Source organism: Verrucomicrobiia bacterium, from assembly GCA_019634635.1.
Taxonomy (GTDB): domain Bacteria; phylum Verrucomicrobiota; class Verrucomicrobiia; order Limisphaerales; family UBA9464; genus UBA9464.
The window spans coordinates 1-57,671 of sequence record JAHCBB010000006.1 but is presented as its reverse complement, the minus strand read 5'-3'; the positions used below and the strand labels follow the sequence as shown (position 1 = coordinate 57,671).

Sequence of the window (57,671 nt, the reverse complement as noted above, 5' to 3'; positions counted from 1 at the left end):
AAGGACCTGCCGGCGTTCGTCGTGCTGATGACCGGTGTCGGCCAGCCGCTCACCAACGCCGCCTGGGGCTCCGGGTTCCTGCCGACCGTCCACCAGGGAGTCCAGCTCCGTTCGCAGGGGGATCCGGTGCTGTTTGTGGGCAATCCGCCCGGAATGGGATCCGCGCGCCGTCGCCAGTCGCTCGACACCCTCAAGGAGCTCAACCAGATGCGGCACGACGTGCTGCAGGATCCGGAGATTTCCACCCGCATCGCGGCCTACGAGATGGCGTACCGCATGCAGACCAGCGTGCCCGAGGTGATGGACGTTTCGCGGGAACCCGCCGCCATCCACAAGGCGTATGGCACCACCCCCGGCCGCGCCTCCTTCGCGAACAACTGCCTGCTCGCGCGCCGGCTGGTCGAGCGCGGCGTCCGGTTCGTCCAGCTGTACCACCGCGGCTGGGATCATCATGGGGGGCCTGACGGCAACCTCGTGTTCGATCTTCGCAAGCGCTGTCTGGAGACGGACCAGCCCACGGTGGCCCTGATCCGGGACCTCAAGAACCGTGGGCTCCTCGACGAGACACTCGTGATCTGGGGGGGCGAATTCGGCCGCACACCGATGATGCAGGGCGCCCTGAAGCCCGATCAAATCGGCCGGGATCACCATCCGCACGGATATACGGTCTGGATGGCCGGAGGCGGGATCCGCCCCGGGATGATCCACGGCCGGACCGATGATTTTGGTTTCTTTGCCGTGGAGAACCGGGTGCATGTCCACGACCTGCATGCGACCATTCTGCACCAGTTCGGACTCGACCACACCCGCCTGACCTACCGGTTTCAGGGCCGGGATTTCCGCTTGACCGACGTACACGGCGAGGTGGTCCATGAGATCCTGGCCTGAGTCCGCACGCGGTGGCCACGCAGTCGCAATGCTAAGAATTCGAGATTGGCACCGGGAACGCTATGCTACCGGTGTGAATGCACATCGAAATCATCGCTGGCGGGCCACCCGCCGGAACTTCACCCAACTGGAGCGGCGCCGTCGGCGCGGCATGGAACTGCTCGCGAAGGGGTTGACCCAGGCGGAAGTCGCGCGGCGATGCGACGTGAGCGAGACCACGTCGTTCCGCTGGAAACAAGCCTGGCTGCGGAAGGGCCCAACGGCCTGGAAACGCGGACGGCTCGGAAGGCCACCAAAGTCCGGCGGGCACGCCTCGGATGCTGAGAGCCGCCGGGGTGTCGGACCGTCTCCCCGAAGGCGACTGATCGCCTGCCCGCCGCGATTCCCCCGACCCTGAGGTTGGACGCGCATCGCGCGCCGCGCCCGCGGACCTCAGACACACGAAGCGGTCGCCGGGGACCGCAGACGCTCGCGGAGCACCAAACCGTCCTTGGACTCAGGGTCGGGCTCAATCTTTTCCCACTGGCACGGCTGGAGCAACACGAACGCGTGCCGGACCCGGTTCGGCGCAACGAGGAATTCGGCGAGAATGGTGATCCGGACGGCACCGGTGGTCCGGAATGCATGGATCACGCCGGACCGGCCCTCGTCATCGAGAATGAAGCGAATCGGCCGATCGTTGAGAGACTCCGGGGAGAGCTGGTCTTTGGTCATGGCGTCGCTGGGCTGGCGAGTCTGAAAGAGAGATGCCCTGCATCCACCAGTCCCTTCCCGGAGCGACCCCGGCCCGATCCCTTGCGGCCCGTCTGGACACCGCAACGAAATCCGCCCGGAAAACGCCTCCATTCGTTCACCCGCTTGAGGACAGTAACTGCAGAAATACACGCCCCGTCAACCCCAAGTTCACAGGGGCCACCCGCGATGAAGCGCGTTCATCGGCACCGCGCTGGCACGATGGCCAGCGGCGAGCAGGGGCCCGGAAGCCTGGTCGCCGTCTTCGGAATTCCACCGGTGAGCCGGCTCGGGATCGGTGAGGCCGACAAGGGCCACGGCCAGCCAGGAACAAAAACCGACGACGCGGGTCCGGGCCCCCGGACGAAAGCGCCGGATCGCGTGGATCCGATGCAGCAACGGCTGGATGTCGGCCTCCTCATCGCCAAGCATCGGGGTGCTCATCTCCGGCGATACCGGATCCGCCGGCGCACCCACCCGGTCGAGGAGCTTCAAGATCACCTCTCCGTATCGCCGGCCGGAGCCGGGCTCCGACTCCAGGGCCCGCGCATCGCAATCCTCCTCCCGATCCGCACGAAGCTGCCGGGTGATGTGCCAGGCGATGGGATTGAACCAGTGGATCGTCTCAACCGCCGCCAGGAGCCAGTTCATTGCAAGGTCGCGACGGCTGAGGTGCGCAAGCTCGTGGAGAAACACCAGTCGAAGCTCCTCCCGGTCCAGCTCGCCGGCGAGGCCGCAGGGCAGAATCAGCCGGGGACGCACCAGGCCCAGCACGCAGGGCGCCTGAACCCTCCGGGACTCGAGCACCGAGACCGGTATCCGGCAGTCCGCCGCCGCCTTGCAATTCTGCAGCAGCCACCAGGTGTCCCATGAGTCGAGCGGACGCGCCGTGCGCTGCACCCACCAGGTCCACGCCGCCGCCCCGAGCATCCGAAGCCCCAGCACCCCGGCAACTGCCACCCACACCCATTGCACCGCCGGCATTTCCAGGAACCGGAGGAGCGGCAGCAGTCCCGGTTCGCCGGTCCCGGGATCCGGCTCCCCGCGGTCCATGATCCAGGGCACCTCAAAGAGGTTGAAGACGCTGACCGAGCTGGGGAGCGAGACCGGCCATGCCAGCCGGACGATCACCAGCATCCACAAACGGCACCGCCAACCGGCATCAAGCTGGTCCCCAAGCAGCCGGATCACCAGCCAGACCACCCCGGCAAGGATGGAAGCCTGCCACGAGGCCCGGACGAGATGGCCAAGAAACTCGGCGACGACGGGGGAATCCATGGCCTGAAGGAAAGCATCGCTCGGGCCAAGCCGAATCCGCAGGCTAACGTCCTTCGACCGCCTTTCGCAACTCCCTCACCTGCTTGGCGTTCAGCTTCCGGTTCTCCACAAAATGCGCCACCATCGTGCTCAGGGAGCCTCCGAAAACCCGGTCAAGGAAGGAGGAACTGACGGCGTTCACGCAGCTGCGCTCGTCCACGAGAGGCTTGTAGAGGTACGCGCGGCCCTGCTGCTCAAAGCCCAAGGCTCCCTTGCGGACCAACCGGTTCAGCAACGTCTTGGCCGTCACGGGGTGCCAGGTCGGATCCGACTTCACCAACTCGGCGATGATGTCGGCCGCCGTCACCGGCGCCTGCGCCCAGACGATGCGCATGATTTCCCATTCGGTTTCGGAGATGCGGGGGATGTTGGCCATTGCTGATTTTGGATGCAGAGGTTCGTGGTGGTGATCTGCACTGGGTTTATGGCCGTGAACACCTGAAGTCAAAGAAAAAGTTTCAGGGGGAACGTCGGGACGCGGACGGCCCGGTCTTCAAGCGGTCGCGAAAGTACTCGATCGTGCTGGTCAAGCCGTCCGGCAGGGTGACGACCGGCTCCCAGCCCAGCAGGCGCCGGGCGCGGGTGATATCCGGACGCCGCTGCTTCGGGTCATCCTGGGGCAACGGACGATGCACGATCCGCGACGGGGATCCCGTGGCCCGGAGGATCTCGCGCGCGAACTCCGCCATCGTCATCTCGACGGGATTGCCAATGTTGGTCGGCAGATGGGCATCCCTGGCCTTGCACATCATCAGCCGGTGGATGCCCTCGATCAGGTCCGAGACATAGCAGAAACTCCGGGTCTGGGTGCCGTCCCCGAAGAGGGTGATCGGGCGGTGCAGCAGGGCCTGGCTGATGAACGCGGGAACGACCCGCCCATCGTGCAACCGCATGCGGGGACCGTAGGTGTTGAAGATGCGCACAATCCGGGTGTCCACACCGTGCTCGCGGTGGTACGCCATCACCAGCGCCTCCGCAAACCGCTTGGACTCGTCGTAGCAGCCCCGGGGTCCGATGGTGTTGACGTTGCCCCAATAGGACTCCGCCTGGGGATGCACCAACGGATCCCCGTAAATCTCGGAGGTGGAGGTCAGCAAAAACCGGGCGCCCTTGGCCTTCGCAAGGCCGAGCGCCTTGTGAGTGCCCAGCGACCCCACCTTGAGCGTCTGGATCGGCAGCTCCAGGTAGTCCACCGGGCTCGCTGGCGAGGCAAAATGCCACACGTAGTCCACCGGGCCGTCGAGAAACAGGAACTCGGTGACATCCTGCTTGATGAAGCGCAAGTCCGCGTGGCCCGCAAGATGCGCGATGTTGTCCGTGCTGCCGGTGATCAGGTTGTCAATGAGGACCACACGGTGGCCCTCGGACAGCAGGAGATCCACAAGGTGCGACCCGAGGAACCCGGCGCCGCCGGTGACCACGGAGGTCGGTTTCCGGGCCGTGCCCCGGGATTTGTTGGAGGGGGATTTCATGGGAGAACGTCGGAGATCCCGCCGCCCGCAGTCGGGGCGTGAGGGCTGAACATCGGGGTTAGTGGGTCCGCGCTCATTTGGCCCCGGCGCCGGTGAAGACGGCGGGGACGGTGCGGAGGAGGATCTTCAGGTCCAGCCAGAGGGACCAGTTGTCAATGTATTCGAGATCCAGCCGCACCCATTCCTTGAAGTCGCGAACCTCGTTGCGCCCGCTCACCTGCCACAGACACGTCAGCCCCGGCTTGACGCTGAGGCGCCGCCGGTGTGCCGGGTCATCAAAGCGCCGGACCTCGTCCAGCGGCAGCGGACGCGGCCCGACCAGGCTCATGTCGCCGCGCAGCACGTTGATCAACTGGGGCAGCTCATCCACCGACCACCGGCGCAAAAACCGCCCCAGCGGCGTCACCCGGGGGTCGTTCGTGACCTTGAAGACCGGTCCGGACATCTCGTTGAGCTGTTCGATTTCCCGTTTGAGCTGCTCGGCATTGGTCACCATGGTCCGGAACTTGAGCATCGTGAACGGGCTGCCATTGAGCCCGGCACGCTGCTGGCGGAACAGCACGGGACCGGGCGAGGTCAGCCACACCAGCAGAGCCACCACCAGCAATGGAACCGCCAGCAGCACCAGCAGGAGCAACGCGCCGACAAAATCCATGCCCGATTTCACCAGCGCCTGCCAGGAGGCGTCCGGACCCGTCCGGAACACCAGCACCGGATGGCCGGCCAGTTCATCCACCGACGTTTGGGACAGCCGGGTCTGGAAGAAGTCGGCCAGCAGCCACACCTCGACCCCCTCCAACTCGCACGCCAGGATGGACTGTTCAATCTCGCTGAACATCACCTGCCGGGGGATGACCAGTACGGCGTTGGCGGAGGTCTCGTGCAGCATCTCGGCCAGGCGCGCCGGCGGCGTGTCCGCCAGGTTCACCCGGGCGATGATCTGAAACTGCCCGGCGGAAACCGAGGCCACCAGGCGCTCGACTCCAGACGTGTCCCCGGGCTGGCCGAGCACGATGACGCGCTTGCGGAGGGCGTTGCGGCCCAAACGCGAGATGGCCCACCAACGGACCAGTTCCTCCTTCAAGAACACCAGGCAGACCGACAGCGGAAGGAACAAAAGCAGGACCCCGCGGGCTCCCTCGGTCTTGCGGATGAACAGGGCGGTGATCAGTGCAACGGTGATCCAGGCCGCCCCCTTGAGGAGATGCCAGAAAGTCTGCCGCCGGGAATGCAGCAGGGGTCGCGAGTAAAACCCCTGAAGCTCGAGGGCCGGGGGGGTCAGGGGCACCACCACCGCCAGCAGCCACAGATAGGCGCTCAGGGGGTCAATCTTGTCACTCGGGTCCAGGGCCGGCAGCGACCGAATCCAGTGGGCCAGGATCAGCGCGCCCCCAAACAACACCGCATCCAGCAGCTTTTGGAGCTTTGCATAGAGTTGCCGCTGACCGCGGAGCATGACCCGCAAATCCTGCCGGTTCGGCCGGGAAATAGGTAGCCAGAAAGCTTTCGGTTTCCACCGCCCCGGCTGATCCGGATCCTTCACAACCTCCCGCCGCAAGCCGCAGCGACAGCCGCTTGCCAGGGCGGCGGGGGCAATTCCAAGCCGGGCCTGCCGGGTTCGCCTGCCTGTCGCAGGTCGCGGGGCCACGGCCGTCAGGCGGGCATTGCGGCCCGCCGCAGCAGCATGTGGGCGACGCTTCCGGGCTAGGGATTCGCCGCGACGTCGAACCTCTGGAACTGGGGCACGCTCGCCACGATCAGCGCCTTCAACCGGGCATAGGTGGCCTCCTCGTCCCCCGGCACACATTGGGCGAAGTACGAGGCGTACGACCAGCGTTGCAACACCCCCTCGGTGACCAGTTCGCGCATCAGGAGCAGCGTGCGCTCCGCCTGGCTGGCCGTGACCTCGCCGTCCGCCGCAAACCAGAACACATACACCCCCGCCGTCCGCCGCGGCAGGCCGTCGGGCCCCTTGTGGTCGAACACCGCATCAAATCGCCGCACGGGCAACTGCCGTCCGTCTGCCAGGGGAATGGTGTCGTACCGCTTGTTCTGGATCATCCAGCCCGCCCCCGTCAGACAAAAATCCGGTTGATGGATGCTCGTCCGGTCCCGGCCCATCAGCACGACCGAAACCTGCGCGGTGAAGTCATCGTCCTGTGACCGGTAGATCTGCCGCCCGAACGAGGTGTCCGGAGGCAGCCCCGCAAGCTCCTGGTCGGTGATCACCCCCGGCCGTGCTTCGAATCCGGGAATCAGGGTCGGCAGGAACACTGAATTGGTGCGGGTGATGCGGCCGTCGGCGGAGATCAATGGCATGGGAACCAGTCGCACGGCGGGCGCCCCCAGGGTTTGACGATCCCGCACGCGCACCAGCAGGGCGAAGGTGCCGCCCATCAGCGCCACGGCGATGGCGAGGAGGACCAGGGAACCGCGGTTCATGCTGGGGAACGGGATGCCGTTGGCGGGGTGTCCGGCGCCGACGCCTCCGGAGCGGCACTCGACGCGGGCGGGGGTCCTCCAGAATCCGCCCGTTCCCGAAGCATCCAGCCCAGGGTGAACAAACACCCGAGGGCGCCCAGGTAGGTGATGAAACCGAAATGGGTCTCGATCATCTTCCCCGCCGCCTCCCCAAAGGCCTCGCCCACCGTGAAGACCACCACGAGGCGGACCACATTGCCGGCAAGGGCGAACGGCACCGAGGAGGCAATCAGGAGCGCCCGGCGCCAGACCGAATGGAAATTCATGAAGGCGTACACCACCGACAGCAGCAACACCACACTGGCGCTGCGCATGCCGCTGCACGCGGCGGCCACATCGAACTGAAACCCGGCGGCGCCATTGCCGGGGTTGTGAAACACCGAAGTCCCCTTCCGCAGAAGATCCAGCCCCAGCACGGAATTGCAGAAATCCACCGACAGACGCGTGGACAGCAGCCTCAAATGAAACGTCGGGCCGTCGAGATACGTCGCAATCGGGATGGCGAAGATCAGGAGAAACCACGGAAACAGGGTCGCACGCAACCATGCCGGCCCCCAGAACACCCCCATCAGTCCCCAACTCCCGACGATGAACCCGACGACGGACAGGCGCACCTGCTGGCCGACATACCCGATGCAGTGCAGCAGCAGGCCGGACGCCACCAGCACCAGCGCCGGGCTCCAGGGACGCTTGGGCACTGCGGCCAACTCGGCCCGGCGCAGGTACATCAGGGCCAGCACCAGGAACGGCACGAACGGCGCCAGTTCGTCGCCCATCTCACCCACCGACTTCAGCTGGTACCAGCCCGTGAGCCACCCGAACATGGACGGATTGTTCACATAGCCGAAGGACGAGTTGCCCATCAGGTGAAACAGCACACACCACGACGCCAGCGCGACCCCGAGGGCCGCCCGGTCCGGCAGGGACTCCCAAAGCTGACGCAGTTCCTTCACACGTTGACGATCGGCGGCGGAAAGAAAGGCGGCGCGACGCCACGGTGCAAGCGCAATTGCCCGACGGCACGACACCAAGTCCATGAGGACTCCCCGGGGTCCGGCTCAGATCTGGAAGTCCACAGACACCCCCCGGTCCCGTTTGTTCATCACCCGCACCCGGACGTCCTCCATGAGGACCAGGCTCTGCGGTGGCACGCTTTCCATCAGGAACACATTCGCCCCGATGGTGCTGTCGTGTCCGATCACGGTGTCGCCGCCCACGATCGTCGCATTGGCGTAGATCGTCACATGGTCCTCCAGGGTGGGGTGCCGCTTGGTTCCCCGCAGCGCCTGCCCGGCGGCCAGGGACCGCGCCACCAGTCCCACCCCCTGGTAGAGCTTCACATGGTGTCCCAGCTCGGCCGACTCGCCGATCACCGTCCCCGTGCAGTGATCCACAAAGAAATGGGAGCCAATCCGGGCGCCAGGGTGGATGTCCATGCCGGTGCGGCTGTGGGCCCACTCGCTCATGATCCGCGGCAGCAGCGGCACGCCCTGCCCATGCAGCACATGGGCCATCCGATGAACCGCAATGGCCTCGATGAACGGGTACGCCACGATGACTTCCTCGCGCGTCCGCGCCGCAGGATCCCCGGCAAAGGCCGCCTCCACGTCCGTCTGCAACAATTCCCGCACCGCGGGAAGCTGTAGCAAAAACCGGATCGCCGCCTCGTGCGCCGCCGGACGCGGGTCGCGGTCCGAACCCTCCGGACACCCAAAGCAGCCCAGGCACTTGTAGATCTCGTCTTCCAGCCGTCCCGCCACGGAATCCAGCCGCAACGCCGTCTCGGCCTGCAGCTCCGAGGAATGCGCCACCTGCTCGTCGAAGAAACCGGGAAACAACAGCCGCAACAGGTCCAGGGTCACGGCGACCACACCGGCCCGCGACGGGAGGTTGGCCCCATCGAGGTGATTGATGCCGCCATGCCGCCGGTAGCTCGCCAGCAGCGCCTGCGTCAGGTCCTTGATCGGATAATGCACCGCAGGACCACTCTCCACGGAACATCCCGGCCATTCAACCGCCCCGTCACCGCGCCTCCTGGCGCGTCCCCGACCCCGAGCTTGCACTCGCCGCCGCCGCCGGACCCGGCCCATCCTCCGCGCGATGATCCCGCTTCCCAACACGCGTCACTGTTTCGTCTGCGGCCTTGAAAATCAGGGAGGCTTCGCCCTCCAGGTCTTGCGCGAGCACCAGGCCGCCGTGTCCCGGTTCCGGTTCCGACCGGACTGGTGCGGCTTCCCGGGAACCGTTCACGGCGGCCTGGTGGCCACCGCACTCGACGAAATCATGGTCTGGGCGGTCGGTGTGGCCAGCGGCCGGATGACCTACTGCGCCGAACTCTCGGTCCGCTATCAGCGCCCCACCCGGCCGGACGTCGAAGTCACCGCCCGGGGCGAACTCACCGCAAACCGCCGGGACCGGCTGTTCCTCGCCAGCGCCACCCTCGTGGATCCCGAAGGCACACTGCTCGCCGAAGCCACCGGCAAATACCTGCCGGTCCCTGAGGAACTCCTGCCCGACATGCTGGCTGATTTTGTCGGGGACCCCGCGTCCGTATTTCGTGCCGCGTCCGGGATGCCGGACGCGTCGGGGCCGGCGAACTCCTCCTCCACCACCCCCCCGCCCCCTTGACGTCAGAACGTGCCGTCCGCGGTGAAATCAGGATTCCTCTTGCCAACCTCCAACTGTTTGCGTTGACTCCTACACGAACTCCCGTCGCTCCAGTCATGCACTCCCCTTCACCGTCGGATTCCAGGCTCCGGAGGTCTCGTCATTCCGGATTCACCCTCATCGAACTCCTCGTGGTGATCGCCATCATCGCGATCCTTGCGGGCATGCTCCTGCCTGCGCTCGGCAAGGCGAAAACCAAGGCGCAGGGCATCTCCTGCATGAACAACTCGCGCCAGCTCATGCTGGCTTGGAAGCTGTATTCCGGCGACAACGGCGACCGGTTGGTCGGTGCCGCCAACTGGAACCCGCCCGGGGGCGGCGTCGTGCCCAACTGGACGGGCGGCAGCTGGCTCGACAACACCCGCGCCCGCGAGAATGACCCCAACAACTGGGATCACGATGCCTACACGAGGAAGAGCGTCCTCTGGCCCTACTGCGGCGGGTCGCTCGGCATCTGGCATTGCCCGGCCGACTACACGATGGCGTTCAACACCCGGGAGCGGCGTCGGGTGCCGAGAATCCGCAGCATGTCCATGAACAACTGGGTCGGCGGGCCCCCGTGGAGCGCCTCCGGACCCCGCTGGAGGGTGTATCTGCGCGAATCCGACATCCAGGTTCCTGGACCCGCCCAGACCTTCGTCCTGCTCGACGAACGTGAGGACTCGATCAACGACGGATACTTCGTGGTGGATATGCAGGGGTTCGTGGAGGGCAATCCCGACAGCATGCGCCAACTCGTGGACTATCCCGCCGCCTACCACAACGGCGCCGCCGGGTTCGCCTTCGCCGACGGCCACTCGGAGATCAAGAAATGGCTCTCGGCGGAGTTCCGACGTCCGGTGCGCAGGGGGGTCCTGCTGGCACTCAACATCCCCATCGGGAACAAGCCGGACCTGAAACGCGACGTGTATTGGATGGCCGATCGCAGTACACGCCAGCCGTAGGTCACCGCACGCCATCCTCCCACTGGGCCTTCCAGGCCTTCGGAAACGGCAACTTCCAGAGGGATCCGAGCAGCACCGCACGGACCTCCGGGCGCGGCACCTTGATTCGCTGCTCCGGATCCAGAATGGGTCCGGCACGAAGTCGGCGCAGGGTGCGGATGCCCAACAGCACAGGCCACGCGCACGCCAGGCGCAGCCGGTACCGGGAGCGCGGCAGCGTGTTGGTGTAGCGCCAGCCGGCCTCCAGATGGCCAAGGGCCCGGACGCACCAGGCCTCATGGATTGGGCGCAACGCCGCCCCCGCCGCCGGATCGAGCAGATCCCCCGGGGTCAGGCCAGCCGCCTGCAGGTCGGAGGCCGGCAGATAGCAGCGGCCGTTCCGTAGGTCCCGGGGCAGATCCCGGAGGATGTTCACCAGTTGCAGTCCGCGGCCGAGGCGAATCCCATCCTCAAGGAACAGCCGGTCGTCCATCACTGCCGCCGGAAAACAGCGTCGCCGGGTCACCCGGGTCCAGAACTCGCCCACACAACCCGCCACCCGGTAGGTGTAGTCGTCCAGCTCCGCCTCGGAGTTCAGGCAGCCGATCTCCCCCGGGCGGTCCCCAAAGCGTTTCAGATCGAGCTCCTGACCCCCGGTGATGATGTCCAGTACCCGGCGGATCTCCTCGCGATCGTCGGGAGCCTGTCGCACCAGGCATCCGACGGCCTCTTCGATCTGCAACAGCAGCTGACGCTCCGCCGTCGGTGTTCCATCCGGGAGGGCGTCCGCAAGATCCGAGAAATCGCAGCGCTCCACCCGGCGACCCAGGATGCGTTCGCGCAGCCGGGACAGTGCTTCAAGCCGCTGCGGCATCGGGATCCGTCCGGAGTCGGCGAGGGTATCCGTCGTCCGCGCGAGCAGGTAGGCGAGTCCGATGATGGGACGGACCGATCGGGGCAGAACCCCGAGGGTCAGGTAAAAGGATCGCGAAGTCTGCTGCAGCAACCGCCGAAGTTCCCTCGGCAGCGGTGGGGGCGGCCCGGTCGGTTCAGAATGGCGGATCAATCGCACGTCGCGCGGCGACCCAATCAATCTGGCGCGGAATCGCAAGCGCAACCGGGTCCAAACCCGGAGGGACCCGAACCAACGGCCTCCGGATTCCCCGGGAATTCGCACTTGCAGCATGCCGTGAGTCCGCAACGATTTCCTCGCATCATGCACCTGCGTTCTCCCGCCACCTCGCGCTCCGTCATCACCGGCCTCCTCCTTGCCGCGCTGGCGCTGGCCATCACCCCCCTGCAGTCCACAGCCCAGCCCCAGCAGCAGCCGCCGCCCGGCTTCACCCCGTTGTTCAATGGCCGGGACCTGACGGGGTTTCGCGGTGGCGACACCTACGACCATCGCAAACTGCTGGCGCTGCCCCCCGCGGAACGCGAGGCCCTGATTGCGAAGTGGACCGCCTCCATGAACGAGATCAATCCGAAGACCGGCAAACCGCACTGGTACTTCGAAAATGGCGAACTGGTGAATGACGGCTTCGGGGCATATGCCACCACCGAGAAGGACTACGGGGATTTCGAGCTGCTGATTGACTACCGCACCGTGCCGCTGGCCGACTCCGGAATCTACCTCCGTGGCGTGCCGCAGGTGCAGATCTGGGATTCGACGGAAAAGGAGAAGTTCAACATCGGGGCGGACAAGGGTTCCGGCGGCCTCTGGAACAATTCCCCGGGCGCCCCGGGCAAGGACCCCCTCGTCAAGGCCGACAAACCCTTCGGCGAATGGAATTCGTTCCGCATTCGCATGGTGGGTTCGCGGGTGAGCGTGTGGCTCAACGGACAACCCGTGGTGGAGCACGCGGTCCTCGAAAATTACTACGACCGCTCGCAGCCGGTCCCGGTGACCGGGCCGATCCAGCTCCAAACCCACGGCGGCGAGATCCGCTGGCGCAACGCCTTCATCCGCGAAATCCCCCCGGATGAGGCCACGCGAATCCTCTCCGAACCGGGTGCGGCGCGTTTCGAGCCGGTCTTCAACGGACGCGACTTCACCGGCTGGGCCGGCCCCCTCGACAACTACGAAATCGTGGACGGCGCGATCCGGTGCAAGGAGCAGAAGGGCGGCACCATTTTCACCGCGAAGGACTACGGCGATTTCGTGGTCCGCCTCGAATTCAAGGTGCCTCCCGGCGGCAACAACGGGCTGGCCATCCGCTATCCGGGCCAGGGTGATACCGCCTATGCGGGGATGTGCGAGCTCCAGGTGCTTGACGACCACTATGAAGCCGTGACCGGTTCGAAGCTCGATCCGCGGCAAACCCATGGATCGGCCTACGGCATGGCCGCCGCCGCACGCGGGTTCCAGCGCCCCGCTGGCGAATGGAACTTCCAAGAGGTCACCGTGAAGGGCTCGAAGATCCGGGTGGAGTTGAACGGATTCGTCATCCTCGACACCGACCTGGCCGGCATTGCCGAGTTCATGGCCAACAGCCCGCACCCGGGCAAGGACCGGACCCGCGGGCATTTCGGGTTCGCCGGCCACAATGATCCCGTGATGTTCCGCAACGTCCGCATCCAGGAGCTCTGACTCCAGCCTTCCGAGGTCGTCGCCCCCTCATGGATGCCGCCACGTCCGCAGTCTGGATCACCGGCGCCGGCGGACTCATCGGGTCCCACCTCGCCCGGTTGGCGGCACGCGCCCTGCCCGGGCGCCGCATCCTTCCGCTCGCCCGTCCGGACCTCGACCTCACCGACACCGGGGCGGTGGCGCGTCGCTTCCAGCAGGACCAGCCGGGCATCGTCCTTCATTGCGCCGCCCTGAGCCGGTCGCCGGCGTGTCAGGCAGACCCCGCACGCGCCCGTGAACTGAACGTCGAAGTCCCACGGCGGCTCATCCGCCTGTCGGCGGAACTCCTGTTCGTCTTCTTCTCCACCGACCTCGTGTTTGACGGGACGACCGGAAACTACCGCGAAGAGGACACCCCCCGCCCGCTCCTGGTTTACGGCGAGACCAAGGCGGCCGCCGAGGCCATCGTCCAAACCCATCCCGCTCACCTGGTGATCCGCACCTCGGTCAACGCCGGCGATTCGCCGACCGGCGACCGGGGGTTCGATGAGGAACTCCGCAATGCCTGGAAATCGGGACGGGAGGTCCCACTGTTCGACGACGAATTCCGGGCACCCATCGCTGCACCGGAAACCGCCCGGGCAGTCCTCGACCTGGTCCGCGCCGGGGCGCGAGGGATCTACCATGTTGCGGGCAGCGAACGGATGTCGCGATGGGAGATGGGCGACCTGCTCGCCGCACGGCATCCGGACCTGCAACCCCGAATCCGTCGGACGTCCCTGAAGAACTTCCAGGGGTTTCCCCGCCCCGCAGACGTGACGCTCGATGTTTCCAAGGTCGCCGCCGCCGTTGGCCGGCCGATGCCCCGGTTCCGGGACTGGCTGGCCGCGCAACCCCGGCCCGGGTCCGGCGCCGGTTGATCCGCCCATGCCCGGCCCTCCGGACACGCACCGTCCCTACCGGGGACGCCTGGCACCATCGCCCACCGGGCGGCTCCATCTGGGACACGCCCGCACTTTCTGGACGGCTCACTGCCGGGCGCGCGCGTCCGGCGGAACCTTGGTCTTGCGCAATGAGGATCTCGATCGCGACCGGGTGCGTGCCGCGTTTGTGGACACCATGTTGCAGGACCTGCGCTGGCTGGGCATCGAGTGGCAGGAAGGTCCCGACCTCGGCGGCCCCTTCGGGCCATACAACCAGAGCGACCGGCTGCCGGGGTACCGCGAGGCGTTCCAGCAACTGCGCAATTCCGGACACCTCTTTCCATGCACCTGTTCCCGGCGCGACATCCAGGCGGCGCTCCAGGCGCCGCACGCCACGGACGAAGAACCGATTTACCCAGGCACCTGCCGCACCCGGTCCGCGGCTCCAGACGCTGTCCGGACCTCCTGGCGGTTCCGGGTGCCTGCCGGGCGTACCGTGTCCTTCGTGGACGCCCGGGCAGGAGTCCAGGCATTCGTCGCCGGACGGGACTTCGGGGACTTTGTCGTGTGGCGCCACGATGACCTGCCGGCCTATCAGCTTGCCTGCGTAGTGGACGATGCCGCGATGGGCATCACCGAGGTCGTGCGCGGTGCCGACCTGCTGATCTCAACCGCCCGCCAGTTGCTGATCTATGAGGCGCTGAACCTCGCACCCCCGCAGTTCTTCCACTGCCCGCTGCTGACGGACGATCGAGGCGTCCGCCTCGCGAAGCGCCATGCGGCGCTGAGTCTGGAGTCGCTCCGCGAAGCGGGCCACGACCCTGGAGAACTCCGTGCCACCTGGGAAACGCCGTGCGATTCGGGCGAGGGTGACGGCACCTCTGCAGGCCGATGAATCCGCTCCCGACCCGCGGCGTGCACTTCACGGAATCGCATGTCACTCAAGGCGTGCCGGCGCTTGGGGATTTGTTGAGCGGCACTTTCGAGCTCCCGTACCGGTGCGCATCGGTCACCAGCCCGGCACCATCGCGTGCCCCACACTGATTCGGGTCACGCACGACCTGGCACCAGCCGGGTCGGCACATACTGGCTCAAGGGCGGTTGGAGTGGCTGGCCGAACGGACGGAGCGTGGGAATCCACATCCCGGAATTTCCAGTGCCCTTCGGGCCTCGACACCGGTATGAACCCGACTATGGATTCTTCCCAGGTGCCCGGCGACGGCGGGGTGACCCTCGTGTACCGCCGGCAGGATTTCGACGATGGCATTCCTCACGACTTCCCCGACGACCTGCGCGCCTGGCAACCCGCCGTCCGGCTGCTGCGTCAGGTGTCGGAGGCTGCCGACGCCTTGCCCGGAGACGCCGCCCCGAATCCCGAGGCCCGGATCGTGGCCCGGATCGTCCTGTGGTGTCTGCTGACAGGCCGCTACGCTTCCTGGGACATGGAGGCCCTTTGTGCCGAGGAACCACTCGCCCGGCACCTTGCCGCAGGGCTGACCCCCTCGCATGCGGACCTGCATCAGTATCGGAGGCGCCACGAAGCGGCTTTGACATCCGCCATGAGTCACGTCCTGCGGGAGGCGATTGCCAACCGCACCGGCGCCCACGTCGTCACCGACTGTGACGCCGAGGCGGCTCGCCGGTATGAGCGGGCCCGCAATGCCGACGCCATCGGCCCCAACTGAATCCCCTCGCCACCGCCGCGCTGCCTTCCACAGGTCACGGTCCGGTTGGTGTGCTGCCAGGGGACCAGTTGCGTGAACACCGCCTTCCAGAAAGACTCCGATTCACTGTGTGCGATGGCCACCTGCCGCCGGGCCCAGGCGTCGGCACGGCGGGCGCGGATGGTGAAGGCGATGCTGACGACGGTGACGGCCAGCGGCAGGACGGCGACGGCGCCAGCGGCACCCACCCGGGACGGGTGCCGCCGGTAAAACAGCTGGGGCTGGTAGCCCAGCGTGGGGGGTGCCGCGGTGACCGGCTCCCGGTTGAGGTGCCGCCGCAGGTCGGCTGCCAGGCCGTTGGCGGTGGCGGGGCGGCGATCGCGATCCCGTGCCAGCGCCTTCACCACGATCAGGTCCAGCTCGCGCGCGACGACACGGGCGGTGTCAAACATCGCTGCGGAACGCTTCCGCGTTGTCATCAGGCGGCACGTTTGGAACGTTCGGCGGGTGGCAATTGTGTTCTGGTTGTTCGGACGCTCTGGCGCCGGCAAGACAACCCTCGCCAACCTGTTGTGCCGGGAACTGCGCGCGGGGAACCGGCCGGTGGTGTTCATTGACGGCGATCTGGCGCGCTCCGGGCTGAGCTCCGACCTGGGCTTTACGCCCGGTTCGCGCACCGAGAATCACCGGCGCGTCGCCGAAATGGCCCGATTGGTCAGCGAACAGGGCATCACGGTGGTGGTGGCCACCATGGCCCCGGAATACGAACAACGGGACCGCGTCCGCCAGGTGCTGGGCGACCGGATGGTCTGGGTGCATGTGGAGGCCCCCCTGGAGGAGTGCTTGAAGCGCGATCCCAAGGGTCTGTATCGCAAGGCCCAGGCGGGCAAATTGGACCTCCTGCTCGACTATCCTTTCGATCCACCACGGGCCAACGAACGCGACTTCATCGTCAACACCGCCACCGCGCCCGTTGAAGCGTGTCACCGGCAGCTGCTTGCAGAGGTCCTTCGCCGGCTCGGCGCACTCGAGTCGCCCGCGCCGCCCCAACCCCCTTCCCCCTCCGGGCAATGAGCGGCGTTTCGCGTCGGAACCTTTTCCGCCTGTTCGCAAAACCGCTCGCCCCGCTGCACCCGAAACCGGCGCCCGAGACCCGTCCCGATCCCACCCGGGTGGCGGTCATCCAGGGGCGCCACTGCACCGCCATCTATGACGGCTGCCGCCGCTGCGTGGACCAGTGCCCGGTGCCTGGCGCCCTCGTCATGGACGCGGGACTTCCCATGGTGGACCCGGGGGCCTGCAACGGCTGCACCGTCTGCCAGCAGGTCTGCCCCGCACCCACCAATGCCGTGCGGATGCTTCCGCGTCCTTAGGGGTCCCCTTCCCCTCACCCGCCCGGCGGCTGAGCAGCTGGTCCTCCGGTTCGGGGGGCCCCGGGCCTGAAGGGGGGACGCCTGAAGGGGGGACGTTTCCCGGCGGCCCGCCGACACGCGGTGGTCAACCGCCGCCGCGAATGACGGAGAGGACGGCGGACTCGGGCTGCAGGTAACGCTCGGCCACGGCCCGCACTTCATCGAGATTCACCGCGGCAAATCGTTCGTCGTCGCGGTCCCCATGGTCGAATCCAAGGCCATGCAGCTCATCCAGGGCGGCGGCGAGGGCCGTTTGTCCGAGGTCCTGACGGGCAATCTTCCGGTGCCCGATGACCTTGGCCTGGGCCCGCGCAAGCTCCTCCGCGGTGAGTCCCTCCAGGCACAGCGAGGCCGCCTGGGCGCGCAGCTCCTGCTCGACGCGTTCGCAGTGCCCTGGGGAGGTGCCACAGTAGAAGGCGAAGTAGCCCGGAGTCCTTCCGACGAAATGGGACGCGCCCACGTAGTAGGCGAGACCGAGTTCATCCCGGATGCGCCGGAAGAGCCGGCTGCCGAGGTCGGAGCAGGCCTCCTGCAACAGCTCCAGCGGGTACCGGTCGGCCCCGTCGAACGTGGTGCCTTGAAACCCAAGCACGATCACCGCCTGTTCCTTGTCGCGGCAGACCTCGGACCGCGGGGCGCCCCGCTCTCCCCGGCCCACGGTCCACGTCGGTGCGCCGCCGGAGGAGGGCCAGTCCCCCAGAATGGCCTCCACAGCGCCGCGGACTGCATCGGCATGGATGTCGCCATAGACGGCGAAGACCGTGTTTTCCGGTGTGACCAGCCGGGCGTAATGACGCCGGAGATCCGCCACACCGAGACGCGAGACCGCGGGTTCGGTTCCGTGCACATCCAGCCCGTACCCGGCGTCCCCGAACAGGCTGCGGCGCATGGCCTGAAACGCGCTGGCAAGCAACTGGTCGCGCTGCCCGCGGATGGCGGCGAGCTGGGTCGCCCGTTCGCGATCCAGGGCCGGCTCGGGAAACGCCGGATGCCGCAGCACCTCGGCCACGAGCTGGAGGCCGGTCTCGAAGTCATCCCGTAACACCTCCGCCGAAATCCCAAAGCTGTTGTTTCCTGCGAAGGGATCCAGGCTGCCGCCGAGGCCTTCGATCTCATCGGCCAGTTGTTCCCCGGTGCGGCGCGTGGTGCCCTTGACCAGCAGGCGGGACAACAGGGCCGTGATGCCGTTGTCGGTCACTGATTCGGACAACACCCCGCCTCCGATCGCCGTGCGAAATTCAACGAACGGCAGCCGGTGGTCCTCTTTCACCAGCAGCCGGAGGCCGTTGGGCAGGGTGAACTTGCACACCGGGTGTTCGGCAAACGCCGTGGTCACCGATGCAGCGGGGGGCACGGCGCCACGAGGCAGCAGCGCCACGGCCGTCCGGTTGGTCTCCGTGAGGTACTCGCGGGCGACCCGCCGCAGGTCCTCGGGCACCAGCCGGACCACCGCCGCCAGGTAGCGCTCGCTGAAGCCCAGGTCATTGGCGAGGATCCAGTTGGCGCCCAGGTCCATCGCCTGGCCTTCCATGGTCTTGCGGGAGGAAAGCATGCCGGCCGTAAACTGCTTCACCGCCTTCGACAGCTCGGTGGACGAAACCAGCTCGATCTTCATCCGCTCCACTTCGGCCAGGATGCCGTCGCGCGCCGCGGCGGCCTTGTCGCCGTCGCAGACACTGCTGACCCCGAACAGGCCCTCCAGCCCGGGCGAATAGATCCACGCGTTCACCGAATGGGCAAGACCCGCCTCCTCATGGACCGCGCGGTACAGCCGGGAGCTGCGGCCGCTGCCCAGGAGGGTCGAGAGTACGTCCAGGGCCGCGATGTCCGGGTGGCGGGGTTCCGGTATGTGCCACGCAAGGTGCAGGTGGCCGAGTTCGATGGGAGCCTCCTCCATGACCTCGCGCGGGGCGGTCTGGACCGGCTCGATGGCCGGTGAGGCCACGGGCACCGGGCGCGCTCCGCAGCCCGCATACGCCGCGGTGATCCGGGCCAGGACCGCCTCGGTATCGAAGTCACCCACCAGGACGAAGAAGCAATTGTTGGGGGCGTATTTCTCGGTGTAGAAGGCGACGAGGTCTTCGCGGGTCACACGGTTGAAGATGTCGGGCACGCCAATGACCGGATACCGGTACGGGCTTCGCGTATAGGCCGTTTCGAAGAGCCGGCGTCCGGAGCGCCGTCCGGGATCATCCTGCCCCATGTCCATTTCCCGCCGGATGACGTCGAGTTCGCGGACCAGTTCGTCTGCAGGAAGCGTGGCGTGTTGAAGGATGTCGCAGAGGATGTCCACCGCCACGAGCACGCCGGTATTGGGGACATTGATATAGTACACCGTTCGGTCGAACGACGTGAAGGCATTGATGTAGCCGCCGGCGGACTGGACTTCCTGGTCAATACGACCCGCGGGACGGGTCGTGGTCCCCTTGAACAGCATGTGCTCCAGAACGTGCGACAGGCCCGCGCCCAGCCAGCGGCCCTCATCAATGCTGCCCGCACGGCACCAGGCCTGGGCGCTGACCACCGGGGCGCTGCGATCCTCGCGGAGGATCACCTCCAGACCATTGGGCAGGGTCACCAGACGGACCCCTGGGGGCATGGCGAGCACGCGGTCGGCAGGCGCGGACGGCGGCAACTTCAGATGCGCTTCGTTCAAGCCCGGGAGGGTACGCGAGGATGGTTCCCCTGTCACCGGGAGGTTCTCGCCGGTCACGACGGTGGAGGACACCTATTCGGGCGGCTGGCCGCGCAGCGTGACTGTGCAATGGACCCTGAACGCCGGAAACAGCGGCGTCATCCGCAGCGCGGCGGGGTTGGCTCTCGCGGAGACCGCCGGCAACTTCGTGACTCCGGCCTCGGGGCCAGGAATCAGTCCGGGTGGCATTGAGGTGGGGGAATATGCGCCGAACCGCCTCCCGGCGGCTCCCCGGTCGCCGGCGGCGCGGTCACTCTGACCAAGGAGTTGAACTTCCGGCAGACCGGTCCGGAAGGTCCGGTCTTTGATCCAATCGAGCAGGCCTCCGTCACGGCCGCCGTAATCGCCTCGCCCTCGAATTCCCCGCCCGTGCTGCCGACCGCCGCCTCGCTGAACCGTCCGGCGGGCGACGCGATGTCGCTGGTGAAGCTGTCGGTGAACGTCCCCGGGATGCCCGTGCAGATTCCCGACACCTTCTTCCTGTCCACCACACCGGCTCCCCAAATCTCATTCCCGACGTTCGACAGCCCCGGACGGCTCCAGCACCTTTCTTCCGAGGCACGACGAGTTCGTGATGATGGACGCGGATGGCTGCCCGGTGCTCGCTTGCGGCGACGCCAGCCTGGGCGAAGCGATCCGCGGGCGGCAGCCCCGCCCGGCCGGCGCTCACTCTGCGCTTACTCCCCGCCCGGCCTCTGGGCTAGGGTGTCCCCGCGTGGAGCCGGCATTTCTTTCATTTTTAAAGCGGTGGGTGGTCACCACCCTCGCGGTGCTGGTGGCCGCCCAGGTGGTGGGCGGCATCCGCTACGATTCCACCGCCACGGTCCTCGTCGCCTCGCTGCTGCTCGGATTTCTCAATGCATTTGTCCGCCCCCTGCTGCTGCTGCTTTCCCTCCCGCTGCTGGTGGTCTCTCTCGGGCTGTTTATCGTGGTGATCAATGCGCTGCTGCTGTTGCTGGTGGCCGAACTGGTGAAAGGATTTGTGGTGAACGGATTCTGGTCCGCGGTCTGGGGCAGCCTGGTCATCAGCGCGGTGTCCATGCTCACCAACGCCTTGATGGGTCAGGGACCCAGAATGGACGTCCGCCGGAGCCGGCACGGGTCCCACAAGGGCACGAGCAGGGACAACGACAGGAACGACCCGCCGGGCGGCGGACCCGTGATTGACGTCTGAGTCGGATGCTGCCCATGCCCCGTTCCCGAAAACCTGCGTCGAACCGCGGGCCGGCACGCCGCTCCCGGGGAGGCCGCGGCCTCCTGATCTCCCTCCTGCTGGGCGTCACCGCGGCCGGCATCTGGTGGTGGATCCGCAGCCGGGAGCCCGCACCGGTCCCCTCCGCATCGCCCACCGGGAACCCGGCCGTGGGTGCGCCTCCATCCGCCCGCCTTGCGCCTCAGATCGCCGCCCCGGAGCCCTCCGCAACCTTCGCGCCCGTGACGGCGCACCCCCTCCCTCCGTCGGTGCCAGTCCCCGCCCCGGACCTTCCCACCGCGCCGTTATCCCCGCCGATTCCCGAGCCGGCACGCCCCATGCCGTTCCTGCCGCGCATTGCGACCAACATGCTGGAAGTGCAGATCGTCCTCGCGAGGCACGGCATCGGCTCCGGCTCGATTGACGGTGTCGGCGGTGCCCAGACCGAGGCGGCGTTGCGCGCCTTCCAGTACCAGCAGGGCCTCGACGAGTCCGGCCGTCTCGATCGTGACACGGCGCGCGCGCTCCAGCTGGAAAGGCCGCCGCTGCAGCGGCATCAGGTGACGGCGGAGGATGCCGCGCCGGGAACACCCGTTCCCGACACCTGGCTGGCCAAGTCGCGCCTCAAAAGACTGGACTACGCCTCGCCCCTGGAGCGGCTCGCGGAGCGGACGCATGCGCATCCGAAGCTGCTGCGCCGGTTGAATCCCGGCGTGGACTGGGACTCCCTCGTGCCCGGAACCCGGATCGAGGTGCCCGACGCCGCCTACCCCCCGCCGCGCCGGGCCGCATTGATCCGGATCAGCCTTGCCGGCCGGTATCTCCGTGCCTACGACGACGAGGGGCATCTGCTCGTGCATTTTCCAGTCAGCATCGGTCGCCTGGCCTCCAAGCGGCCCGTCGGTTCCTTGAGCGTGGTGGTCGTGATCAAAGACCCCGATTACACCTTTAATCCTGAAGTGTTTCCCGAGTCCGAGGAGGGCCGGCGCCTCGGCCGTCGGCTGCTGCTGCCGCCGGGACCCAACAATCCGGTGGGAGTCGCCTGGATTGGACTCAGCCGCCCCGGCTACGGGATCCACGGCACGCCCAGTCCCGAGCAGGTGGGCCGCACCGAAAGCCACGGCTGTTTCCGCCTCGCCAACTGGGACGCCGATCATCTGCGTCGGATGGTCCTGGTGGGGACCCGGGTCAACGTGGAGCCGTAGGCCTGGAAACGCACGGGAACGACCCAAGCCCGGGGGAAAGGCGGGCCCTTGGGATGGCGGGCTCGACGCGCCGGCTCATCGGCGGACCACGGCACTTGCGCGCCCCGTTTCCGAGATCATCCGGACGAACGCCGAACGTCTTCAGGTCGCGCCCGCTTCCGGTCTGTCCGCGACCGCGGGTGCCGCAAGTTTCAGCGCGCGGGCACGGACGGTGATCGTTGCGGGCAGCCAGCCGACCAGGTCGCCATCCAGTTGCAACGGCACCGGCGCGGCGGATTCCAGGGTCAGCATGGGTCCCCGGAGCCGGACCACATCGCGAGAACCGGCAACACGGTCGCCGAGGAGATGGAGGAAGACGCGAAGAATGACCGGCCAGGTCACGCGGGGAACGAGCGTGAAGTCGAGGAGACCGTCGTCGAGGCACGCCCCGGGGAACAGCGGGAAGCATCCCCCATAGAAGCGTCCGTTGCCGATCGCCGCCATTTCGACGGTGTGGGCCCCGGCCACCAGTGGTCGGTGCGGAAGCCGCATGGCGCGAACGCCCGCCCAGACGTATGCCATGGGTCCCAACCGCTTCTTGAGTTGCCAGTTCACCAACCCGATCGCCTGGGAGTCCAGGCCGGCACCCGCCAGCAGGATGAAATGACGCCGCTCACGCGCTCCCTCCGCGGAGGAAAACTCAGCACAGGGCAGGTCCACCAACCGGTGGGCGCCGGACCGGATCCATGCCCACGCCCCACGGAAGCCGGCCGGCACGCCCAACTCCCTGGCCAGGACGTTGACTGTGCCCAGCGGGATCACTCCGAGGCGGGTCCGGGACAGCCCGTCCGGGTGATCACAAAGCCCGTTGAGCACCTCGTTGACCGTGCCATCCCCGCCGGCGGCAACGAGGCAATCATGGCCGTCGGCGACGAGCGTTTGCGCAAGCACCCGGGCATCACCGGCGTGCCGGGTCGGCACCACGCGAACATCCGGACCAAGGTCTGCGAGATGCTCCCGAAAACGGACGGCCTTCTCACCACGCGCCGCGGGGTTGAAGATGATGCCGATCACGCCGCACCAGCGTGTGTTCCCGGGGAAGTCCGGGACAGGCGAAAGTCCCGCCGTTGTCCGCGGGACCCGGCCGGCGATCCCCGACGGCGCGCGCTTGCCATCAGGTCCCGGCTCTGCCATCCATGCGCCCGCCATTTCGGGGATGCGGGGCCGTAGCTCAGTTGGTAGAGCGTCTCGTTCGCAATGAGAAGGTCAGGGGTTCGAATCCCCTCGGCTCCACCACCTCCGGCCGCATCCCCTTCCGACGCCAGGCACCCGCGCCGCTTCGCGTCACCGGTTCGTAACTTTTTCTTCGTCCGGGAGCCGCTTTCGATACCGTCGCCCGCGCCACACCGGTGAAGCGCGCCCTGTACAATCTCCTGCTGAACGCCGGTTTCGTCGTCACCGCCCCGTTCTACTTCCTCAAGATGTATCGGCGCGGCAACTGGGTCGCCGGCTTTGGACAGCGCTTTGGACAGTACGACGGCCGCCTCAAGCAGGCCCTGACCAACCGGCGCATTCTCTGGATCCATGCCGTCAGCGTCGGGGAGGTCGCGGTCTGTGCCCGCCTCGTGACGGCCCTCGAATCCCGCCTGCCCATCCACAAGTTCGTGGTGTCCACCACCACATCCACCGGCATGGGAGAACTCCAGCGGCGCCTGCCCGCCCATGTCTCAAGAATCTACTACCCGATTGACCGGAGGAAGCACGTCCAGCGCGCCCTGGGCGCCATACATCCCGAGGCCATGATTTTCGTGGAGGCGGAAATCTGGCCCAACATGATCTGGGGGCTTCAACGCCGGGGCCTGCCCTATTTCCTGGTCAACGCGCGGATCTCCAACCGCTCCTACCGGCGGTACCGCCTCGCCGGATTCCTGTTCCGCGAACTGTTCGCCGGGTTTGCCGGGGTGGGTGTGCAGAACGAGTTGGACGCCGAACGTCTGCGCCATCTGGGGGTCCGTCCCGATGCCCTGCATGTCGCGGGGAGCCTCAAATTCGCCGAGGCCCCCCCAACGGTTGGACCGAGGCTGGACGTTGCGGGTTTGCTGGCAATGGTTGGCGTGGACCCCGCCGCCCCGGTACTGGTCGGAGGCAGCACGCATCCTGGAGAGGAGGCGATTCTGGCAGGCATCACCCGGAGGCTCCGTGACCGGTTCCCAAACCTGTTCCTGATCCTGGTCCCGCGACATCACGAGCGCGGCGCCGAGGTGGGACGCGAACTGGAGTCCCTGGGCCTCCGGTTCGCCTACCGAAGCGAGCTGCGCCCCGGGATCCGAAAGGCCCCCGGCACGGTCGAATGCCTCCTCGTGAACACCACCGGCGAACTGCGCTTCTTCTACGAACGGGCGGATGTCGTTTTTGTCGGCAAGTCCCTGACCGTTGGAGGCGGCCAGAATCCTGTCGAGCCCGCCGCGCTGGGAAAGGCGGTCGTGTTCGGTCCGCACATGGGCAACTTCCCGCAGGTGGTTCCCCAGTTCCTTGCGCAGGACGGTGCGGTTTCCGTGGCGGACGCCGCAGCGCTGGAACAGGTCCTCGGGGAACTCCTCGCCGATCCGGACCGCCGGGCGACCCTTGGCGAAAATGCCCGGAAGGTGGTGCGCAACAACCTGGGCGCCCTCGAGAAGACCGTGGAGATGATTGTCCGGGGGCTGGACGAGGCATCCCGGCAACGCTGAAGCCCAACTCCACAGGGCCTGCTTTTGACGGCTTCGCCTGATTCGTCAGACTTCTTCCAATGCCTCTCCTCCCCGCCGGCCGGGCCTGCTGGCTCACTCCGGCCCGCCTCCTGACCCTCGCCGGAGGGCTGCTCCTGGCGGCCCTGACGGTCGCCGCCCGGCAATCCGACGGCGACGCCCCCCGGGTGGTCGCCGTCAGCCCGGCCCCGGGCATCGTGACCGGGCTGCGCCAGATCATGGTGATGTTTGACCGCCCTGTGACCGGTGTGGCGGCCGGCGACTTCCTGGTCAATGGCAGCCCGGCCACGCAAATGGCCGGCAGCGGGTCCCGCTATACATTCAGCTTCGCCCAACCGGCGTTCGGGACCGTCGGAATCTCCTGGGGGACGTTTCATCAAATCCGCGACTTCGGCACCCCTTCGCAGTTCTTCTCCATCACCGGGCCGGGGGCTTCGTGGAACTACGAGTTGATTGATGTGAACGGACCCGAGGTGTCCCGCCGCCAGCCGCCCGCGGACATCACCGTGCGCCACCTGCGCGAAGTGGAGGTCACCTTCAACCGGGCGGTGCGCGGTGTGACCGCCGACGACCTCCTGCTGAACGGGACATCGGCCGAAATGGTGGTCGGATTCGGCGCCGGACCCTACCGCTTCGTCTTCACCGAGGGCGCTCCTGCGGGCCCTGCAACCCTGTCCTGGCGTCCGGAGCATGAAATCGTCTCCGAGGAGCCCCTGCCCCAGCCCTTCCGGGGCCAGGGTCAGAGCTGGGCCTGTCGGGTGGATCCTGTGTCACCGCCTCCCCAGGTGGTCCTGAATGAATTCGTGGCCGAAAACCAGTCCGGACGCCGGGACGAGGACCAGGATCCGGAGGATTGGATCGAGCTGCACAACCAGGGTGACACCCCGGCAGCTCTGGCGGGCTGGGCGATCGGGACCCGCAGGGATCCGCAGCGGGCCTGGACCTTCCCGGCGGTAACCATTCCCGCCCGCGGCTTCCTCCGGCTCTGGGCCTCGGCCAAGGACCGCCCTGGGTCGGGGGCCGGCCGCGAGGCGCACACCCACTTCAAACTGAATCCCACCGGGGGAACGCTGCGCCTGTTCGGACCGGAACTGCCGCGGGAGATGGTGGACTCCGTGGACTACGGCCCGCAGGGGGCGGACTACGCCTACGGACGCCAGGGCGACGGCAGCGGTCTCGGAAGCGAGTGGCGTTACTTCGCGATGCCCACCCCGGGTGCGTCCAACGGGATCAGCACCTTGACGGGCATCACCGCCCCGGTGCATTTCAGCGCCGGACGGGGCTTTTACGACACGCCGTTCCAGCTTTCTCTCGCCTGTGCCACCCCGGGTGTGGTGATCCGGTACACGACAAACGGGAGCGCTCCCACGGCCTCCGAGGGGCAGGTGTATCACGGCCCCATCCTCATCAACGCCAACCGCGTGGTCCGGGCCATCGCGACCCGGGAGGACCGGCTTCCGTCCGGGGTGGAAACCCACACCTATCTGTATGGGCTGATGCCGCGGCATCGGGCGCTGCCCGCGCTGTCGCTCGTCACGGCCACCAACCACCTCTACGGGCGCACCGGCATCATGGAGTACAACCCGCGGAACACCGACAAGCACGGCCCCGCGTGGGAACGCCCGGTTTCCGTGGAATACATCCGTCCCGAGGACAACTCGGGGTTTCACGTCAACGCGGGCCTCCGCATTCAGGGGGGCGGCTACATCCGCAGCCGCTACAACTACCGCAGCGGCAGCCTGCCGGAGAGCAAGTATTCCTTCCGCCTCTACTTCCGGGGGGAATACGGGGCCGGGCGCCTGCGCTACCCGCTGTTTCCGGGCACCACGGTGGATGCTTTCGACACCATCGTCCTGCGCGCCGGCATGAACGACCCCAGCAATCCGTTCATCAAGGATGAGCTGTGCCGCCAGTTGTCCTCGGATCTCGGCATGGCGGCCAGCCATGGCACCTTCGTGCACCTGTTCCTCAACGGCGTGTACCGCGGATACTACAACCCGGTGGAGCGGATTGATGACGACTTCCTCCGCGACTACCACGGAGGCGGCGAGGACTGGGACCTGATCGCCTCGATGAGCGAGCTGCGGGAGGGGGACAAGGTGTCGTGGAACCAGTTGCTGCAACTCGCCCAGACTGCGCCGGCGACCGACGAGGCCAGCTATCGCCGCTACCTGACCCGGCTCGATGTCACCAACTTCGTGGATTACCTGCTGATGCCCATCTACGCCGATGTGGACGACTGGCCGCACAACAACTGGCGGGCCGCACGGGAGCGGACGCCCTCCGGCCTGTGGCGGTTTTATGCCTGGGATGTGGAATGGAGCTTCGGCGATCCCAACGGTCACGGGGTGAGCTTCAACACCATCACCGGCCAACTGTCGTCGTTGAGTCCGCCCTGGGGGGGCACCGAGATCGCCCGCCTGTTCAACAGCCTGAAGAATCATCCGGAGTTTCGCCTGCTGTTCGCAGACCGGGTGCACCGGGCCTTCTACAACGGCGGCGCCCTCACCGACGACCAGGTCCGGGGACGCTACGAGGAAATCAAGGCCCGCATGCGGGTGGGCGAGACCATTCCGGGATTCCGCAACAACCTGATTTCCAACTGGATTGTCGGACGCCGCCGTCACGTGCTCGCGCACCTGGAGCGCGCCGGATTCCACCGCTCGACGAACGCCCCGGGATTCGCACCGTTCGGGGGCGTCGTCCCGGCAGGCCACCGGCTGACGCTGACCAATCTCGAGGGGGCCATCTACTACACCACCGACGGCTCCGATCCCCGCGTACCCTTCAGTGGCGCCGTGGCGCCAACCGCAGGGGTCTACACCGCGCCTGTTGTTCTGGATCGTGCCGTGCGGTTGCGTGCGCGTTCGCTGGCAGGGGACCAGTGGAGCGCACTCACCGAGGCCGGGTTTGGAATCGGAGGGGCCGGCGTCCCGGTTCGAATCACCGAGTTGAATTACAATCCGCCCGGTGGCGATGCCCATGAGTTTATCGAACTGACGCACACCGGAACCGCCCCTGTGGACTTGTCGGGCTTCCGCTTCGAAGGGGTTGACTATCGTTTCGCCACCCCGTTTCCACTCCTGCAGCCCGGGACGCGCCTGGTGCTTGCCAGCGCGACCCAGCCCGCCGCATTCGCCGCACACTATCCCGGAGTCGCCGTGGCCGGATATTTCGGTGGGGCGCTGTCCAACGGCGGCGAGCGCATCGCCCTGCTGGATCGTGAGGGCCGGGTGGTGGACTCCGTGACCTATGATGACGAGGGAGCGTGGGATCGCGCGGCAGACGGGGGCGGACCGTCCCTCGAACTGATCACCCTGACCGGGGATCCGGAAGCCCCGTCCTCATGGCAGTCCAGCCGCCAGCCCGGAGGCTCACCGGGTGCCCCGAACGCACCGCGAAGCCGTCCGTCCATCGAACTCAACGAGGTGGCCGCACTGGTCCAGGGCAACGACTGGATCGAGCTGTCCAATCGGGGGTCCGAGGCTGTTGCGCTCGGAGGATGGAGCCTCACGGATGCGCCGGCGAACCCGCGCAGATTTGTGTTTCCCTCCGGCATCACGCTCCCGCCCGGCGCCTTCTTGCAGATCACGGCCGGAACAACGCCCGTCGCGGGCGGCGGGCTGAACACCGGCTTTGCCCTGAATGCCGCCGGGGAGTCGCTGGCCCTGTTCGATGCGGCCACAAACGTGGTGGACTCGGTGGTCTTCGGCGCGCAGGCCCGCGGATTCACCCTCGGTCGGACGGGCCCCGATGGAGACTGGACGCTCTGCAACCCGACGCCCGGCGCCGCCAATGAGCCCGCCACCGCTGCGCCGGCGACCTCGCTGGTGCTCAATGAGTTGATGGCCAACGACGGCGACGCCGCCGGGTGGATCGAGCTCCACAATCGCGCCCACTTTCCCGCCGTGGTCACCGGTTCCTCCATCGCCGTCAGCGATGCCATGATCCACGTCCGATCGCCGGTCTTCATCGAGCCGGGCGGTTTCGTGGTGTTTCAGGCCCCGGGCGGCACCGGACCCGCCCGCCTCGGATTCCCGATCCCGGCATCCGGAGGGCTTGTCGCCCTGTCCGATCCCTCCGGCGTTGCGCACTCCGAGGTCACCTTCGGTCCGCAGGTTCCCGGCGTTTCAGTGGGGCGGCTGCCCGACGGCGACGGCGACTGGAATCCCCTGCCTTTCAGCGCCACCCCGGGAGCCTCCAATTTCCTGGCGGCTCCCGGCAGAACCCTCCGCTTCAGCGAGCTCATGGCGCACAGTGCCGGAGCAGTCACCACTCCGGGTGGCGCCACGGCCGACTGGGTGGAAATCGAGAATGCATCGGAGAGCCCTCTCGACCTCACCGGGCATCAGGTGCGCCTGCTGGGGCATCGTGCCTGGACGTTCCCACGCAATTCCGTGATGGCCTCCGGCGAACGCCGGGTGCTCTGGGCGACGGGGGATCGGCTCCCCGATGGTACGCCCAACCTGGGTTTTTCCCTTCCCGAACTCGGCGGCACCCTCGAACTCCTCGATCCCGTCGGCCGCCTTCTGGACCAGCGTGTCTTTGGATTCCAACTCCCCGACCAGTCCGTGGGACTCACGCCGGACGGCTGGCGCCTGATGGAGCGGCCGACACCCGGTGCCGATAACGCCGGCGCGGCTCCCTTGGGCGACGTCCAATCCGTGCGCATCAACGAGTGGCTGGCCGTCAGCACACCAGACCCGGAGTGGTTCGAGCTGATCAATCCGCAATCCCTGCCGGTGGACCTGGGGGGCTGCTATTTGACTGACGATCCCTCGCGCAGCGGCGCAACGCGCTTCGAGATCGTACCGCTCAGCCTGGTCCCGGCCGGCGGGTATGTGCAATTCTTCGCGGACAACCGTCCCGACCGTGGACCGGATCACGTCAATTTCCGGCTCAACCAGCTCGGGGAATCCCTCCGACTGTCTGCGCCGGACCGCACGCAGGTGGATGCCGTGCATTTCGGCGTGCAGGCGCTGAATCTTTCGGAAGGCCGGGTGCCGGACGGCACGCCCCGAATCCTCCGCCTTCCGGTCCTCACGCCCCTGGCGCCCAACGTCCCGCCGGACTTTGATTTCGACGGCGACGGGCTGCCCGATGCCTGGGAACTCACCTTTGGTTTTGATCCGGACAATTCCGCGGATGCCACTGAAGATGCCGATGGCGACGGTCAGACAAATCTCGCGGAGTTTGTTGCCGGCACCGATCCCCGCGATCCGGCGAGCGTCCTGGCCCTGCGGGTGGACCTCGGTCCCGGGGACGGGATCACCCTGAGATTCACGGCCGTGACTGGTCGAACGTATCGGCTCCTTCGGCGGGAGGCCCTCGACGAATCCCACGCATGGGACCTCGTGGATGAGGTGAGCGCCGGCGACGCCGATCGTGAGGTGGAAGTTTCGGATGCGCCGCCCCGTCCGGAAAGTACGGCGCAGCTGTACCGCCTTCAGGTCCGTTGAGCCCCAACTTAATTCGCTTGACCCGCCATGGCGCGAGATGGAGAAGGCTGGCCAGAGATTCACGATGGCACCGCCGCAAAATTCGGCCGGCACGGGAATCTCCACCTCCGGCGCAACCGTGAATCCCGAATCCAAACCCCGTTGGCCAGTGGTTTTGGCCGTCATCGGCATTGTCGTGTTGGGCGCGCTCTGGCTGCGGCCCAGAACACCACCACCGGCACCGCCTGAACCGCCCGCGTCCAACCGGCCGGCCGGGGGTGAACTGGTGGAAGATGCGCTGGACCGCTACTACAGCCAGGCGGGGGTGGCGCTTGCCCGGGTCAACAACGGGGCGCAGCCCGAATCCGCCGCGCTCCCGCTGCTCACGGAAATTGATGCCTCGCTGATCTTCCTGAAGGAGTCGTTTGACAGCCTGCCGGCACCCGCAAAGGACAAGGTTCGCGCGGTGGCACATCGCCAGTTGAACGACTTTTCGCTCCTGGCCGACCAGGTGGCCGGCTCCCAGGGCACGAGTGTCGAGTTCAAGGCGGCAACACAGCAACTCCTCTCCCGACTCAAGGGGTTCGCGGACTGACGCCACGCGGCCGCACGAACCGCAGCTGCAACTCCCGGGGCCGGCGGGTGGATCCAGCCTGCCGGCCGCAACACCATGTCACGCCACCGTGACGTCGGGGCAAAGGTACACGTCCTGGATGGTGTTCAGGAGCTTGACCCCCTCGGCCATCGGACGCTGAAACGCCTTGCGGCCGGAAATGAGCCCCATGCCGCCGGCGCGCTTGTTGATCACCGCGGTGGCCACGGCCTCCCCGAAGTCGTTGGCCCCCGAGGCGCCGCCGCTGTTGATGAGACCGGCGCGACCGAGATAGCAGTTCGCGACCTGATAGCGGCAAAGATCAATCGGATGGTCGCTGCACAGCTCGCTGTACATGCGCTTGTCGAGCTTCCCATAGCTGGAATCGCCGCTGTTCAACGCCAGGAACCCTCCGTTGTTTTCGGGGAGCTTCTGCTTGATGATGTCCGCTTGGATCGTCACGCCGAGGTGATTGGCCTGACCGGTCAGGTCGGCGGACACGTGATAATCCTTGTCCTTCTTGAAGGCCGGGTTGCGCAAGTAGCACCACAGGACCGTCGCCATCCCCAGTTCGTGCGCCTGCGCAAACGCCTGGGCCACCTCCACGATCTGCCGCCCCGCATTCTCGGACCCGAAGTAGATCGTCGCGCCCACCGCCGCCGCCCCCATGTCCCACGCCTCCTTCACCGTCCCGAACAAAATTTGGTCCGCCTTGTTCGGGTAGGTCAGCAATTCGTTGTGGTTGATCTTCACCAGGAACGGGATCCGGTGCGCATACCGGCGGGCAACGGAACCCAGCACGCCATAGGTGGACGCCACCGCGTTGCATCCGCCCTCGATGGCCAGCTTGACGATGTTTTCCGGGTCGAAGTAGGCGGGATTCTTCGCGAAACTGGCACCGGCCGAATGCTCGATGCCCTGATCCACGGGCAGGATGGACAAGTAGCCCGTGCCGCCAAGGCGCCCGGAGGCATGAAGCCGCTGGAGGTTCGCCAGCACGCGGGCGTTGCGGTCCGAAGGTGCAAACAGACGGTCCACAAAGTCCGGTCCCGGCAGGTGCAGCACCGATTTGGGAATCTTGGGAGTTGAAAAGTCGAGGAGCGAAGCGGCCTGGTGGCCCAGTGCCTGGCGAATACCGTCAATCATCGTCGGAGCAGCGTAGCAACCGGTGCTCCGGCTCCAAGTCCGGACTTCAACCCGGGCGGTCAATCCCGAGGCAGGGGCACCGGTCGCACCCGCCTTGGGACGGCCGCCCGCTGATTGACCGCCGTCGCAAGGTCTCGCAGGATCCCGGGAATGATCATCGCGCCCTCGCTGCTGGCCGGCGATTTTGGCCGGCTCGCCCGGGAGGCGGAACGGGCTCATCGTGCCGGAGGGGACTGGCTGCATCTGGACATCATGGACGGCCATTTCGTGCCCAACGTGTCCTTCGGGCCCGCGGTGGTGGCCGCCGTCCGGCCTCATTTCCCACGATATCGCGACGTCCATCTGATGTGTTCCAAGCCCGACATCCTGCTCGAACCGTTCGTGAAGGCGGGAGCCAGCGGGCTCACGATTCATGTCGAACTCGGATCCCAGGTCACTCCCCTGCTTTGGAAGATCCGTTCGCTGGGACGGCAGGTCGGCCTGGCCGTGAACCCGCCGACGAACATCAACGAGGCGCGCCCCTTCGTGCGCCAGATTGACGTCCTGCTGATCATGACAGTGAACCCGGGGTTCGGCGGGCAGGAGTTCATCCACGAATGCGTGCCCAAGATCCAGCAGGCGGCCGCGTGGCGGCGGGAGCTGGGGCTCGACTACCGCATCGAGGTGGATGGCGGCATCAACCCGGACACCGCGGCCGAGTGCGCCCGGGCGGGAGCCGACACCTTCGTCGCAGGCACGTCGCTGTTTCACCAGCGCCAGCTGGGCGCAGCGGTACGAAAAATGCGGCGCGCCGTGGCCGCGGCCGCGGCCGCGCGCGCTTGATGCCGGCCGCAGAAGTCAGGGTCAGGGCCAGCCGCCGTTCCGGGTGTCCAGGCTGTACCAGGCGTCGTTTGGCCCGTTGAAGCGCGGCGCCGCCGGCCAGACCGTCGTGCCCGCATAGTCCGGCGTGAACCACTTCTTCATGTTCATCGTAAAGGCACGGCCCGACAGGTCGCCGAACGTCGCCACGCCATTCACGTCCTCGGTCTGGTCCCGTCCGCGGCGGGAACGTCCGTGCCGCTGCGAAATCCCTTCAAACGGCGAACTCCCCACATCGTTGAACAGAAAATCACTCTGCTCGGCCGGAGCCTCCCACATCAACATCCCGGTGGGGCGCATCGCCCCCAGCTTGAATTTTGAGGTGGGGGTGGCAGAGCCCGACGACTGGAATCCCACGGTGGAGCCGTTCCACAGGTAGCTGGTGATCTTGATGTTCCGTCGCCGGTAGTCCGTCGCCCCCCGACCCGATCCCCGCTCGGCAAGGTCCTTGGGGCACGTCAGGACCTTCTCAGTGCCCAGATAGTTGCCCAGCTGGCTCTGCCGGAAGCTGGCCACCTGGTTCGACCAGACGGCCGCATCGCTGCGCCCCTGTCCGTTTTGGATGCCCCTCGCCGTGCACCAGCTGTCACGCACATCACAGTCCCCCCAGCTCGCGTACGGGATGTAGTCGTTGTTGTCGGCGGCGAACAGATTGGCGGCCAGGACCACCTGGCGGATGTTGTTCAGATCGTTGGCCAGCCACGCCCGCTCCTTGGCCTTTCCGAGAGCCGGCAGCAGCATGCCCGCAAGAATCGCGATGATCGCGATCACCACCAGGAGCTCGATGAGGGTGAAGGCGCCGGCCGTGGCGCCGAGGCCGGGGGGGCCGGCACTCCTCCGATCAGGTTCGCGACCGGACGCTCCTTGGGTCGTCATGGCTGGCGGGAATTCACGCGGATCGGAGGCGAACCGGCTCAGAAAGTCAACTCCGCGCCGCCGCATTCCCAGCAGTTCTCGTTTCCATCCCGACGCCCGGACCGTTCCCACCCGGGACCGCGCGGCACCCGGCGCAGGATTGGGGGCATGGGAATCCGAACGGGGTGCCCCGACGACGGTCACCGGGTCGGCGAAAAATCGGCCGGCAGCAGGAACAGGGATTTCACCCCGTCGGGCACCGTCAAAGAGCCACCGGCCGCCTGTTCGCTGGCGCCACGGGCGGCCACCCAGACCGGATCCTGGCGGAAGGCATCGAAGGAAGCCCTGGCCGCCGCCTCGGAGGCGTGCGTCAGGAAGTACAGCAGCGTGACATCCGCCTCCGGTTGGTCGGGCATCTTGTGAAAATAGGCGTAGTTCTTCATCCCGTGTTTGGCGAACAGGCCCACCGTGTGATCCCGAAACCGCGAGTCGAGGGCCGCCAACCGCCCGGGCGGGGTCGTGTAGGTGCGCAATTCAAACACCCCGCCTCCGGAGACGTCTCCGGTCCGCACCTCCGGGGAATAGTCCGTGACAACCAGGAATGGGTTCTCCACCCGGGTCACCAGGGTTCCTTGAGCCTCGCTGGCCTTGTAGGCCGCCTGCCATTCCGGGTCCTCCACAAACGCCTTCCACGATGCATCGCGCGCCGCGCGGTCCGGATAGCGCAGGAGGAAAAAGATCCGGTCGTCGGTCTCCGGAATCGGGAGCCAGTAGCCAATGCTCTCAATCCCGTGCTTGCGGAACAGGGCCAGCGTGTGGTCCCGGAACCGCTTCAGCAGGGCCTCCCGTTTGCCGGGGGCGATGGTGTAGATGCGAAGCTCGTAACAGGCATTTGGATTCACGGCGGCAAGGATTCGAGGGGCCAGGGCGGCCGCCGCGATCGGCGTGTGCAGAAGGAATTCCCGGCGATTCATGAAGGGTGCTCGTGATTGCGGCGGTGAACCCGCACCGGAGTCAAACGAAAACCCCGAACCCAAGCTCAAATTCCCGGGAGTTCGGGGATGGATCCGGGCAGGGACGCCCGACGGCGGACTGCGCCGTCGGGGTCGCGGACCTGATCTGAGCCGACCAGAGGCCCAACGGAAGGGCGCGGGGATTTTGTCTTGGTCGCCGGAAGGCGGTCCGCTTTGCTCGGTGCATGCCGAAACGGTCGGCCACTCTCCGGCGCACCACCTCGGAAACGGACATCCAGCTCCGCCTTGTCATTGACGGGCGGGGCACCGCCGCGGTGCGCACCGGACTGGGCTTCTTCGATCACATGCTTACGGCGTTTGCCCGGCACGCCGTGTGTGACCTGAAGCTCACCTGCCGCGGAGACCTCCATGTGGATGCGCACCACACGGTGGAGGATTGCGGACTGGCCCTCGGTCAGGCCTACCTCAGGGCCCTCGGTGACAAGCGTGGCCTCCGCCGCTACGGGACCGGATTCGACCCCGGAAATCCGTTCACGGGAGAATCCTATGTACCTATGGACGAATGTCTTGCAAGATGCGTTATTGATTTCAGCGGCCGGCCGTTCCTCGTCTGGCGGGGTCTCGATGAGCTCGCCCCGCGGCGGATCACCCGCGCCGAGAAGGAGCAGGACCAGTCCTCGGCGTTCCGGTTCGGACTGGCCCGGGAGTTTTTTCAGGGATTTACCAACGAGGCGAAGTGCAATCTCCATCTGGAGCTTCTCTACGGCGGCGAGCCCCACCATGTCGTCGAGTCACTGTTCAAGGCGTTCGCGCGTGCAGTGGATGTTGCCTGCCAGCGCGATCCCCGCATCCGCCGGTTGGTGCCGAGCTCCAAGGGCCGCCTGTGATCGCGGCCGTCCTCGCGCCGCCCGCCGGCCGCCCGCCCGCGAGTGAATAACCGCCCGGCCATCGCGTCCATGCCCACGTCATTGAAACGGGATTACGCGGCGTCGGCGGACGACGTCCTGGTGGGTTGGTCCCAGCAGGGCGACATTGAGGCCTTCGAGCAGCTGGTATTCCGCCATCGTGACAAGATTTTTGCCCGGGCAATGATGATGATGCGCAATGAGGAAGAGGCTCTCGACCTCTCTCAGGAAGCCTGGGTGAAGTCCTGGCAGCGCCTGCAGCAGTTCCACGGGGATTCCTCGTTCGCGACGTGGATGACCCGGATTGTCATCAATCTCTGCCTCGATCAGATCCGGCGACAGAAGAAGGCGCGATCCGAATCCATTGAGCAGTTGGAGGAGGAAGGCGGCGGCGTCGAGCGGCACCTGCCGATCGAGGCGGTCAATCCCACGGAAGGACTCGAGAAATCGGAGCTTCGGCGGCGGATTGACGAGGCGATTTCGAAGCTGACCGAGGCGCACCGGGTGGTGATCGTCCTCCACGAGTTCGAGGGACTGCAGTACAAGGAGATCGCCGACCGGGTCGGCATTTCCATTGGAACCGTCATGTCCCGGCTTTTCTACGCGCGACGCCGTCTGGCAGGACTCCTGCAGGCGGTCCGCCGGGAACGGGCCGAATGAGCCGCAGCTCCCGCGACCCCCTCGTTGCCGACACCCCTCTTTTCCAACGGACCATGAACAAGGAAACCTGCCTGCAAGTTCAGGCGCTGGCCGACGGCGAACTCGACGCCTCGCATCGCGAACGCATCGCGCAACGCTGCGCGCAAGATCCGGAGGCGGCGCGGCTGGCCGAATCCATCGCAGCGCTGAGGGCCGCGCTGCAATCCCACGAACCCGACCACGCGGTGTCGGAATCCCGCGAGTTCTACTGGAGCCGGATTCGCAACCGGATCGAAACCTTGGAGGCCGCAGGAGCCCGGCGCCGGGTGCCGGCGGGGCCCTCATGGCTGCGCTGGCTGGCCCCTGTGGCCGGGTTGGCCACCGTGCTGGTGGTCGCCGCCCTGCTGAAGCCGGACGAGCCGGTGTCCAGAACGTTCGCTGCCATGGGTTCGGGAACGTTCCCCGGTGAATTGGCGCAGGACACCTCCGTGACCTACCGGTCCGATGCGGACGGCGTGACGGTTCACTGGATCCCGTGATTGCAGACCCGCGGCAATTGGTCCCCAATCCCGTCGTTCGAAGTTCTATGTTCGCCAGCTCGAAATGGATCCCGCTGTGCCTCCTGCTACTGGGGTCGCCATCCCTGCTGCGGTGTGTCGGGGAGGAGTTCACGGTCGAGGCCCGGCTGGTATGGGGCACCAACCAGCCCAAGCCCGCCGGTTCCAGCTTCGCCCCGCTGGATGACCTCAGCCGGGACAAGGTTCGGCCGTTCAAATGGACCAACTATTGGGTCGTCAACACCGTCCTCACCGCCGTACCCCGCGGCAACCCCAAGCTGGTCCCCCTCAGCCCCAAGTGCGCCGTTGACGTCAACGACTTGGGCAATGGCAACGTGGAGATCCGCCTGTTCGAGCTGAAGGAGGGCGCCGCCCCCAAGCTGGTCAAGCCGGTCCAGCACTCGCTGGCGGCGCTGCGGAAGGGGGAATACTGCATCCTCGCCGGGGACGACAAAAAGGTCTGGGACGACGCCTGGTTCGTCATCCTGACCCGGGGCCGCTGAATGGGCGCCGAGGACCGGGGTGGGCCCGGCTTTGTGGCTCTGTAGATTCGGGGAGATTCGTATTGAGGCCCAACGCCCGGTTGGTAGCCTCCGGGTTCACGATTCCGGCCTCATCAGGACCGGCTCCTGAACATCATGGCAGACAGCTCCCCGTCCTCGAATTACGACGCATCCAAACTCGGGAAACTTGAAGGCCTGGAGGCCGTCCGGAAGAAGCCCGGGATGTACATCGGCGGCACGGACGAGCGGGCCCTTCACCATTGTGTCTCGGAGGTCCTCGACAACTCCGTGGACGAGCATCTCGCCGGTCACTGCGACCGGATCGAAGTGACCATCCATGTGGATGGCTCCATCTCGATTCGCGACAACGGGCGGGGCATCCCCGTGGACATCCACCCTCAGTACAAGATCCCCGGGGTGGAGATGGTGCTGACCACGCTGCATTCGGGAGGCAAATACGGACAGGGCGGGTACAAGTTTTCGGGAGGCACCCACGGCGTCGGGGCCAAATGCGTCAACGCCGTCTCGGAATGGTTCGAGGTGGAGGTGAGCCGCGATGGCAAAATCCACCACATGGAATTCGAGCGGGGCCGGACCGTCCGGAAACTCGAGGTGATCGGCAAGGCCAAGGGCACCGGCACCCTGATCACCTTCAAGCCGGATGCGGAGATCTTTCGCGAGACGGTCGAGTTCAAGGTGGACCGGATCTCGCAGCGCCTGCGCGAGCTCGCGTTCCTCAACTCGGGATTGGAGATCGTTTTCCAGGACGAACGGTCCCCGGAAGCCAAACCGGAGACCTACTACTACAAGGACGGCGTTGAGGAATTCGTCAAGCAACTCAACAAAAGCAAGGGGGTGATCCACCCCAGGCCGATCGCCATTCGCAGGGAAAACCAGCTGCGTCATGACGACAAGGACATCGAAATCCACGCCGAAATCGTCCTGCAGTACAACGACAGCTTCACCGACCAGGTGTTGTGCTACACCAACACCATCCACAACCCCGACGGCGGCGCCCACCTCACGGGATTCCGCAATGCGCTCACCCGTTCCATCAACCAGTACGCCAAACAGAACAACCTTCTGAAGGACAAGGATCCCCAGATCACCGGGGACGACGTGCGGGAGGGCCTTGCGGCAGTGATCTCGATCAAGCACAGCGATCCCAAATTCGAATCCCAGACCAAGGTCAAGCTCCTCTCCCCCGAGGTGGAGAGCATGGTGGGCTCGGCGAGCTACGAGGGACTGATGAACCACTTCGACGACAACCCGGGCGTTGCCAAGCGAATCGTGGACAAGGCCCTCAACGCCGCCCGGGCGCGGGAAGCCGCCCGCAAGGCCCGCGAAGCGGTGCGCAAAACGGCGCTGTCGGGCGGCGGCCTGCCCGGCAAGCTCGCCGACTGCTCGGACCGGGACCCGGTCAACTGCGAGCTCTACATCGTCGAGGGCGATTCCGCAGGCGGGTCGGCCAAGCAGGGGCGCGACCGCAAATTCCAGGCCATCCTTCCCATCCGGGGCAAGCTGATCAACGTCGAGAAGGCCCGCTTGGACAAGGTGCTGCAGAATAACGAGATCCGGACGATGATCACCGCCATCGGCACCGGCATCGGTGAGGGCGACGGCGAGGGGGCCTTCCAGATCGAGCGGCTCCGCTATCACAAGGTCATCATCATGACCGATGCCGACGTGGACGGCTCGCACATCCGTACCCTGCTGCTCACCTTCTTCTACCGGCAGATGAACCGGCTGATCCGCGAAGGCCACGTGTACATCGCCCAGCCGCCGCTGTATTCGGTGACCCGGAAGAAGCGGACGGAATACGTGGACGACGATGCCCAACTGAACCGCATCCTGCTGCAGATCGGCACTGAGGAGGTGAAGTTGCGCAACCTGGCCGACGGCCGCGAGGTGCCGGCGAAGCAGCTGGAGGAGATCCTGTCCCTCCTCGAAACGCTCGACAAACACGCCACCTACATCCGCCGCCAGGGCGGCGACTTTGCGGTGTACGTGGAGCGGCGCGGACGGGACGGACAACTGCCGCAACACCTGGTCAAAGTGCGGGAGGGCAATGACGAGACGATTCATTACTTCCTCACGACCGAGGATTTGGACGCCTTCAAGGCCGAAAACCCCGACTTGTTCGGCGACGCCGAAGCGCGGGAACGGGTGGAAAAGGCCCGGGGACAGACCCGGCGCGCCGCCCACGCGGACCTCCATCTTGAGTCCAAGGCAATCGGGGAACTGCTGGGGCGGCTTGCCCGCAAGGGGCTGGCTGTTGAGCACTATTCCACGCAGGACCAGCCCCTCTTCGAGTTGATCGAGGGCGAAGGCGACAAGGCCACCGTCAAGCCGGTCACCTCCATCCCTCAGATCCTCACCGAGGTGAAGGCCGTCGGGAAAAAGGGCATCCAGATTTACCGGTTCAAGGGCCTGGGTGAAATGGACGCCAAGGAGCTCTTCGATACCACGATGGACCCGCGTCGCCGCAAGTTGCTCCGAATTGACCTCACCGACGCCGTCGAGGCCGAGGAGATGTTCACACGCCTCATGGGGGACGAGGTGGAACCCCGCCGCCAGTTCATCGAGGACAACGCCCTCAACGTGCGCAACCTCGACGTGTGAGGATTTGCTTTCCCGATGTGGTCACGCGTGACTACATAGATCCAATGAAGAGGAATTCCCCGGTTCGTTACAGGAAGCCCAGGCCACAGCCTGGCGCGGTAAGGGACGCGTCGGTGCGTTCCCAGCCGACGGCCGAGGCAACGGTCTCGGTCCGCACGGCCAAGGCCACCCTGTCGGCCCTGCTGGAGCAGGTGGCGGGAGGGCAGGAGGTGGTCATCACTTCCGACGGCAGGCCCAAGGCCCGCCTGGTCCCGGTGGGAGGACCCCGGGTCCGCAGGGTGTTCCCCGGAAGTGCCGGTCACCTCGCCCGCATGCCGGCCTGGCTGGGCGGGGCCGACGCCACGGAAATCATCAGTGGCGGCCGTGACGACCGGGAATGATCCGCCGGTGTACTGCGATTCTGCCATCCTTGTGAAGCTCGTCTGCCATGAGCCGGATTCCGCCTTCTTTGAGCGGGAATTGACCGGACAGCCGCTGCGATCCTGCGACCTGGCCCGTGCCGAGGTGTTCGCGGCCCTGAGGGCCAAGGAACGTTCCGGACAGATCGCCGCAGGGGATGTCGAGCGTGCCTGGCGGCAGTTCATGGACTGGGTGGACGAGGAAACCGTGCTCCTGGACCCGCTCGATGCACGGGTCCTGGACCGGGCAATGCACTCGATCCGGCGCTGCCATCCGCAGGTTGCGGTGCGCACCCTCGATGCCATCCATGTCGCCGCCTGCGATCTGGGGAACGAGTTTCCGCTGGTGGCAACCGATGTCCGCCTGCGCGCCGCGGCCCGCCGAATGGACATCCCGGTGTTCCCGGAGCGACTGCCCAACGAACTTTTCTGATCCATGCCCGACGAAACCGATCCCCCAGCGCCCGCGCTCCCGTCCACACCCGCCCCTCCCGGAGGCGCCTACGCCGCCGGCGAGAAGGTCACCAACATCAATGTCGCCGAGGAGATCAAGGCCTCGTTCCTGGACTATTCGATGTCAGTGATCATTTCGCGCGCGCTGCCCGACGTGCGCGACGGCCTCAAGCCCTCGCAGCGCCGCATTCTGTATGCCATGGAGCAGCTGTCGCTGTTCCCCGGCCGCAAGCACATGAAGTGCGCCAAGATCTGCGGCGACACCTCCGGCAACTACCATCCGCACGGCGAGGCGGTGATCTATCCGACCCTGACCCACATGGCCCAGCCCTGGGCGATGCGGGAGCGGCTGGTGGACGGCAAGGGCAATTTTGGTTCCATCGAGGACGATCCCCCGGCGGCCATGCGGTACACCGAGGCCCGGCTCACCCACCTGGGCACGGCGCTGATGACCGACATGGACAAGGACACGGTGGACTTCGTCCCGAACTACGACGAACGCCTCACCGAGCCTGCTGTCTTCCCGGCCGCCTTTCCCAACCTCCTGGTCAACGGCGGCACCGGCATCGCAGTCGGCATGGCCACGAACATGGCGCCGCACAACCTGGCCGAGGTCGTGGACGCCATCTGCGCGCAGATTGATGAGCCGGAGATCACCACCGCGCGGCTGATGAAGTTCATGAAGGGGCCCGACTTCCCCACTGGAGGAATCCTGTGCGGCGTGGAAGGCATCCGGAACTACTTCGAGACCGGACGCGGCTCCGTGAAACTCCGCGGCCGCGTCGGCGTGGAGCAGATGAAGGGCAACCGCGAGCAGCTCGTCATCACCGAGATCCCGTTCAACGTCAACCGGGCGGCCCTCGTCGAGCAGATCGCCGGGCTGGTCCGCGAAAAGATCGTCCCGGAGATCAGCAACGTCTGGAACGAGTCCGACGAAAACACGCGGGTGGTCGTCGAGTTGAAGCGCGACGCCCTCCCCAAGGTCGTCATCAACAACCTCTTCAAGCACACCCAGCTCGAGGTGTCGTTCAGCGTCAACGCCCTCGCCATTGACCATGGCAAGCCCAAGACGCTCAAGCTCCGCGAGATCATCGCCGCGTTCATCGAGCACCGCCGCGAGGTGGTCCTGCGGCGGACCCGCTTCGAACTGCGCCAGGCGGAGGAGCGGGCCGAGGTCCTCGAAGGCTACCTCGTGGCGCTGAAGAACCTCGATGAATTCATCCGGATCATCCGCAGCTCGCGCAACCGCGAGGAGGCCCGGATCAAGCTGATGGCCTTCGAGTGGACCCGCGCCCAGGTGGAACGTTGGGCGATCGTGATCCGCAGCGATGACCGGCTCGTGAACGGCCGTTACGCGCTCACCGAACGACAAGTCAACGCCATCCTTGACCTCCAACTCTACCGCCTTACCGGCCTGGAAATTGACAAGATTGAGGGCGAGTACCGCGAACTCATGGAGCGGATCCGCGACCTGCTTGACATTCTCGCCAAGGAATCCCGCGTGCTCACCATCATCAAGACGGAGCTGCAGGAAATCCGCGCCAAACACGGCAACCCGCGGCGGACCGAAATCGTTCCCGACGAGGGCGAGATCGCCATCGAGGATCTCATCGCGAACGAGGGGGTCATCGTCACGCTGACCCACAACGGCCTCATCAAACGCACCAACGTCTCCAGCTACCGCGCGCAGCGCCGCGGCGGCAAGGGCGTGATCGGCATGGCCACCCGTGAGGCGGAGAAACCCGAGGACGCCGACTTCATCGAACACCTCTTCACCTGCAGCACGCACGACTACCTGATGTTCTTCACGAACCTCGGCCGCGTGTACGTCGAGCGGGTGCACGAGATCCCCGACATGGGCCGCGCCGCCAAGGGACGCTCCATCGCCAACCTGCTCGAACTGCGCGCCGGGGAGAAGGTCAAGACCCTGGTCCGCGTGGAGGCCAGATACGGGCCGAACAAGGAGGACCAGACCTGGCAGCAACCGCACGAGCTCTTCTTCGTGACCAGCCAGGGCACAAGCAAACGCACCGCCCTCAGCGATTTCCAGAACGTCCGCAAAGGCGGCATCATCGCCGTCACCCTGGAGGCCGGTGACGACCTGGTGGAAGTCCGGTTGACCACGGGACACGACGAAATCGTCCTGATCACCCGGGAGGGCATGAGCATCCGGTTCGTCGAGGACCAGGTCCGTTCCATGGGCCGCAGCGCGGCCGGCGTGCGGGGCATTGCCCTGGAGGCGGGTGACGCCGTGGTGGCCTGCGCGATTGTGGACGCCGGGGCCACCTTGCTGGTGGCCGGGGAGCACGGCATCGGCAAACGGACCGGGTTCGACGAGTACCGGCTCCAGAGCCGCGGGGGCAAGGGCATCATCACGATGAGGACCGGGGAAAAGACCGGCCGGGTGGTCGGCGCCCTGACCGTCCGGGACACCGACGAGCTGATGCTGATCACCGTGGGCGGCCAGATGGTACGGATCCCCGTTCAGGGCATCCGCGAGGCCGGCCGGAACACCCAGGGCGTCAAACTGATTGACCTGGCAGCGGGGGACCGCCTCCAGGCCGTCGCGCCGGTGATCTCGGAACGCGAGGAAGATGCCGCATCCGGCGAGACCCCGGCGCTGCCGCTGACCGACGGCTGAAGCACCCGCGCAGAATGCCCCCGACGGTCCGTAACGCCACGGAAGGGCACCCGGCCGGGATTCGGGTGGTCGGGGCAACCCTTTGGCATCTCCCGGTGAAGACTCGCGTGCCGCTGAAGTTCGGCACGGAGACCCTGACCACCGTCACCTGCGCCCGCGTTCGGGTGCGGATCGAGTCCCGGGACGGCCGGCAGGCCGAGGGATGGGGGGAGACCCCATTGAGCGTCCAGTGGGTCTGGCCTCATCCGTCACCCTACGCCGAACGCCACAATGTTCTGAAGGCGTTCACCGAACGGCTGGCCTCCGAGTGGGTGACGGGGTCCGGGTGGGGACACCCGTTGATCCTTGGCACCCGGTTTACCGAAGGTCCGCTGGCCTCCGCCAGGGCCCAGCTCAATGCCGAACGACAGTCCAGAGGGGAGCCCCCGCTGCCCACGCTCGCAGCGCTCGTGGCGTCGTCCCCGTTTGATCTGGCGGTGCACGACGCCTACGGGCGCCTCTGGGACCGTCCCACCTACGAAACCTACGGTCCCGAATTCCTCGCGTTCGACCTCGCCTCATTCCTCGGGCCGGCGACCGGCTCCAACGTTTCCTTTGCCGGCCGCTTTCCGGTCGAATTCCTCCGTCCCCGGCGATTGGACCGCCTCCCGGCCTGGCATCTGGTCGGGGGACTCGACCCCCTCGACCCGGGCGACCTGCTCGGGGACGAACCCGCCGATGGGTATCCGGTGCTGCTCGGCGACTGGATCCGCCGTGACGGACTCCACTGCCTGAAGGTAAAGCTGCGCGGCAACGACCCGGCCTGGGATCTCGCCCGGTTGACGCGCGTTGGACGGATTGCCGCGGCCAACGGGGTGAACTGGCTGAGTGCCGACTTCAACTGCACGGTGGAGGACCCGGACTATGTCTGCCGGATCCTCGACCAGCTCCGGGACGAGGAACCACGGACCTTCGGCATGCTGCTTTATGTGGAGCAGCCATTCCCCTACGAACTGGAGGAGCATCCCCTTGCGGTGCAAAGTGTCAGCGCCCGGAAGCCCCTCTTTTTGGACGAGAGCGCCCACGACTGGCGGATGGTCCGTCAGGGGCGGGAATTGGGCTGGACGGGCGTGGCGTTGAAGACGTGCAAGACGCAGACCGGGGCGCTGCTGGCCGCCTGCTGGGCCCAGGCGCATGGCATGACGCTGATGGTCCAGGATCTGACCAATCCGATGCTTGCCCAGATCCCCCATTGCCTGCTTGCGGCGCACCTGCCGACGGTGATGGGCGTGGAGACCAACGCCATGCAGTACTATCCGCAGGCCAGCGCCCCGGAAGCGGCGGTTCATCCGGGCCTGTACCAGCGAAGGGACGGCTGCGTTACCCTGGACACCCTCCGGGGGGCCGGGTTCGGGCAGCGAACGAAGGACATCCGGCGAGAACTCCCCGGCCCGGTCTTCGAAGCGACTCGTTGAACGGCCGCCGGGTGATTGGGGGCATTCGGACCCGAAACGCACAGTTTACACCCGTAACGCAAACGTTTCCGCTCGACAACAAACGGGCATCGAGTGTCTAGTCGTTCCATCAGCCTGCCTACCCGCTCCTCCAAGGCACGTCCTCTCGGGTGAGTGGGGTGGCATCCTGGCGACATCAACACCGCAGCCGTTTCACCATGAAAAAACCGATCCCCAACAAACTCTGGCCAGGCATTCTGGCCGCTCTCTCCGTCGGAGCCTTCTCGGCTTCCGCCCAAGAGGCACGACTGATCGCCCACTGGGACTTCGAACGAGTCGAGGCCGATGGCGTCACCATCCGGGCCTCGACAGGCAACTACGCTGGCGCGATTTCCGGCGAAGCCATACTCACGGATCCCACCGGTGGCCGGCCGATGGGTGGCGGCCGCGGATTCGACGGTAGCCAGGCGAATCCCGGCTGGCTGTTGATTCAAGCGGAAGGGGACGAGAACCCGATGACCGCGGCCGCAGCGGATGACTCGATGACGATCGTCCTGTGGCAGAAGAACATCTCAAACATCAACAGCAGCTCCTTCTGGGCCATCGGCGAAGGATTCGACCGGGCTTTCCAATTCCACATCCCGTGGTCCGACGGCACCATTTACTTTGACACTGCGGGCGGCTGCTGCGCTGCCCCTGCTCAACGTCTCAACGCGAACGTACAGGCCAATTTCCCGGACCATGATTGGGAAGCCTGGCACCACTACGCCTTCATCAAGGACGGCGGTTACAAGGCCATCTACGTGGATGGCAACCTGTTGATCGAACAGGAGGACGGGGCCGATCCGCTGCCGACCGAGTACACGCAGACGACCATCGGCGGTGCCAACAATGCCTCGCCCCCCGACGCCGTCATTGACGACTTTGCGATCTTCAAGGGCCGGCTGACCGAGGAGAAGATCAAGGAACTGGCCGCCGGCGCCTCCCCGGGTGTCCCCCCGTTGGACACCGACGGCGACGGGATGCCCGATTTCTGGGAAATTCTCTACGGCTTCGATATCAACGACCCCTCAGATGCCGGCGAGGACTGTGATGGCGACGGCGCCACCAACCTCGAGGAGTATCAAGCGGGAACCGATCCGTGCGATACTACGCCGCCCACCGTGGTGTCGGCCGCAGGCACCGCCGCCTTCGACACGGTGGTGGTGACTTTCTCCGAGCCTGTGGATCCGGTCACGGCCGTGAATCTGGCAAACTACACGATTACCCCGAGCCTCCAGGTTCTTTCGGCGAGCGTGTCAAAGGGTGTCGTCACTCTGACGACGGCTCCTCAAACCCCGGGCGGCACCGCCTACACCCTGACGGTCAAGGACGTCCTCGACACCTCGAAGAACCCGGTACCCGAGAACAGCTCGGTCACATTCTATTCCTACCTGCAGGTCACCGAGGGCGTCCTGAGGATCTCAGCCTGGTTCGGGATCACCGGCACGGCGGTGGACAACCTGTATTTCGATGAGCGGTATCCGAACTCACCCGACGTCGTCGGTGCGGTATTCTCGTTCAACAGCCGGGATTTCTTCCCGAACGATGCGCGGGACAACTACGGCGCGGTGATCGAGGGATTCATCACGCCGGAGGAGTCTGCGGACTACCACTTCTTCCTGCGCAGCGATGACGCGTCGGAACTCTACATCAGCACCAACGAATCCGACGCCAACCTGTTCCTCCAGGCGACGGAGACCGGATGCTGCGCTGCATTCCAGGAAATTGACCTGGGCGCCGAGGAAACCACCGCGTTCCCGATCAGCATGGTGGCCGGCCGCAGGTACTACATTCGTGTGGTTTACAAGGAGGGCGGCGGCGGTGATTACGCCCAAGTCGCCTGGCGCAAGGTGGGCGATCCCACTCCGGCAGCCTCCCTGCAACCCATCCCGGGCCGCTTCCTGAGCTCGCCAACGCCGCTGCCGGCTCCTCCGGAAGGCGCCTTCACCGCGGTGGTCCCGGCGAACAACGCGCGCAATGTCTCCCCGGCAACGGCGGTCACCATCTCGCATCGCGATGGGAAAACCCCATGGACTGCGGAGAACGTCACCATGCAGTTCAACGGCGCACCCGTGACCCCGACCTTCTCCAAGGTGGGCAATGTGCTGACCGTCAGCTACGTCCCGGCGGCCATCCTCGCGAGCGCCTCCGTCAACACGGTGACCCTCTCTTACCCCGATCCGGGTGGGAACCCGGCCAGCTCGACCTTCGCCTTCACTGTGCTGCCGTACAGCGGCGAGACGCGGGATGCGGTTGGCGGCTATCCCGGGCTCCTTCAGGGCAGCTCTCAGTACACCGCCGACGGCGGCGGCCACACCGGCCAGGCGGGAGACCGCGGCATTGACTTGACGCTTCGAGGCGGACCGGTGGCCACCTACGACCGGACGTTCCTTGCCGCGGTCAATGCGGCGATGGCCGAGGACGAGCTCTCCGTGTCGTTCTGGCAGAAGAAGCTGAACGTCAATGACAGTTCCGCGTTCACCGTAAACTCGCCGGGATCTCCGAACAACCGCGCCTTCCACGCCCACGTGCCGTGGAGCAACCAGACCATCTACTTCGATACGGTCGGGTGTTGCGATGAATTCACCCAGCGGATCCTCTCGCCCATTGACACGTTCCCGGGTTACACGGGAGACGCAACCTGGTGGACCGACAATTGGAACCACTTCGTCTTCACCAAGAAGGGCTCGTCGAAGTACATCTTCATCAACGGGCAGTACTTCTTCAATGGAGACAGCACCGCCGCGCTGCCCACGGATGCCAATGCCTTCTACATGGGCTCCGGCGCCAATGCCACCGAACTGAGTGCCGCCATCATTGATGACTTCGCCGTGTTCGGGAAGGAACTCGTCGAGGCCGATGCGCTCGCCATCTTCAATGGCACCGCACCCACGGCCCTGCCGGCCGCCAAGGGCTTGATTGCCTACTGGAACTTCAACGAGGCCGCGGTGGCGCTCCCGACGATTTCGATCTCGGGCTCGGTCATCACGTTCACGGGAACCCTCCAGTCCGCAACCAGCCTCGGCGGCACCTTCGCCCCCGTGGCAGGAGCCACCAGCCCCTACACCGTCCCGGCGACCACCGAGGGGGCATTCTTCCGCGCTTCCCAGTAAGAGCGCCTTCGATATTCTTGGTAAATTGCAGGGAGGCCGGACTCGGGTCCGGCCTCCTTTTTTGTGGAAACCGCCTCCCCGTGTCGCCCCAGGGCGGACGTTTCCAAGCACCTCCGTCGTAGACGGGCAGCCCCGTCGCGACAGCAACTGACGACGCTTCGCCGATGGACCGCGTCATGTTTCGATTGACTCCAATTCTCATGCTGGGCGTCCTGCTGACTGCGCCCGGGTTTTCTGAAGATGCAGGATCGCCAGTGCTGGACCCGGCCGGACTCCAAAGCTGGCGGGTCCAACCCCAAGGCACCGGCCGAACCGGCTTCACTCGCATGGATCCGACCCTCATCGGCATCAAATTCACCAATCGGCTCTCCGGCGATGCCTTTTTGACGAATGCGGTCGCCCACAACGGGTCGGGGGTGGCCATTGCGGACGTGGATGGCGACGGCTTGCCCGACCTCTTTTTCTGTTCGCTTGAGGGACCAAACCGCCTGTTCCGCAATCTGGGCAACTGGCGGTTCGAAGCCCTCGACGCCGGCCCCGCCGCGTGCGCCGATCAACTCTCCACAGGCGCCGCATTCGCGGACGTGGATGGCGACGGTCATCCCGATCTGCTCGTCAACGGCATTGCCTCAGGAACCCGCCTCTTCCTGAACGACGGCCGGGGACGGTGGAGCGAGCGCACCGATTCCGGCCTTTCCCTAACCAACACCCCGATGTCCATGGCACTCGCCGACGTGGATGGCGACGGCGACCTGGATCTCTATTGCGCCCACTACATTGACGTCGCGGTGCTCGCCGATCCGTCCACGCAACTCCAGATGGGGCCGGTCGCCGGCCAGCTCGGAGTGGTAATGGTCAATGGTCAGCCGGCCTCCGCCGCACCTTGGACGGACCGGTTCGAGGTCCTGCCGGACGGCCAAGTCCGCGAACGGCCCGAATCGGACGGCCTCTATTTGAACGATGGTCAGGGCCGGTTTTCCCGTGTCGAGTCCGCGCCCGGAACCTTTCTCGATGAGTTCGGACGGCCCATCACGCCGCCACGAGACTGGGGGCTCGGCGTCATGTTCCGGGACCTCAACGCGGACGGATTCCCGGACCTGCTGGTCTCCAACGATAACGGATCCCACGACCGGTTCTGGCTCAACACAGGCCGCGGGGTTTTCAAGGCCATGCCGGCCGTGGCAATCCGCCATGGCAGCCGATCCTCCATGGGCCTGGATGTCGCCGACGTCAATCGCGATGGATGGGATGACATCCTGTTCCTTGACATGCTGGCCCGAGATCCCGTTCGCCGGATGATGCATGCCGGCAAGGGCGGCCCCGGAGTCCGTGCGCAGTCACGCGATGAGGCGCGCCCCCTGTTCAACCGCAACACGCTCTTTCTTGGGCGTTCCGACGGGACCTTCGCCGAAACCGCCCTGATGGCCGGCATCGCCGCAACGGACTGGTCGTGGTGTCCAGTGTTTCTCGATGTGGATCTCGACGGCTATGAGGATCTCCTTGTCAGCAACGGCTTCGATCAGGACGTGCTCGACCAGGACAGCACCGGGCAGATTGCGCGAAAGCGGTGGACCCCGGACCAGATGAAGCGTTACCGGCAGATCCACCCGGAATGGCGCACACGCAACGCGGTGTTCCGAAACCTCGGCGACGGCACCTTTGTTTCGATGGATGGTGCCTGGGGATTCGATTTCTCCGGTGTCTCCCACGGGATGGCACTCGCCGACCTCGATGGCGACGGGGATCTCGACGTGGTGGTGAACAACTTGAATGCACCGCCCGGACTTTATCGCAACAACGCCACGGCACCGCGTGTCGCCGTCCGGCTCCGGGGCCGTGCACCCAACACCCGAGGGATTGGCTCCCGGATCCGGCTCCTGGGAGGCCGGGTGGACCAGAGCCAGGAAATCATTGCGGGCGGGCGTTATCTGTCCTGTGACGCACCGGAGCGGGTCTTTGCGGCGGTCGGGAAGGAAGCCATGCCGCTCGAATTGGAAATTCGATGGCCCGGCGGCAGGATCACCCGGATCACAGGCATCGAATCCAACCGGGTCTATGAAGTCGCGGAACCGACCTCTCCCTCGACAACCGCCGCTGCCACTTCAGCCCGGCGGACACCGGTTCCCTGGTTCACCGACGCTTCCGACCTGCTCAAACACGTCCCGGTGGAGCATCCGTTTGACGACTGGCTCCGGCAGCCGTTGCTGCCCCATCAACTCAGCCGCGAGGGGCCGGTGCTGGCCTGGTATGACTTCAACGCGGACGGATGGGAGGACCTGATCGTGACCGCTGGAACCGGCGGCCGCCTCGCCGTCTTCGCCAGCGAAAAAGGCAGGGGATTCACGCGTCTGGATGGCGCCGAAGTGACGGCCGGGGACCAGACCGCCGTCGTGGGATGGGCTGATGGGCTCGGACACCATAACTTCCTCGTGGGCATCTCCGGCTACGAGTCCGCGCACGCCCCGGAAAGCCGCCTGATGATCTTCAGTCCGATTGCCAACCCGCAAACGGTCTCCCTTGGGCCGTACTGTGCCGGCCCGGTCGCCGTGGCGGACGTGGACGGCGACGGGGATCTGGACGTTTTCGTTGGGGGACGCTTCGTTGCGGGGCGCTATCCGGAGGCTGCCTCCTCGAGCCTCTGGATCAACGATCGTGGCACCCTTCGACGGGATGACGCCGCGGGCGCGCTGTTCCAATCGCTGGGCATGGTCAGTGGCGCATTGTTCGCCGACTTCGATGGCGATGGCTCGCCCGATCTGGCCCTGTCCCTGGAGTGGGGATCCCTGCGCGTGTTTCTCAACCGCGGCGGCCGGTTTGCCGATGGCTCCGCTGCGTGGGGACTGACGGATCATTCCGGCGTCTGGACCAGCCTTGCCGCGGGCGACTTTGACGGGGACGGCCGCATGGATCTCGTGGCCGGCAATCGCGGCCGGAACACGGAGTATGAACTTGTTCAACCGGCGATCTTCGGGCTGTTTCACGGAGACTGGAATGCCGACGGCACCCTGCAGCTCATTGAGGCGTGGCGGTCCGGATCCGAATGGCGGCCGTTCCGGGACCGCAACTGGCTGGCATCGGGACTCCCCGACCTCGCCTCCCGGTTTCCGACGCATGCGTCCTTTGGAAGCGCCACCCTGCCCGGGATGCTCGGTTCCCAGGCGAACTCCGGAGGCAGGGTCACGGCATCCCATCTTGAGTCCGCGGTCTTTCTCAACCGGGGAAACCGCTTCGAGCGAAAAGTCCTGCCCGCTGAAGCTCAGCACTCGCCGGTCTACGCCATTGGTGTGGGCGACTTTGACGGGGACGGCATTGAGGATCTCTTCCTCGGCCAGAACAGAAACGAGCCGGCATCGGATCTTTCTCGCAACGACAGCGGTCCCGGCCTGTGGCTGCGTGGCACGGGCGACGGCGCATTCGTGGCCGTGGATCCACTTGAAAGCGGTATCCAGATGTCTGGGGACCAGCGGGGCGTTGCCTTGGCGGATTTCGATCAGGACGGCCGACTGGACCTCGCCGTGACCCGGAACAACGCGCCAACCCGGCTCTTCATGAACCGTCTGGCACGCCGGGGCATCCGGATCCAACTCCAGGGGCCGCCCGCGAATCCCTCCGCCATCGGCGCTCGTCTACGGTTGCAGTACGCCGAGGGAGACTTCGGGCTCGTCCGGACCATCCAGGCCGGCTCCGGGGTGGGCTGTCAGGATGGCGCCGCACAGGTCCTTGGCCACTCCCGGGTGGTCTCCGGCGTTGCGATTCAATGGCCTGACGGACGCGAGGAACTCATCAAGGTTCCGGCCAGTTCCTGGAATCTCCGAGTGGCCTACAGCAATCCGTCCCCTCAATGACTGAGGACGCGCCTGAGATGACGTCCGGTGTGGCTTGAATCACACGCCGCCACGGCTTCCGGGGTTCCCTCGACCACAATCTGTCCGCCAGCCGCCCCGCCCTCGGGTCCGAGGTCAATGATCCAGTCCGCCACCTTGATCACATCGAGGTGGTGCTCGATGACGACGAGGGTGTTGCCGGAATCCCGCAGTCGAAAGAGGACCTCAATCAACCGCGCCACGTCCACGAAATGCAGCCCCGTGGTGGGCTCGTCCAGCAGGTACAGGACCCGGCCGGTCTGTCGCCGCGTCAGTTCGGAGGCCAGCTTGAGACGCTGGGCTTCGCCACCGGACAGTGTCGTCGCCGACTGGCCCAGGCGCAGGTATCCGAGTCCCACCTCGGCAAGCGTGCGGCAGGGTTCCTGAAGCTTTGGCAGCGCCCGAAAAAAATTCGCGGCCTCGTCCACGGTCAGTTCAAGCACGTCGGCGATGTTGAGGCCCTTGTAGGTCATCTCCAGCGTCTCCCGGTTGTAGCGGCGTCCCCCGCACACCTCGCACATCACGTACACCGGAGGCAGAAAGTGCATCTCGATCTTCAGCACCCCGTCCCCCTCACACTTCTCGCAGCGCCCGCCCCGAACATTGAAGCTGAATCGCCCGGGCCCGTAACCACGCACCCGGGACGCCGGCAGCGACGCGAACAGGTCGCGGATTTCGTTGAACAGTCCGGTGTAGGTCGCCGGGTTGCTGCGCGGGGTGCGTCCAATCGGCGCCTGGTCCACCACCACACACTTCTCCAACGGGTCAAGGCCCAGGATCTCGCGATGGACGCCTGGACGGTCCTTGGATCCATACCATTTCCGAAAAAGTGCCTTCCGGAGAATATCTTCCACGAGGGTGGACTTGCCGCTGCCGCTGACCCCGGTGACACACGTGAGCGTGCCCAGCGGAATCCGGACATCCACCCCGCGCAGGTTGTTTTCGCGGCAGCCGAGCAGCTCAAGCCATCCCCGCCCCGGATCCGGGGCCATCCGCCGGCGCGGGACTTCAATGGAGAGCCTTCCGGAGAGGTAGGGCCCGGTGACGCTCCTGGGATCGGACATGATCTGGGCCGGGGTTCCCTGGGCCACCAGTTCGCCGCCATGCACCCCGGCGCCCGGCCCCAGATCCAGCACGTGGTCCGCACGGCGGATGGTCTCTTCATCGTGCTCGACCACGATCACCGAGTTTCCGAGATCGCGAAGCTGATGCAGCGTCTCCAGCAGACGCTCGTTGTCCCGCGGATGGAGTCCGATGCTGGGTTCGTCGAGGATGTAGAGCACCCCGACCAGCCCGCCGCCGATCTGCGTCGCCAGCCGAATTCGCTGCGCCTCGCCGCCGCTCAGCGTGCCGGACTCGCGATCCAAGGTCAGGTAGCCCAAACCCACGGCGTTCAAAAAGCGAAGGCGCTTGCGCACTTCCGCGATCACTTCGCCGGCCACGCGCCTCTGGAAGTCATCAAGCTCCAGGGAAGCGAGGAAGGCGTCGGCACGCGCGATCGGGAGGGCACAGAGTTGGGCGATGTTCAGACCAGGAATCGCCGGTCCACTGGCGCCGGACATGGCGCCCGCACCGGCCTCGGTCCTCGCCCCGAGCGTGATGGCGAGCGATTCCGGGCGCAGGCGCCGGCCGTCGCAGGCGTCGCAGGGGTGAAGGGTCATGTAGGCCTTGAGGCGGTTGCGAGTCGCCTCGCTGCCGCTCTCCCCGCGGAGCCGTTCCAGATGCGGCAGCACCCCCTCAAAGGATTTGGTGGTCTTGCGTGGCACGCCGCCATGCTTGAACCAAAAGTCCACCGCCTCCCCGTCCGTGCCGTACAGGACCCGGTGGCGGAACAGTTCGGGCAGGACGCGCCACGGTTCGTCCATTGAGACACCGTCCTTCGCGGCCAGCCCTTTCAGCACGCCCTGGTAGTAGCCCGCCAGACGACGGCCCCCAAGACGGCGATAGGGATGCACCGCGCCGTCGGCGAGCGATTTGGAATCATCCGGCACGACCAGCGCTGCATCGAAGACCATCTTTTGCCCCAGCCCGTGACACACCGGGCACGCGCCCTTGGGCGAGTTGAACGAGAAATGCTGGGCCGTCGCCGGCTCATGGACGCGACCGGTCCGGGGCGACCGCATCCCGATGGAATGCCGGCGTTCCTCCCAGGCGTCCGAAGCGGCGGCCCCGGGTGTCCCGCGGGAACCCGGCGGCTGATGCAGCACCGTCACCACCCCATCCCCCCATTTCAACGCCGTCTCGAGCGAGTCCATCAGGCGGGGTCGCAACCCCGTGGCGATCACCAGACGGTCCACGACGGCGTCCACCGAATGCACCCCGGCCGGATCCAGCCGGACGGGCCGCCCGGCGGCCAGTTCGACGAAGGCGCCATCCACACGCGCACGCACAAACCCCTCCCGGGCCAGGCGCTCAAGGACGTCGCGGAACTCCCCCTGTTTTCCGGACACCACCGGCGCCAGCAGCATGACGCGCGTCCCGGCCGCCATGCCCAGAATGGCCGCGGCGATGTCGTCGGTGGTCTCCCGGACCATGGGCTCCCCGGACTCCGGATCATGGGCACGTCCGAGGTGCGCATAGAGCAGGCGCAAGTGATCGTAGATCTCGGTGGTGGTGGCAATGGTGGACCGCGGGTTGGCCGCACTGCCGCGCTGCTCGATCGCAATGGACGGCGACAGGCCCTCGATGTGATCCACATCGGGCTTCTCCATCTGGTCGAGGAACTGTCGCGCGTAAACCGAGAGCGACTCGACATACTTGCGGCGCCCCTCGGCATACAGGGTGTCAAAGGCCAGGGACGATTTCCCGGAGCCGCTCGGGCCGGTGAGCACCACCAACCGGTTGCGGGGGATCTCCACGGTCAGGTTCTTCAGGTTGTGCTGCCGCGCCCCCACGACGCGGATGACCTCTTGCGACATGTCGCGACGAGCCAACACCAGATCACGGCCCGGGGAAATCCGGATCGCGGCCCGTCCCGGATTCCGCATCCCGGCGCCTTGACCGCCAGGGCCGGCCGCTCGCAGGATTCCGCGGTGCCCGAGCTGAAGATCATCAGCGGCGAATTCCGCTACGAGATCCTGCACCAGATTTATCTGGGTGGCATGGGCGTCGTCTACGAAGCGCTCCAGCACGGGGCGCAAGGATTCGCCAAGCGGGTGGCCATCAAGGTCATCCGCTCCCAGTACGCCCGCCAGCCGGAGTTCATCGCCAACTTCATCGGCGAAGCGCGCCTGGTGTCGGATCTGATCCACACCAACATCGTCCAGACCTACCACCTCGGGGAGTCGGGCGGGAACTACTTCATCTGCATGGAGCTCATCCGGGGGGTGAATCTCGAACAGTTCCTGCTGCGTCTTGAGGCGTGCGGACGGCGCCTGCCCGTCGAACTGGCGGTGTTCATCGTCAGCCGCGTGGCCCGCGGACTCGCCTACGCCCATGCCAAACGCGACCGCGACGCCCAGCCGCTGGGAATCGTGCACCGGGACATCAACCCAAAAAACATTCTGATCGCGTTCGAGGGCGACGTGAAGCTCACCGATTTTGGCGTGGCCAAGGCGGCGGGCTTCCTGAAGGACAAGGAAGGCGAAGAGGTGGCCGGCAAGCCGGAATACATGAGCCCGGAGCAGGCGGATTTCCGCGTCACCGACCGGCGGTCGGACCTGTTCTCCGCGGGAATCGTCCTGAGCCAGCTGCTCGCCGGACAAAACATCTTCCGCGGCCAGAACGCCGAGGAGTCCCGGCAGCGGGTGCTCACCATGCCGGTGCCCGCGTTCACCCGGCTCATGCCGGAATTGGAGACCCGCCTGGATCAAATCCTGCAAAAGGTGCTTCAGAAGGAGCCTTCAGCGCGTTACCAGTCCGCGGACGAGTTGCTGTACGACCTGGAGTTCTTCATCTACCACCGCGGCTACGGCCCCACCAACGAGACACTGGGCAAGTTCATCCGGGACCTGTTTCAGGAGGAGGTCACCGGGGCATCCGACGCGACCCGGGGCGCCACCAGCCGGATGGGTCAGCCGGGTCCCCCGGTCAGCCGGGCCAGCAGCCTTTTTGACCGGATCAAATCCCATGCTCCATGAAGCCCCGCAAGGCCCTCAACGCCAGCCGATCGGTTCCCCTCGCCCTCCTGCAGCACGCCTGCACGCCCGACCCCCGCGAAAACCTGGCCACGGCCCTGGAGGCCGCCGACCGGGCGGCCCGCGACGGCGCCCGGATCCTGTGCACCCAGGAATTGTTCGCCTCGGAATACTTCTGCCAAACCGAGGACCACGCCTGGTTCGACCTCGCCGAGCCGATCCCCGGCCCCAGCACACGCGCCTTCCAGAAGCTGGCGCGGCAACGGGAGGTGGTGGTGGTCGCTTCACTGTTCGAAAAGCGCGCCCCCGGTCTCTATCACAACACCGCGGTCGTCATTGATGCCGATGGCACGTTGCTGGGCTTGTACCGGAAGATGCACATTCCGGACGACCCGCTGTTCTACGAGAAGTTCTACTTCACGCCCGGCGACCTGGGATTCAGGGCCTGGCGCACCCACCACGGCGTGGTCGGGGTGTTGATCTGCTGGGATCAGTGGTACCCGGAAGCCGCCCGCCTCACCGCCCTGCATGGTGCGGAGGTGTTGCTGTATCCGACCGCCATCGGATGGCATCCCTCGGAGAAGGCCGCCCACGGAGCCCACCAGCATCAGGCATGGGAGACGATCCAGCGCGCCCACGCGATCGCCAACGGCTGTTACGTCGCCGCTGTCAACCGGATCGGGCTGGAACGTCCGGCAGGGGGCGATGGCATCGAATTCTGGGGACAGTCGTTCGTTGCGGGAACGCAGGGCGAGATCCTGGCACGCGCCGCCGTTGCGCGTCCGGAAACGCTCATCGTGCCGCTGGAATTTGGGAAACTCGACGTGACCCGGACCCACTGGCCGTTCCTGCGGGACCGCCGCGTTGACGCCTACGACGGCCTCACGCAGCGCTATCTGGGTTCTCCGACCCCGGACACCGCACCCGCCAGGCGCGGACGCCAACCGGTCCCGGGCTCCCGAGGGTAGGGTTTCCACTCCCGGTCCCACTCGTAAAATTCGAGCCCGTGGAACCGCTTCTTGTAGTCCATGCTCGAAGGCTCCTGGAGGGCATAGCCCGGGTAGTACAGCTCACAGCCGTCCTCGAGCGCGAAGCGGATCTCCTGCAGCATCGTGAAGAGGCCCAGACTGCGCCGCCCGAACCGGGGGTCAAAGCAGCCATAAAGACTCGCTACCGACCGCTGCCCGCGGGCGAGATAACTCACCGCGACGAGCCGATGGTCCGCGAACACGTCGAACTCCACCGCCGGAACAGGCACCCGGCCCGGCATCGGTCCCACGAAGTCATCCAGACACTGGGGGATCCCGTCCCTAAACCGTTCCTTGTGCCGGTCGAACAGATCGCGCCGCTCATCGTCCACAACGGCCGCACGCCGGATCACCCGCAGATCGGCGTTGCGGCTCAAGATGCGACGCTGGCTTCGTGAAGCGACAAACTGGTCGAGTCGGAGCCGCAGATGGAGGAGAGGCTCGAATCGTCCCCTCCATGGGATTGCGGACTGCCGGAAGAAGGTGGTCCCCAAATGCCACCACGCGCCCGCCCAGAGCTGGTCCATCACGACCGGCGGCATCGCCCAGCTCGCGAAGACATTCTCCAGTTGCGCCTTCACCCCTGCTAACAAACGGAGCGATTTCAGGACGTCAATGAAGAACCCGGCGGCATGACGCAATTATGGCGAAGCGAAGGATATGCCGAACGGG

The 57,671-nt window shown here is 66.2% G+C and carries 46 protein-coding genes and 1 tRNA gene (1 of these 47 running past the window's edge); 29 read left to right on the top strand and 18 right to left on the bottom strand.

Annotation, left to right across the window (positions count from 1 at the left end; translation table 11 throughout):
• Positions 1–888 carry the 3' portion of a DUF1501 domain-containing protein gene (locus KF791_05805; protein MBX3732090.1) on the top strand. 546 nt of this gene lie to the left of the window's left edge, so the window shows 888 of its 1,434 coding nt (coding positions 547–1,434); the start codon falls outside the window, past its left edge; its stop codon occupies positions 886–888.
• A gap of 73 nt (positions 889–961) precedes the next feature.
• The gene (locus KF791_05800) at positions 962–1,285 is read left to right on the top strand and encodes a helix-turn-helix domain-containing protein (protein ID MBX3732089.1); all 324 of its coding nucleotides are present in this window, start codon (positions 962–964) and stop codon (positions 1,283–1,285) included.
• A 35-nt stretch (positions 1,286–1,320) separates the two neighbouring features.
• Here the strand turns inward: KF791_05800 and KF791_05795 are convergent, their stop codons facing one another.
• The 8 genes from KF791_05795 to KF791_05760 form a co-directional block, all read right to left on the bottom strand.
• Complete coding sequence (locus KF791_05795; protein MBX3732088.1) at positions 1,321–1,602, bottom strand: hypothetical protein; 282 nt, start codon at positions 1,600–1,602, stop codon at positions 1,321–1,323.
• A gap of 189 nt (positions 1,603–1,791) precedes the next feature.
• Positions 1,792–2,898, bottom strand: a complete 1,107-nt coding sequence (locus KF791_05790; GenBank protein MBX3732087.1) for a M56 family metallopeptidase — start codon at positions 2,896–2,898, stop codon at positions 1,792–1,794.
• Positions 2,899–2,941: 43 nt separating this feature from the next.
• Positions 2,942–3,313 (bottom strand): BlaI/MecI/CopY family transcriptional regulator, encoded by a 372-nt coding sequence (locus KF791_05785; protein ID MBX3732086.1) that lies wholly within the window; start codon positions 3,311–3,313, stop codon positions 2,942–2,944.
• Positions 3,314–3,395: 82 nt separating this feature from the next.
• The gene (locus tag KF791_05780) at positions 3,396–4,409 is read right to left on the bottom strand and encodes an SDR family oxidoreductase (GenBank protein ID MBX3732085.1); all 1,014 of its coding nucleotides are present in this window, start codon (positions 4,407–4,409) and stop codon (positions 3,396–3,398) included.
• A gap of 73 nt (positions 4,410–4,482) precedes the next feature.
• On the bottom strand, positions 4,483–5,865 hold the full coding sequence (locus KF791_05775) for a sugar transferase (GenBank protein ID MBX3732084.1): 1,383 nt from the start codon (positions 5,863–5,865) through the stop codon (positions 4,483–4,485).
• Between the two features lie 248 nt (positions 5,866–6,113).
• The gene (locus KF791_05770) at positions 6,114–6,851 is read right to left on the bottom strand and encodes an exosortase-associated EpsI family protein (protein MBX3732083.1); all 738 of its coding nucleotides are present in this window, start codon (positions 6,849–6,851) and stop codon (positions 6,114–6,116) included.
• Complete coding sequence (locus KF791_05765; protein MBX3732082.1) at positions 6,848–7,843, bottom strand: exosortase/archaeosortase family protein; 996 nt, start codon at positions 7,841–7,843, stop codon at positions 6,848–6,850. Before KF791_05765 ends, KF791_05770 begins: the two co-directional genes overlap by 4 nt.
• Before the next feature lie 105 nt (positions 7,844–7,948).
• Complete coding sequence (locus KF791_05760) at positions 7,949–8,980, bottom strand: serine acetyltransferase (GenBank protein MBX3732081.1); 1,032 nt, start codon at positions 8,978–8,980, stop codon at positions 7,949–7,951.
• A gap of 10 nt (positions 8,981–8,990) precedes the next feature.
• Here KF791_05760 and KF791_05755 point away from each other — a divergent pair, with 10 nt between their 5' ends.
• Both KF791_05755 and KF791_05750 read left to right on the top strand, forming a co-directional pair.
• On the top strand, positions 8,991–9,518 hold the full coding sequence (locus KF791_05755; protein ID MBX3732080.1) for a PaaI family thioesterase: 528 nt from the start codon (positions 8,991–8,993) through the stop codon (positions 9,516–9,518).
• A 95-nt stretch (positions 9,519–9,613) separates the two neighbouring features.
• Positions 9,614–10,501, top strand: a complete 888-nt coding sequence (locus tag KF791_05750) for a type II secretion system protein (GenBank protein MBX3732079.1) — start codon at positions 9,614–9,616, stop codon at positions 10,499–10,501.
• A 1-nt stretch (position 10,502) separates the two neighbouring features.
• Here the strand turns inward: KF791_05750 and KF791_05745 are convergent, their stop codons facing one another.
• Positions 10,503–11,552: a squalene/phytoene synthase family protein gene (locus KF791_05745; protein ID MBX3732078.1), complete on the bottom strand. Its 1,050-nt coding sequence runs from the start codon at positions 11,550–11,552 to the stop codon at positions 10,503–10,505.
• Positions 11,553–11,696: 144 nt separating this feature from the next.
• Here KF791_05745 and KF791_05740 point away from each other — a divergent pair, with 144 nt between their 5' ends.
• From KF791_05740 to gluQRS, 3 genes are read left to right on the top strand one after another with little or no spacing between them, the layout of a single operon-like run.
• Positions 11,697–13,067 (top strand): DUF1080 domain-containing protein, encoded by a 1,371-nt coding sequence (locus KF791_05740; protein MBX3732077.1) that lies wholly within the window; start codon positions 11,697–11,699, stop codon positions 13,065–13,067.
• A gap of 29 nt (positions 13,068–13,096) precedes the next feature.
• A complete protein-coding gene (locus tag KF791_05735) occupies positions 13,097–13,966 on the top strand; it encodes an SDR family oxidoreductase (protein ID MBX3732076.1) in 870 nt (289 codons plus the stop codon).
• A 7-nt stretch (positions 13,967–13,973) separates the two neighbouring features.
• Positions 13,974–14,864, top strand: coding sequence for a tRNA glutamyl-Q(34) synthetase GluQRS (gene gluQRS, locus KF791_05730; GenBank protein MBX3732075.1), 891 nt, complete (start codon positions 13,974–13,976; stop codon positions 14,862–14,864).
• A 669-nt stretch (positions 14,865–15,533) separates the two neighbouring features.
• Here the strand turns inward: gluQRS and KF791_05725 are convergent.
• Positions 15,534–16,112, bottom strand: coding sequence for a hypothetical protein (locus KF791_05725; protein MBX3732074.1), 579 nt, complete (start codon positions 16,110–16,112; stop codon positions 15,534–15,536).
• A 28-nt stretch (positions 16,113–16,140) separates the two neighbouring features.
• Here KF791_05725 and KF791_05720 point away from each other — a divergent pair, with 28 nt between their 5' ends.
• Together KF791_05720 and KF791_05715 are read left to right on the top strand one after the other, a co-directional pair.
• Positions 16,141–16,707 carry an adenylyl-sulfate kinase gene (locus KF791_05720; GenBank protein ID MBX3732073.1) on the top strand — a complete coding sequence of 189 codons (567 nt, stop codon included), beginning with the start codon at positions 16,141–16,143 and terminating at the stop codon, positions 16,705–16,707.
• Positions 16,704–17,006: a hypothetical protein gene (locus KF791_05715; protein ID MBX3732072.1), complete on the top strand. Its 303-nt coding sequence runs from the start codon at positions 16,704–16,706 to the stop codon at positions 17,004–17,006. The genes KF791_05720 and KF791_05715 overlap by 4 nt, the downstream gene beginning before the upstream one ends.
• A gap of 124 nt (positions 17,007–17,130) precedes the next feature.
• Here KF791_05715 and KF791_05710 read toward each other — a convergent pair whose 3' ends face one another.
• Both KF791_05710 and KF791_05705 read right to left on the bottom strand, forming a co-directional pair.
• Entirely contained in the window at positions 17,131–19,701 is a 2,571-nt protein-coding gene (locus KF791_05710; protein ID MBX3732071.1) for an insulinase family protein, read from the bottom strand.
• 212 nt (positions 19,702–19,913) lie between these two features.
• Positions 19,914–20,228 (bottom strand): hypothetical protein, encoded by a 315-nt coding sequence (locus KF791_05705; GenBank protein MBX3732070.1) that lies wholly within the window; start codon positions 20,226–20,228, stop codon positions 19,914–19,916.
• 89 nt (positions 20,229–20,317) lie between these two features.
• Here KF791_05705 and KF791_05700 point away from each other — a divergent pair, with 89 nt between their 5' ends.
• Together KF791_05700 and KF791_05695 are read left to right on the top strand one after the other, a co-directional pair.
• Complete coding sequence (locus KF791_05700) at positions 20,318–20,914, top strand: phage holin family protein (protein ID MBX3732069.1); 597 nt, start codon at positions 20,318–20,320, stop codon at positions 20,912–20,914.
• A gap of 14 nt (positions 20,915–20,928) precedes the next feature.
• Complete coding sequence (locus KF791_05695; protein MBX3732068.1) at positions 20,929–22,137, top strand: L,D-transpeptidase family protein; 1,209 nt, start codon at positions 20,929–20,931, stop codon at positions 22,135–22,137.
• Between the two features lie 141 nt (positions 22,138–22,278).
• Here the strand turns inward: KF791_05695 and KF791_05690 are convergent, their stop codons facing one another.
• Positions 22,279–23,190 carry a diacylglycerol kinase family lipid kinase gene (locus KF791_05690; protein MBX3732067.1) on the bottom strand — a complete coding sequence of 304 codons (912 nt, stop codon included), beginning with the start codon at positions 23,188–23,190 and terminating at the stop codon, positions 22,279–22,281.
• A gap of 146 nt (positions 23,191–23,336) precedes the next feature.
• Between KF791_05690 and KF791_05685 the strand changes: the two genes are divergently transcribed.
• The 4 genes from KF791_05685 (at position 23,337) to KF791_05670 (ending at position 30,896) form a co-directional block, all read left to right on the top strand.
• A tRNA-Ala gene (locus KF791_05685) sits at positions 23,337–23,412 on the top strand.
• 113 nt (positions 23,413–23,525) lie between these two features.
• Positions 23,526–24,845: a 3-deoxy-D-manno-octulosonic acid transferase gene (locus KF791_05680; GenBank protein ID MBX3732066.1), complete on the top strand. Its 1,320-nt coding sequence runs from the start codon at positions 23,526–23,528 to the stop codon at positions 24,843–24,845.
• Between the two features lie 59 nt (positions 24,846–24,904).
• On the top strand, positions 24,905–30,322 hold the full coding sequence (locus KF791_05675) for a lamin tail domain-containing protein (protein ID MBX3732065.1): 5,418 nt from the start codon (positions 24,905–24,907) through the stop codon (positions 30,320–30,322).
• 148 nt (positions 30,323–30,470) lie between these two features.
• The gene (locus KF791_05670) at positions 30,471–30,896 is read left to right on the top strand and encodes a hypothetical protein (protein MBX3732064.1); all 426 of its coding nucleotides are present in this window, start codon (positions 30,471–30,473) and stop codon (positions 30,894–30,896) included.
• A 78-nt stretch (positions 30,897–30,974) separates the two neighbouring features.
• Here KF791_05670 and KF791_05665 read toward each other — a convergent pair whose 3' ends face one another.
• Positions 30,975–32,039, bottom strand: a complete 1,065-nt coding sequence (locus tag KF791_05665; GenBank protein ID MBX3732063.1) for a class I fructose-bisphosphate aldolase — start codon at positions 32,037–32,039, stop codon at positions 30,975–30,977.
• 150 nt (positions 32,040–32,189) lie between these two features.
• Here KF791_05665 and rpe point away from each other — a divergent pair, with 150 nt between their 5' ends.
• Positions 32,190–32,861: a ribulose-phosphate 3-epimerase gene (rpe, locus tag KF791_05660; GenBank protein ID MBX3732062.1), complete on the top strand. Its 672-nt coding sequence runs from the start codon at positions 32,190–32,192 to the stop codon at positions 32,859–32,861.
• Positions 32,862–32,882: 21 nt separating this feature from the next.
• Here the strand turns inward: rpe and KF791_05655 are convergent, their stop codons facing one another.
• A complete protein-coding gene (locus tag KF791_05655) occupies positions 32,883–33,773 on the bottom strand; it encodes a type II secretion system protein (GenBank protein MBX3732061.1) in 891 nt (296 codons plus the stop codon).
• Positions 33,774–33,952: 179 nt separating this feature from the next.
• Positions 33,953–34,726, bottom strand: coding sequence for an NIPSNAP family protein (locus KF791_05650; protein MBX3732060.1), 774 nt, complete (start codon positions 34,724–34,726; stop codon positions 33,953–33,955).
• Between the two features lie 224 nt (positions 34,727–34,950).
• Between KF791_05650 and KF791_05645 the strand changes: the two genes are divergently transcribed.
• The 11 genes from KF791_05645 to KF791_05595 all read left to right on the top strand — a co-directional run bounded on the left by KF791_05645 (position 34,951) and on the right by KF791_05595 (position 51,877).
• Positions 34,951–35,613 (top strand): imidazoleglycerol-phosphate dehydratase, encoded by a 663-nt coding sequence (locus KF791_05645; protein MBX3732059.1) that lies wholly within the window; start codon positions 34,951–34,953, stop codon positions 35,611–35,613.
• Positions 35,614–35,682: 69 nt separating this feature from the next.
• Positions 35,683–36,291 (top strand): sigma-70 family RNA polymerase sigma factor, encoded by a 609-nt coding sequence (locus KF791_05640; GenBank protein MBX3732058.1) that lies wholly within the window; start codon positions 35,683–35,685, stop codon positions 36,289–36,291.
• A 53-nt stretch (positions 36,292–36,344) separates the two neighbouring features.
• Positions 36,345–36,809, top strand: a complete 465-nt coding sequence (locus KF791_05635; protein ID MBX3732057.1) for a hypothetical protein — start codon at positions 36,345–36,347, stop codon at positions 36,807–36,809.
• A 47-nt stretch (positions 36,810–36,856) separates the two neighbouring features.
• On the top strand, positions 36,857–37,330 hold the full coding sequence (locus tag KF791_05630; protein ID MBX3732056.1) for a hypothetical protein: 474 nt from the start codon (positions 36,857–36,859) through the stop codon (positions 37,328–37,330).
• Between the two features lie 135 nt (positions 37,331–37,465).
• A complete protein-coding gene (gyrB, locus tag KF791_05625) occupies positions 37,466–39,952 on the top strand; it encodes a DNA topoisomerase (ATP-hydrolyzing) subunit B (GenBank protein MBX3732055.1) in 2,487 nt (828 codons plus the stop codon).
• A 44-nt stretch (positions 39,953–39,996) separates the two neighbouring features.
• Entirely contained in the window at positions 39,997–40,332 is a 336-nt protein-coding gene (locus KF791_05620) for a type II toxin-antitoxin system prevent-host-death family antitoxin (GenBank protein MBX3732054.1), read from the top strand.
• Positions 40,316–40,783 (top strand): type II toxin-antitoxin system VapC family toxin, encoded by a 468-nt coding sequence (locus KF791_05615; GenBank protein ID MBX3732053.1) that lies wholly within the window; start codon positions 40,316–40,318, stop codon positions 40,781–40,783. Before KF791_05620 ends, KF791_05615 begins: the two co-directional genes overlap by 17 nt.
• Before the next feature lie 3 nt (positions 40,784–40,786).
• Positions 40,787–43,444, top strand: coding sequence for a DNA gyrase subunit A (gyrA, locus tag KF791_05610; protein ID MBX3732052.1), 2,658 nt, complete (start codon positions 40,787–40,789; stop codon positions 43,442–43,444).
• A 14-nt stretch (positions 43,445–43,458) separates the two neighbouring features.
• Entirely contained in the window at positions 43,459–44,898 is a 1,440-nt protein-coding gene (locus KF791_05605; GenBank protein MBX3732051.1) for a mandelate racemase/muconate lactonizing enzyme family protein, read from the top strand.
• Positions 44,899–45,095: 197 nt separating this feature from the next.
• Entirely contained in the window at positions 45,096–48,032 is a 2,937-nt protein-coding gene (locus KF791_05600) for a hypothetical protein (protein ID MBX3732050.1), read from the top strand.
• A gap of 326 nt (positions 48,033–48,358) precedes the next feature.
• Positions 48,359–51,877, top strand: a complete 3,519-nt coding sequence (locus KF791_05595) for a VCBS repeat-containing protein (GenBank protein MBX3732049.1) — start codon at positions 48,359–48,361, stop codon at positions 51,875–51,877.
• Here KF791_05595 and uvrA read toward each other — a convergent pair.
• Entirely contained in the window at positions 51,871–54,813 is a 2,943-nt protein-coding gene (gene uvrA, locus KF791_05590; GenBank protein ID MBX3732048.1) for an excinuclease ABC subunit UvrA, read from the bottom strand. The two genes, KF791_05595 and uvrA, sit on opposite strands and share 7 nt — an antisense overlap.
• Positions 54,814–54,927: 114 nt before the next feature.
• Between uvrA and KF791_05585 the strand changes: the two genes are divergently transcribed.
• Both KF791_05585 and KF791_05580 read left to right on the top strand, forming a co-directional pair.
• A complete protein-coding gene (locus KF791_05585; GenBank protein ID MBX3732047.1) occupies positions 54,928–55,974 on the top strand; it encodes a serine/threonine protein kinase in 1,047 nt (348 codons plus the stop codon).
• Positions 55,971–56,939: a carbon-nitrogen hydrolase gene (locus tag KF791_05580; protein MBX3732046.1), complete on the top strand. Its 969-nt coding sequence runs from the start codon at positions 55,971–55,973 to the stop codon at positions 56,937–56,939. Before KF791_05585 ends, KF791_05580 begins: the two co-directional genes overlap by 4 nt.
• Here KF791_05580 and KF791_05575 read toward each other — a convergent pair.
• Positions 56,864–57,640, bottom strand: a complete 777-nt coding sequence (locus KF791_05575; protein ID MBX3732045.1) for a GNAT family N-acetyltransferase — start codon at positions 57,638–57,640, stop codon at positions 56,864–56,866. The two genes, KF791_05580 and KF791_05575, sit on opposite strands and share 76 nt — an antisense overlap.
• Positions 57,641–57,671: the final 31 nt, after the last annotated feature.

Coding starts and splice junctions, on each gene's coding strand:
- KF791_05795 (MBX3732088.1), bottom strand. CDS start 1,602: ATGACCAAAGACCAGCTCTCCCCGGAGTCTCTCAACGATCGGCCGATT.
- KF791_05790 (MBX3732087.1), bottom strand. CDS start 2,898: ATGGATTCCCCCGTCGTCGCCGAGTTTCTTGGCCATCTCGTCCGGGCC.
- KF791_05785 (MBX3732086.1), bottom strand. CDS start 3,313: ATGGCCAACATCCCCCGCATCTCCGAAACCGAATGGGAAATCATGCGC.
- KF791_05780 (MBX3732085.1), bottom strand. CDS start 4,409: ATGAAATCCCCCTCCAACAAATCCCGGGGCACGGCCCGGAAACCGACC.
- KF791_05775 (MBX3732084.1), bottom strand. CDS start 5,865: ATGCTCCGCGGTCAGCGGCAACTCTATGCAAAGCTCCAAAAGCTGCTG.
- KF791_05770 (MBX3732083.1), bottom strand. CDS start 6,851: ATGAACCGCGGTTCCCTGGTCCTCCTCGCCATCGCCGTGGCGCTGATG.
- KF791_05760 (MBX3732081.1), bottom strand. CDS start 8,980: ATGGGCCGGGTCCGGCGGCGGCGGCGAGTGCAAGCTCGGGGTCGGGGA.
- KF791_05755 (MBX3732080.1), top strand. CDS start 8,991: ATGATCCCGCTTCCCAACACGCGTCACTGTTTCGTCTGCGGCCTTGAA.
- KF791_05750 (MBX3732079.1), top strand. CDS start 9,614: ATGCACTCCCCTTCACCGTCGGATTCCAGGCTCCGGAGGTCTCGTCAT.
- KF791_05740 (MBX3732077.1), top strand. CDS start 11,697: ATGCACCTGCGTTCTCCCGCCACCTCGCGCTCCGTCATCACCGGCCTC.
- KF791_05735 (MBX3732076.1), top strand. CDS start 13,097: ATGGATGCCGCCACGTCCGCAGTCTGGATCACCGGCGCCGGCGGACTC.
- gluQRS (MBX3732075.1), top strand. CDS start 13,974: ATGCCCGGCCCTCCGGACACGCACCGTCCCTACCGGGGACGCCTGGCA.
- KF791_05725 (MBX3732074.1), bottom strand. CDS start 16,112: ATGACAACGCGGAAGCGTTCCGCAGCGATGTTTGACACCGCCCGTGTC.
- KF791_05715 (MBX3732072.1), top strand. CDS start 16,704: ATGAGCGGCGTTTCGCGTCGGAACCTTTTCCGCCTGTTCGCAAAACCG.
- KF791_05700 (MBX3732069.1), top strand. CDS start 20,318: ATGGACGCGGATGGCTGCCCGGTGCTCGCTTGCGGCGACGCCAGCCTG.
- KF791_05695 (MBX3732068.1), top strand. CDS start 20,929: ATGCCCCGTTCCCGAAAACCTGCGTCGAACCGCGGGCCGGCACGCCGC.
- KF791_05675 (MBX3732065.1), top strand. CDS start 24,905: ATGCCTCTCCTCCCCGCCGGCCGGGCCTGCTGGCTCACTCCGGCCCGC.
- KF791_05665 (MBX3732063.1), bottom strand. CDS start 32,039: ATGATTGACGGTATTCGCCAGGCACTGGGCCACCAGGCCGCTTCGCTC.
- rpe (MBX3732062.1), top strand. CDS start 32,190: ATGATCATCGCGCCCTCGCTGCTGGCCGGCGATTTTGGCCGGCTCGCC.
- KF791_05655 (MBX3732061.1), bottom strand. CDS start 33,773: ATGACGACCCAAGGAGCGTCCGGTCGCGAACCTGATCGGAGGAGTGCC.
- KF791_05650 (MBX3732060.1), bottom strand. CDS start 34,726: ATGAATCGCCGGGAATTCCTTCTGCACACGCCGATCGCGGCGGCCGCC.
- KF791_05645 (MBX3732059.1), top strand. CDS start 34,951: ATGCCGAAACGGTCGGCCACTCTCCGGCGCACCACCTCGGAAACGGAC.
- KF791_05640 (MBX3732058.1), top strand. CDS start 35,683: ATGCCCACGTCATTGAAACGGGATTACGCGGCGTCGGCGGACGACGTC.
- KF791_05635 (MBX3732057.1), top strand. CDS start 36,345: ATGAACAAGGAAACCTGCCTGCAAGTTCAGGCGCTGGCCGACGGCGAA.
- KF791_05630 (MBX3732056.1), top strand. CDS start 36,857: ATGTTCGCCAGCTCGAAATGGATCCCGCTGTGCCTCCTGCTACTGGGG.
- gyrB (MBX3732055.1), top strand. CDS start 37,466: ATGGCAGACAGCTCCCCGTCCTCGAATTACGACGCATCCAAACTCGGG.
- KF791_05620 (MBX3732054.1), top strand. CDS start 39,997: ATGAAGAGGAATTCCCCGGTTCGTTACAGGAAGCCCAGGCCACAGCCT.
- gyrA (MBX3732052.1), top strand. CDS start 40,787: ATGCCCGACGAAACCGATCCCCCAGCGCCCGCGCTCCCGTCCACACCC.
- KF791_05605 (MBX3732051.1), top strand. CDS start 43,459: ATGCCCCCGACGGTCCGTAACGCCACGGAAGGGCACCCGGCCGGGATT.
- KF791_05600 (MBX3732050.1), top strand. CDS start 45,096: ATGAAAAAACCGATCCCCAACAAACTCTGGCCAGGCATTCTGGCCGCT.
- KF791_05595 (MBX3732049.1), top strand. CDS start 48,359: ATGGATCCGACCCTCATCGGCATCAAATTCACCAATCGGCTCTCCGGC.
- uvrA (MBX3732048.1), bottom strand. CDS start 54,813: ATGTCGCAAGAGGTCATCCGCGTCGTGGGGGCGCGGCAGCACAACCTG.
- KF791_05580 (MBX3732046.1), top strand. CDS start 55,971: ATGAAGCCCCGCAAGGCCCTCAACGCCAGCCGATCGGTTCCCCTCGCC.